The organism is Halobellus sp. (genome assembly GCF_042218505.1).
Classification (GTDB): Archaea; Halobacteriota; Halobacteria; order Halobacteriales; family Haloferacaceae; genus Haloquadratum.
Genome location: NZ_JBDGQZ010000026.1, coordinates 1 through 55,654, shown reverse-complemented (window position 1 = coordinate 55,654; position 55,654 = coordinate 1). Strand labels below are relative to the sequence as shown.

Genomic DNA, 55,654 nt, shown 5'->3' with positions numbered 1-55,654 from the left:
TCCTCCCCGCGGGTGACTCGATCCGGACCGGCGTCCTGCTCGGGACGCTGCTCGTCGCGCCGCTGCTCGGCTTTCTACTCGTCTACGCGCCCGCCGTTACGACCGCTCGCGAACGGGCACGCGACGAGCGGTAGGGGCACCAGGCTGTCGACACCGGCAGCCGTGCCCGCTCACGCAACCCTTTAGCGGATTCCACCCTACCGATGTGCTATGCGAATTGCACTTCTCGGCGGAACCGGCGACATCGGCGAAGGACTCGCGCTCCGCTGGGCCCTTCACACCCAACACGACATCGTGATCGGCTCTCGCGACCCCGATGCCGCCCACGACGCTGCCGACGGATATACCGAGACTGTCGCCGACCACGGCCGCGAGCGGAAACTCACCGGCTTCGAGAACGCGATGGCGGCCGACCGCGCCGACGTTATCGTGCTCTGTGTGCCGCCGTACCACGTCGCAGACACGATCGACTCCGTCGCGGATAAACTCGACGACAGCGACGTCCTGGTCACGCCCGCAGCAGGGATCAAGCGGGACGACGGCGGATTCCAGTCGCACGCCCCGAGCGCCGGCAGCGTGACCGCTCTCGTCGCCGACGCCGCGCCCGACGACGTCCCCGTCGTCGGCGCGTTTCACAACCTTGCGGCCGGCCGCCTCGCCGACCTCGACGCGGAACTGGGTATCGACACGCTCGTCGTCGCCGACGACGACAGCGCGAAGCGCCGGGTGATCGCCCTGGCCGAGGACATCGACGGCCTACGCGCGCTCGACGCCGGCGGGATCGGTGTCGCCGCAGAGATCGAGTCGCTGACGCCGCTTCTGCTCAACGTCGCACAGAACAACGAAGGCCTCCGTGACCTGGGCGTCCGGTTTCGGTAGTCCGCGCTCAGAACCGGTCGCGGAGTTCGACCCTGAGATCATCGAGTTCGCGGTCTTCCATCGCGAGCAACACGAGCAGGTGATAGACCAGATCGGCGCTCTCGGCCAGGAGTTCCTCGCGGTCGCCGTCTTTGGCCGACAGAATCGTCTCTGTCGTCTCCTCGCCGAGTTTCTCCAGCACCGCGTTCGTCCCCTTCTCGTGGGTGAAAAGCGAGGCCGTGTAGGAGTCCTCCGGGAGCGTCTCCTGTCGCTCCTGGATCGTCGCGAAGAGTTCGTCGAGCACCTCGTCCGGCGGCGTCTCGGAGTCCATACGGTTGCGTAGGTCGGCCTCGGGGGATGAATCGTCCGGTTCCGGCGGCAGAGGGGTGTCCCTCGGTCGGTTCAGGCCGGGTGGACGGTGATCCGTTGCTTGCGGTCGATCGCCTGTTCGAGTTCGTCCGCGATGGCGCTGCCGCGGGAGACCTGGATGTCGCCGCCGCGGCCGACCGTCGCGGTGAAGAGATACTCGCCATTGGCGCGCACCTCGACGGTCTCGCCGACGTGTTCGTCCATCCGGACGACGACGTGCCGGGAGGTCACCTCCGGTGTGACGATGACCGCGTCGTCGGCCGGTTTGCTGTCTGAGCCGCTCGCGCCGCCACCGGCGCTCTGGCCGCCCTGTGAGGGCTTCTCGTCGTGCGTCCGGACGTCGATGTCGATGCCGAGGCGGTCCTCCACGTCGGAGATGCGGCCGCCGCCCTTGCCGATCACGTAGGAGATGTCGTCCTCCTCGACGTAGACGACGGCCTCGTTCTGGTTCTTGAGTTCGACTTCGACGTGCCCCCGGGCGATCGAGCGAATCTCCCGTTCGATCTCCTGGCGGGCGAGGCGGTCGACGCCGGTCTCACTGCTCTCGTTTCCCTCGCTGAGTGGGACCGTGATGACCTGGCGGTTGAACGTGTAGATCTCGTACTCCGGTTTCCCAGTCTCGAAGTCCGCGACCTGAATGACCGGCCGTGCGAGGTCCTCGGCGGTAAGTCCCTCTGGCACCTTGACTTCCGTCTTCACGTCGTAGACGGTGTCGACGCGGCCGTCTTCGATGTAGACGACGGTGTCGACGACCTGCGGGATCATCCCGAGTTCGACCCGGCCCACGAGTCGCTGGAGCGCGTCGATCGCGCGGGTCGCGTGGACGACGCCGACCATCCCGACGCCGGCGAGTCGCATGTCCGCGAAGACGCCGAAGTCCTTCGTCTTCCGGACCTCGTCGTAGATCGTGTAGTCCGGGCGGACCAGAAGCAGCGAGTCGGCGGTCTTCGCCATATCGCCGTCGAGGGCGGTGTACTGCGTGATGTCGTCGTCCACCTGGAGGTCTCGGGGCTTCTCCATCGTCTTCACCGCGTAGTCGGCGTCGGTGAGGAACTCCGCGACGGCCTGCGCGAACGTCGATTTCCCCGCACCGGGCGCTCCCGAGATGAGAACGCCGCGCTGGCGTTCCTTCAGCCGATCACGGAGTTCGTCGGCGAACTCGTAGTCGTCGAGGTCGGTCCTGACGATCGGTCTGACCGCCGTGATCTCGATGCCGTCGGCGAACGGCGGGCGCGCGACCGCGATCCGGTAGTCCCGAAACTGGACGATGCTCATCCCGGGTTCGGCGAGTTCGAGAAAGCCCTCGGAACTCGTCCGGGCGGTCTCCTCGATGTCGTCGGCCCACTCTTTCATCTGGGCCTCGTCGCTGACCGCGTCGCCGATCGTCTGATAGTGCATCTCGCCGATCGCGCCGCGCTTGGCCTTCGGTTTCGTGCCGGTCTTGAGGTGGACCGACATCGTCTGATCGTCGAAGAACTCCTCGATAACCAGTTCGTCGGACCCGCGGATGCGCGGTTCGACGTACTCAACGTCGATCCCCTTGGCCTTCGCGACCTCCGACTGGACGACGTCACTCGTCAACAGCGTCGCGTCCTCCTCCTCGGCCACCTCGCGAATGAGCGCGTCGATGTCGCCCTCGTGGGCGCCGGTGGCCTCGCTGGGCTTCGTTCGACGACCGACGTAGCGCACGGAGACAGCGCCGTCGTCGGCGAGCTCGGCGAGCCGCTGGAGTTCTTCGAGGCCGGCCCACCCCGTATCGAGGCCGTCGTTGGCCTGCGATTCGAGTTCCCCGACGACAGCTTCGGGGACCAACACCTCGATCTCCTCGTCCGACTCGATTCGCTCGGACACGCGACCGTCGATGACCGCGCTCGTGTCCGGGACTGTCTTCATAATCGCGAGTTCGACCGGCGGACGGATAAGGGTATAGACTGCCAATGTCCGGCCGATTGCCTCGGGTCAGTCGTCGGCGGTCGCCTCGGCGGCACCGTCCCCGTTACCGAACTCGAATCCACCGACAGCGTCGGCCCCGTCCGCACGATGCTCTTCGAGTACCTCGAAGGAGCCGGCCAAGTTGTCGAGACCGTTTGCGCGCTGGGCAAGGGTGGCCGCCTGCTCGTCGAGTTCGCGGAGCGACTGGGACTGCTCGGCCGCGTCGTCGACGGCGGCGGTAGTCTGGGCAGTCGTCTCCTCGGAGATATTCGCGACTTCGTCGACGCGCGCGGAGACGTCCTGTGCGGACTCGGCCTGCTGGTCGGTGGCGTTGCTCACTTCGCGGATGCTCGCGTCGATCCCCTCGATGTCGCCGACGATCGATTCGAACTCCTCGATCGCCTCTGACACCGTGTCGACGCTGGATTTGACCTGCCGGTCGGTCTCGCGGACGGTCGAAAGCGTCTCCTCGGAGCGCTCGGTCACGTCCTCGATGAGGCCCGAGACCTCGTCGGCGGACTCGCGGGTCTCCTCCGCGAGGTCTTTGACTTCCTGGGCGACGACGCCGAAGCCGTCGCCGGCGTCGCCCGCGTGGGCCGCCTCGATGGAGGCGTTAATCGCCAGCAGGTTCGTCTGCGACCCGATCTCGTCGATGAACGACGCGATCTCGTCGATCTGTTCGATCTGGGCGGCGAGTTCCTCAACGGCGGCGGCCGTCTCCTCGATCTGCGTCTCGACCGTGTCGAGTTCGGCCATCGCGTCGGTCGCCACGTCGCGGCCGGCCCGCCCGCGCTCTGCGGCGCGTTCAGCGGAGCCGGCGACTTCGTCGGCTGAGGCGGCGATCTCTTCGACCGTCGCCGAGAGCGTCGACAACTCCGAGGCGACCGTCTGGAGGTGGTCGGTCTGTTCGTCGGCCCCCTCCTCGATCTCGTCGACGGCGGCCGCGACCGCCTCGCTCGACTCGGTGGCGCGCTCGACGTGAATCCGGGCCTGGTCGCTCATCTCGGCGACCTGGTCCGCGAAGGTCTGGACGTCGGCGATCGTCTCCGAGAGGGTCCGGACGAATTCGTTGTACGAGCGCGCTACCTCGCCGTACCGGTCGTCCTCGCTCGCCAGTTCGTCGGCGGGGACCAGCGCCGTCAGGTCCCCCTCGCGGGCGCGCTCGGTGGCTTCGCCGAAGGCGTCGACGAGTCGCTGGAGCACCCGGGCGTGCGCAGCCAGATCGGTCGACATCCGACTGAGGGAGTCCCCGAACGCGCCGGGGAGTTGCTCGTCGAGGACCGGATCCGCGAAGTTCCGGTCGGCCATCGCTGTCGCCTGCGCGGAGACGAGTTGGAGATGTTCGTGCATATCGGCGAAATCCTCGACGAGTTGTGCCACCTCGTCGTCGCCGTCGGCGGTCGGCGGCGGGGTCGAGAGGTCACCTGCGGCGACCGCAGCGGCCGACGTGGAGAGGTCGTCGATCGGTTCGACGACGTCGCGGCGGACGATCAACACGGTGGTCAGGAAGGCGACAATCGATGCAGCCAGCAGTCCCCCGGTGAGAAGCGTCTGGATCCCGCCGCTCGTGACGAGCGGGAGTCCGGCTTGGGCGACCGAGATGCCGAACTGGATCCCAACGGCCGTCAGGAGCTTCCGCGCGACCGACTGAGAGACGCCCAGAATATCCATCGTTCTCCGGAGGAGTCGTTCGTACGATTCGAGTAGCATACATCCGGGTGAAATACTCTCTCGTATAACGGCATTTTTCGTTCCCAGTGATCGATAACGATACACAGCGAGAATCGACTGACGACATCAATCTTCGCTTCCAAAATTCAGAACTGATAGTCGAAACGTCCCGGCGGTCGTGCGATACGGTGGGAGATTCTGTTCAGCTCGTGTCAGTCAGCGCTCGTCGAGCCACGACGCGAACTTCGCCAGCGCGCGGCCGCGGTGGGAGATAGCGTTCTTCTCCTCGGGGGTCATTTCGGCGAGCGTCGTTCCGTCGTGTTCGAAGATCGGATCGTAGCCGAAGCCGCCCTCGCCGCGGGGGTCGACGATCCGGCCGGGGACCGCCCCCGTGAACAGTTTCACCGGAAGCGCCGTCTCGTCACCGTCGGTATCGGAGTCGGCGGCTGCGGCGACCGTACGGTCGTCGCGGTCGACGGGGTCGGGGCTCGCATCGAAGGCGTCGCCGTCGCAGTAGGCCAGCACGCATCGAAACGCGGCGCGACGGGGCGCGTCGATCTTGTCGGCGACAAGTTCCTGGACCGTCTCGATACCGAGCGTATTTTCGACGAACGCGGAGTACGGGCCGGGGAACCCGTCGAACCCCTCGACGAACAGGCCGGCGTCGTCGACGAGAACAGGCTCGCCGGCGTGCCGATACGCCTCCCGCGCGCCGCGAGCAGCGATCGGCCCGAGTTCCGACGACTGGATCTCGGTGTAGTCGTAGTCCAACTGCTCGACCCTGTCGAGGTACTCGTGCGCCTCTCTGACTTTCCCCGCGTTCGTCGTGACGTATCGGAGCATTCGACCGATGAGAGGCGCGTCAGGAGAAAAGTCCCGTCGGTTCGGGCGGAAGGCCGACCCCTCAGCGCGCACCGGCTGGAATCCGTTCAGTCAACGATGACTTCGACTGGCCCCTCGTCGTCGCTCTTCTGGGCGGCCTCGTCCTCCGTGGCGCCGCCGGACTGCTGTTCCTGCCAGAGGAGGACACCCACGACGCCGAGAGCGATCCACGACCGCCAGCTCGCGAGGTTGAGGGTGTACCCGACGCCGAACGGCTTCTTCACGAGCATCCCCTTGCCGGGCTGCCAGTACGACGAGAGGAGCCGACCGAGCGACGGTCGCTCGAAGTTGTACGGAATCCCGAGGATCTCTCCCTGTTTCGGTTTGTCTGCCATACCCGCAGGTACGCCGGGCTGTAATAAATCGTTTGGGCATCCAACGGCTGTCGGCCGGTCCGCCGGGGCGAGGGTTTACAAGCGAACGGGCGACCAGCACCCCCGTGACCTGACAGTCGTCCCGCGTCGGGCAGCGGTCGCTCGGTACACCGAGGCGGGGAGTTCCGAGAGAAACGTGCCGACTGTTCGCCATTTTGCCGTCGCGAGCTACTGGTATCGGCCGCGTCCCTCGACGTCGCGGAGTCGCTCTCGAACGGCGTTGTCGCCGGCGGCGTCGTACCCGGATTCGAAGGCCGACAACAGCGGGGCTGGGTCGGTGGCCGTGCCAGCGACGCTCTGTTCGAACACGTGGAGATCCATCGCGTAGTCTTCGATATGATCGGTGTGGTATCCGAGACCGAAGTCGATAACATAGGTCCGTTCGTCGCCGACACGGACGTTCCGCGTCGTGGGGTCGCCGTGGACGAACCCCGCGCCGTGAATCGCCGCGAGGTGTCGGCCCACGGCGCGGCAGCGGTCTGGACTGAGCGCCGCCGCGAGGTCGGCGTCGCCGACACGCTCGAAGACGAGCGTCCCTCCCGCAGGATCGACATCGTAGACGATGGGCGTGGGAACGCCGGCGCGGCGCGCGCCACTGGTGAGGCGTGCCTCCGCCCGGGTCCGCTCGGCCCTGAGTCGGTCGTCGAGCGCCGGGTGCCGGTACTCCTTCGGGACGCGGCGCTTGATTACCCGATCCCCATCGATCGTGACCGTCGCTTCGGCGCCGCGGATCGTCCCGGACACCGCAGGGTCGCGGACGACCGACTCCGCGTCGCCGCGCCAGGTCACCGCTACCTCGTCCGGTCGGAAGTCGGGAGCGACGGCAGAGTCCGGTATCTGGAGCGTGTCACCCGCCGCGTACATCTTCGCGCCGAGGACCGCGATCATCCCGGCGTTGTCCCGGAGAAACCGCGGGTCAGGAGCGTGGAAGTCGGCCTCGCGCTGCTCGCACATCGATGCGAGCATCTCCTTCAGCCGGCGGTTCTGCCCCACGCCGCCACCGAGGACGAGTTCGTCGGTCCCGGTGAGCGACAGCGCCCGTTCGGCGACCTCGGTGAGCATCGCGAAGATGGTCTCCTGGAGGCCGGCACAGACGTCTTCGACCGGAACGCCGTCGTCGACAGCGCCCTTTGCTGCGGACATAATCCCGGAGAAGGAGAAGTCCATCCCCTTCACGACGTACGGGAAGTCGTAATATTCGCCGTCGGTCGCTCGCCGCTCGACCTTCGGGCCGCCGGGATGCGACCAGTCGAGGTGCCGCGTGAACTTGTCGATCGCGTTACCGACGCCGGTGTCCATCGTCTCGCCGAGGATGCGGTATCGGCCGTTGTGATAGCCCAGCAGGTGCGCGTTCGCGCCCGAAGCGTTCAGACAGACGGGCGAGTCGAACCCCGATCGATGCCGGCCGATCTCGAGGTGTGCGATCATATGATTGACGCCGACCAGCGGGGCCGAGAGCGTTCCCGCCAGCGACCGCGCTGCCGTCCCAACGATACGGAGACACGGGCCGAGTCCCGGTCCCTGGGAGAACGCTACGGCGTCCACGTCGGGACCCGGTCCATCGGCCGTCTCCACTGCGCGATCGAGGATCGTCGAGAGTACCTCGGGAATCGCCGAGCCCATATGCTCGGCCGCTTCGCGCGGGTGGATCCCACCGCTGTCAGGTTGATATGGGTCCGATTCGATGTGTACTTCGTCCGTTTCGGTGTCGTAGAGGGCGGCGCTGGCGGCCCACGCGGTGCCCTCGATTCCGACGATACGCATCGAAAAAGTCGCGGTCGGGTGCGTGCCGACTCAGGCCTCTTCGGCCTCGGCGTCAGCGTCGGCCTCGGCCCCCTCGATCTTATTCCGATCGAGCATATAGTCCTGTTCGATGTCGCGAGCGAAGTCCGGCGACTCGTAGACCTTCGCGTAGCCGACGGTCTTGCGCATCCCGAACTTCGTGTCGAGCTCGTGGACGACGACTTCGTCCGAATCCTTGTTCAGTTTCGCGGCGAGACTGTCACGGACGGAGAGCCGCGACGGCGTGGCCTCTTCGTGGACGATCTCGAAGCGGACGTCAGACCGGTGCAACATCGGATTCGCGTCCTCGGAGATAATGTCGATTTCCATAGTTCAGTTGTTGTACAATCCAGCGGAAAGCAGTAAAAGGATTTCGAAGACTCAGGCCTCGACGCCGAGCGTGGTCAACGCGACCTCGACGTCGCCCGCCATCTGTTCGAGAAGGGCGCGCATCTCGGCTTTGGCGTCGAGCGTGACGTCCACAGCGACCATCCCTTCGCCCGGCTGGCCGTAGACGACGGTCCCCCCCGCTGGTGCGACAAGAACGGCGGGGAGCGTCGCGAGGTCCTCCTCGCCGTCGACGACGATAGTAATCGGTTCCGGGGCAGCGACTGCGTCCGCGAGCGCGGCGAGCAGCCCCTCGGAGATGGCTCCGGGCGGGTTCTCGACGTCCCGCCGGTGTTCGGGGTCGGCAAGCGCGTCGCTGATCGCCTCGTCGACCGCCTCGCGCTCGGTCCGGCCGTCGACGAGCGCGACGGCTGGGACGTGACCGGCCTCTCGGAGGTGGTAGGTGACGATGTCGCCGACGGCGACAATCGGTCGGCCGACGTCTGTGAGCAGTGCGTCGGCGTCCTCGTAAATGTCGCCGAAGGGGTCTTTGAACGAGCCGCGCAGGTCGTCGGGGAGCGTGAGCATCCGCCGACTAGCGAACTTTCAGCGCGTAGCCGCCGGATTCTCTGACGTTCATCTCCTCGGCGATCTCCGAGCGCTCGGGGTGTGTGATGACGACGTAGCCCGCCCAGTCTTCGGTGAGGCTGCTCGATCCGCAGTTCTCACACGCCTGCGCGTCGCCGTGGTTGATGTAGTGGCACTCCCGGCAGGCGAGACGGGACTCCGCCATCTATTCGCCCTCCGCACCGGTCGTCGCGGTGTTGGCCTGCCGATCCGCCTCGAGCCAGCCGTGTTTGCCGAGGCCGGGCTGTTTGGCGGTGAGGCCGATCTTCGAGTCGCGGGGGTTGCGTTCGTCGATGCTCTTCGTCACGACGCGGACCCGGACCGAGTCGCCGACGCTGAGCGTGCGGTTCGATTCGGTCGAAGCGAGCTGTTGGTTCTCGCCGTCGTAGGCGAGGTATTCGTCGGAAATCTGCGAGACGTGGAGCAGCCCGTCGACCGGCCCGATGCCGACGAACGCGCCGAACTCGACGACTTCGACGACCTCACCGTCGACGACCTCCTGCATCGAGGGGTCGAAAGTGATCGCGTCGAACTCCGCCTCGTAGTAGACGCCGGCACGGCCGGGGAGCACCGTTCCCTCGCCGATGTCGTGGACGTCGGCGACGCTGACGACGCTCCCGACCTCCTCGTCCATCCGTCCCTCGAGTTTGTCCTGCAGGAGCCGCTTGACCCGCTGTGGCGTCACGTCCGCGAGGTGCTCTGGCGGCACCTCGACTGTGTCTTTGAGTCGTACCCGTTTGTACATACGTTATGATTCTGTTATCTCCAATGTGTTTCGACCCCTTAAACCGATTACGCGAACGCCGCGTTCGAGCAATCGATCGCGGAGCGGCCTGTCGTTGGTGAGCGCGTAGTCACCGTCCGCCGTGGCCAGTTCGACCACGGCGTCGTCGGCGTAGGACTCCCCGGTCTCGACGACTCGACACCGCGAGACGAGGTCTCGGCCCACGCTCGCGGCGGTCGCCTCCTCGCCGTTCCCGGATTCGGCGAGTTTCTCCAACTCGGCGACGACCGAGCGTGGAACGGCCAGGTCGGCGTCCGACCCGACGAGGCGGTCGAGTTCCTCGAAGACGCGAACGTCGAGTTCGACCGGCATCATCAGCGCGTTCGTATCGAGGATCACCGTCGTCATCTCCAGTTCGAATGGGCGTCGTCGCGCCCGATTGTGGTTCCGGTCGGTTCGTCCCGCGCCGGTTGGCTCACTGCAGTGTGCCGATCCCGATGAGCCGCCAACGGGCACCGACCCGTCGGTTGATCGCGATCTTCGCGCCGGATTCGGCGCAGACGGGGCGCTTCAACGCCACCTCGGCCTCGCCGGACCGGGCGCTCGTGACCGAACCGACGGTCGTCGCGGTCCCGACGGTAAGCATCAGCGGCTCGCCGGTCGAGATCTCCTCGACGGAGCCCTCGTCCTCGCCGACGATCCGATCGAGGAGTTCGACGTCCATCGTGAATCCCTCGCGCGTCGGCGGGAGCGTCCCGGGCTCACCCGCGACCTGGCCCGCCAGGGCGTCGCCCTTCGTGAGACTCGGATCGAGGCCCGTGCCGATGCCGCAGAGGCCGCCCGGTTCGACTTCCTCGACGGACTGGCTGCCGGCCTGCAGCGATCGGATGTCGGTCGTGATCGGCTGCCACTCGGAGGAGCCGCCCTCCTCGACTTCGCGGCCGGGTCGGAGTTCGACCTCGTCACCGGTCGTCAGTTCGCCTTGGACGACCGATCCGCCGACGACGCCGCCCGTGAGGTCCTCCCAGGTCGTGCCGGGGCGGTTGATGTCGAACGAGCGCGCGGCGAACAGCCGTGGCGACTCGCCCTCGTCGCGCTCGGGTGTTGGAATCTCCTGTTCGATGGCGTCGATCAGAAGGTCGATGTTCACTTCCTGCTGCGCACTGACAGGAACGATCGGAGCGTCCTCGGCGACGGTTCCGGAGACGAACTCCTCGATCTGCTCGTAGGATTCGACCGCGCGCTCGCGGTCGACGAGGTCAATCTTGTTCTGCGCGATGACGATGTTGTCGATCCCGATGATGTCGAGCGCCATCAGGTGCTCTTCGGTCTGCGCCTGCGGGACGTCCTCGGTCGCGCTCACGACGAGGACGGCACCGTCCATAATGGCCGCGCCGGACAGCATCGTCGCCATCAGCGTCTCGTGACCCGGAGCGTCGACGAACGAGACCGTTCGCAGTACCTCGGTCTCCTCGCCGCCCGGGTCGGTCTCTTCCACGGTGTAGCATTCGGGTGGGTCCACGTCCGGGACCTGTCGGAACGTGGCGTCAGCGTAGCCGAGGCGGATGGAGATACCGCGCTTCATCTCCTCGGAGTGCTGATCCGTCCACGATCCGGACAGCGCCTGCACGAGCGTCGTTTTCCCGTGGTCGACGTGTCCGACGAGTCCGATGTTCACCTCCGGTTGTTGTGTTTGTCGTGTCACCATTGACCTCCTAGAGAGTAATCTTGCGAGCAATTCGCCGCGAGCGACTGATAAAGTTGCTGTTCTTGCCTCAGGACGGTGGACAAACAATCGTGAATGCGGGCGAAACAGGCCGTAGCGCCGCCGATCGTGTGGTGCGTGAACAGGGCTTTCCGGGCGCGCTCACTCCGAGAGCGCTCGTTCGAGACTCGCAGCGACCGCCCGCGCCTTCTCAACGACGGGAGCGGGCACGGTCTCAGCGGCCACCGCGGCGTCGAGTTCGTCGTCGTCGACGCGCTCGACCGTGCCGTCTGGATGCTTGATTACGTCGACGTGAAGATCGACGTACCTGATCTCGTCGGGGAAGCACTCAACCGGAGTGCAGACGTTGACGTACGTCCCTTTCAATTCGCCGTCCTCGCCGCGGTAGGTCGTCGGGTACCACCAGCGGCCCTCCCGGAACTTCGTCAAGGCGGTGTCGCCGCGTTCCCGCGATGTCCCGAGCGCGTCGTACGTCCCACCGCCAGAGAGCGTTCGCTCGACGGCGACGGTGCCGTCGGGGTCCCACTCGGTGACCGACCCCTGGCCCAGCGAGAACGCCCGCCCGTCGGGTTTGCCGTGCTTGATCGCGACAGTGTCGCCCTCGACCGGACCGAACTGGCGGGTCACTACGTCGAACGGGAAGGCGTTGTCCGCGTCGGTGTCGTCTGCGCTGTCCGCGTCGTCGCTATCGTCCGGGAGGCCTCCCCCGGCACCGTCGCCGCAGAGCGCCTCGGCGAGGTCGACGCCGGCGCTCGCGGCCTCGCTAGCGGCTTTCGTGCGGTGGTGGCCGGGCATCGTCGACGTCACGGCCCGGCGCGCGTCGTCGAGCGCGAACCGGGACTCGCGGCCGAACCAGAACCACCGGCCGCGCGTCGGCGCGGCAAGAGCACCTGTCGGATATAACCCAGTAGGGGTTGTGTCGCCGTCGTCTGGACTCCCGAGGCCGTGGCCGTCAGCTGAGTCCCCGAGCGCGTCGGTAAGCGACTCAGCGCGGTCCGCGGCGCGCTCCAGCGCGGCGTCGAGCGCGTCCATATCGGCTCGGGTGGCCGCGTGCGACCACTGCAGCCCCCAGCCGTCGGGGACGGAAGTCGAGAGAAACTCCGTCATTCCCGCGAGTTCGCGCCCGGCGGCGTCGTCGCGGGTCTCGACTGTCACCCCGTCGCCCCCGTGGACGAGCGTCGCGAGGCCGGCGTCGACGCGGATGTCGGTTCCCAACTCGGCGCGGTGGCCTGCCCACGGCGGCGCGCTCTCGCGCACCTGCACGCGAATCTGATCACCGACGTCGAGGTAGTCGTCGCTCTTGACGTAGGAAAGAACGCCCTCCGCGTCGCCGAGTTCGCAGACTGCCCCGGACCCGAGCGTCTCCGTCACCTCGGCATCGAACACCGCACCCGGAGGGGTCGAGTCCGCCCACGCGAAGGTGTCGCGGCCGACAGCAGAGAGTTCGTCCGCGATGCGGTCGACTGCGTCCGGATCGCCGTGGAGGCCGACGCCCTGGCGGTCGTCGGTCGTTGCGACGGTCGCGTCGTGGCTCTCGTCGCCGAACTCGGCGTCGAACCGCTCACGGATCGGCGCAGAAGCCTGGACGACCGCGTGACCGGCGTCGAGGAGCAAGCGAGTGACGGCGGTGGTGTAGATGCCGCGGATCCGGACGGCTGGCGGGTTGTCGGTAGTGCCCGCGGCGTCGCTCTCAGAGTCGGCACTGCGGTCGTCGGCAGTCACAGCGCGTCCTCGTCGCGAGCGAACCGCACGCGGTCGTGAACCGTCGGGCCGAGCGAGAGTTCGACGACGTCCGTCGAGAGAATCCGGCCGCCCTCGACGGGGACCCCCCAGGAGTCGAAGCGCAGGTACCCCCGGAGGTCGTCGCCGTGCGTGAAGAGATCGATGAACGCCACGTCGTGCTCGTGGACGTCGGCGGCGCTGTGCGCTTTCTCCATATCCGAGTAGACGGCGTCGGTCTCGAAGAACTCCCGAAGCCGGTCGGCGTCGCGCTCGACGGCCTCGACGACGTGATCGGAGGCCTCGCTGACCTCCTCGCTAGAGAGCCCGACCTCTCGGAGCGCCGCCTGGGTGCGTTGATCGAAGTGCATCGTGCTCGGCGGTACGGACGGCCGACGGTTTATACTAGCGTTTGCAAGTCTTCGCTCACTTGATTACACGACCGCGTGCGATCGGATATGCAATCAGTCGCACACGCTGTTATAATCTTACTCGTCGCGGGCGAGTGCAGGTTTCGTGCGGAGCGGCAAACGCAGCGGCGTGCCGAGAGATTCGATCGCCAAAGACGTTAGGTGAGACGGTTGTCAATCGGGTTTTATGCAAGACCGACGAGATCCGATCGAGAAGGCCTCGGACGGTTCGCTCGACCTCTACGACGTGACGACCTGGGAGACGCGAACCCGAATCGACAGGCTGTCGTCGATTCTCTGGCAAGTCATCGCCGGGTCGGCCCGGATCGCCGTCGTCCTCGTGGCGTTTCTGCTGCTTCTCGGGATCGGCGGACTCGCTGCTCTGACGGACCCGCAAACGGGCGTTCTCACCGTACTCTCTGCGATCCCCGCGATCGGCCTCGCTGTGTACGTCTACTCGACCGACGTGACGTCGCGGGAGCCGCTGTCGCTGCTCGTTGCGACGTTTCTACTCGGCGTGTTGACCGCGAACTTCGCGGCCATCCTCAACGGCGCCCTCAGGCCGTACTTCCAACTGCTGGGCTTCGTCGGTTCAGCGCTGTTCTTCTATCTCATCGTCGGCCCGGTCGAAGAGAGCGTGAAACTCCTGGCGGTCCGACTGTACGCGTACAACGACGACCGCTTCGACGCCGTCCTCGACGGCGCGGTCTATGGCGCGATGGCGGGCCTGGGCTTTGCGGTCATCGAGAACGCCCTGTACATCACTCGACAACTCCCGAACAACGGACTCGACCTCGGTCTGGGGTTGATCGGTGTCGGCGGCGGCATCACTGCGGTCCGGGCGCTCGCGGGGCCGGGACACGTGATCTACTCCGCGATTGCGGGGTACTACCTCGGACTCGCGAAGTACAACCCCGGCAACCGCGGTCCGATTGTCGTGAAGGGGATCCTGCTCGCTGCGCTCGTTCACGGGACGTACAATACGACTGTCGGGATCGGCACGGGGATCATAAGTCTCCTGACCGGTCTCTCGGGGATCGCGCCGTATCTGATCTACGTGGTCATCTACGACGGGATCTTCGGCCTCTTTTTGCTCCGAAAGATCCAGCGCTACCGCGACGCGTATCAGCAGGCGCACGCACCCCCCGCCGACGGGTCGGAGTTCGAATCGGAGATGACGGAGTTCGAGTGAGGACCAGGCCGGTCTGGATCGAGTGCGAATCGAGTCGGTCAGGGTCGAGTGCGAGGCCAGGCTACTCGCCGCGGACGTTAGATGCGAGACGGTCCTCAAGACCTTCGACGTAGCCCGAGACCATCTGCTCGACGTATTTCGCGACCACGTCAACTTCGATATGGACCGGGTCCCCGACTGACTTCGTCGAGAGCGTTGTCACGTCGTACGTGGTCGGAATGATCGCGATGCCGAAGTGCCCGCCCCCGCGTTCGGCGACGGTGAGACTGATCCCGTCGATCGTGATCGATCCCTTCTGGACGACGTAGCGCTCGATCGACGCGGGGAGGTCGAACTCGAACACCCAGTCGTCGCCGATTCGTTCGATGCCGGTGACCTCGGTCGTCGTATCCACGTGACCCTGCACGAGGTGGCCGTCGAATCGACCTTCGGCGGGGAGCGCGCGTTCGATGTTCACCCGGTCGCCGGCGGAAACCTCGCCGAGATATGTCTTCGCGACGGTCTCGGCCGCAAGGAACACCTCGAACCACGGCGTCGGGTCGATCCGGAACGCTTCGACAGTGAGACAGACGCCGCTGACGGCGATAGACTGGCCGTGGTGAAGATCCGAGAAGTCGATTTCCGTCGTCGCGTCGTCGACGTCAGGTTCGATACGGAGACGGCGGCCGCCCTCGTCCGCTGTGGCGTCGACGACGGTGCCGGTCGTCTCGACGATGCCAGTGAACATACTCTCCTCTTCGTCTCAGTTCGCAAAAGCGTCTCGGAACCGGTTCGTGGCGAGTGGACGGCGGATGCCACAGTCCCGGGGCAGACGAGGAGTCGAGGGGACCGATCCGGGGGACGCCCAGGGGTCGACCACGGGGTTTCCAAAGGTCTTTGCCGCTCCCGTTGCTAGTCCACGTCGATGGATGATGCCGTGCGGGTCCGTGACGCCGCGCGCGAGGCGATCGACGACATCCACCCGGACCGGCTGCAGGAAGTGCTCGGTGACCGGCTCGCCGATGCGCCGATGACACCGGCCGTGTTGGCGCTGGTGAGCGCCCGGGCACCCGAGACTGGAGTGGATACGGACGCCGGCGGGCTCGCTGAGCGGGCTGCTGGGGTACAGCTGATATACGAGGGCCTGCGACTCACCCGGTCGCTGTCGCACGATGAGCCCTGGCTCCGAACCCAGAATAACGACACCGCCGGCGACATCGACGCCGATCTCGAAATCCTCGCTGCGGACGTACTCGTTTCTCGTGGCTTCTATCTGCTCGCGCGGACCGACGCCGCCGACCGGGCCGTCGAAGTGGTGCGGTCGTTCGGTCGCGATCAGACGCTGCGCCGCGGCGAGGGCGCCGACCGGGAGGCCCTCGACCGGAATCTGGAGGCCGACGTGTTCGTGCTCGCCGTCGTCACCGGGATGACGGCCGTCGGCAAGACGCCGTCGGCGAGGCTGCTCGAGTATGCCGCCGAACTGGGGCGGGAATCCGGCGTCGACGGGCAACTTCAGCGGGCCGACGTGGCGCTCTCGGAAACGACGATCGAGCAGATCACCTCGCTGTCGGCGCTCGGGAGCAGCTCCGACGACCGCGTTCCATCGTCTGCGACCGACCCGTGAGCCGTCTCCCCCGGTGACGTGTCGCGTTCTGTGCTCGACGTCGTACCGCATCGAATCGAAACGCCTAAAGACGAATCCGGGCTACGAGGAAACGCGCCTGGGTAGCTTAGCGGTAAAGCGCGTCCTTGGTAAGGACGAGACCCCGGGTTCAAATCCCGGCCTAGGCTCTTTCTGCCGTACACTCCTTGTGCGCACACTTTTCCGGCTACACTCATCTGAACGAAACCCGTTCAAGATTCGCTTCTCTCGATAAACAGGCATCCCTCGCCGTAATGCGATTCGTCAAACTGTAAGGGCACCAAACTAATTCACAGACAGCGGCGGATGAGACCCGAAATCGACTGGGGGCGCGTCCCTTCAAGTGACACCCCGGATTTCGCTAGTCCACACTCACAGAGGGATGACTGAATTTTAGTTGGGGATTTGATACAACTGCTTCTCGATGCGGCTATCCACGTCGGTTACGCGGCGAGTGATGTTCCGCCGAAACCACTATTGGTAAGACCAGCGTATTACGTCTATATGTCCGAAGCGGCCACAAACGACGACGGCGGGGACGACATCGCCACGGTCAACTTCAAACTCACCGAGTCGTTCCTCGAACAGATAGACGACACGTGGCAGGGGCGCGGGTTCAACAGCCGGAGCGAGTTCATCCGGTACACGCTTCGGGACGCCGTCGAGTTCCCGACGTTCGACCGCGACGAACTCGTCGCCCTGCTCGAAGCCGAGGAGGACATCCGCGAGGGACGAACGACGAGCGCCGAGGAAGCCCGCGAGCGGTTCGGCACGAGCGATGAGTGACGACGGGTGGACGTGGGAACTCTCCTCGACGGCCGAAGACGACCTCGACGGACTGTCCCCCGCCGACCAAGACCGGATACTCGACAAGCTCGATGAAATCGTCTCCTCGCCGTGGCGCGACCCGCCGGACTACGGTGAGCCGCTCCAGAACAGCCCGTACAAGAAGATACGCGTCGGGGAGTTCCGGCTCTCTGTGAGCTTCCGGCAGGACGACGGGCGGCTCGTCGTCGCACGTATCAAGCGTCGGGGCGGCGCGTACACCGCTGACGACGACTAAGCGACGAAACGCCCTCGATGTGGGGAGTGCCTTCGGTAAGTACAGCGGGAGAGTCTATCGTGGGTCAAACGCACAGTAGACGACCACCGTCGTAACTCCCATCATCACTGCGTGGACAGTATTCACTCCTTGGAAAAACAGACTTGCAGCAGATACACCGATGACGCTCGCAATACCCACTGCGATGGCGAACTTCAGTCGTGGGAGGTATTCGGCCCACGCCTCCAGACAGTAGTATGATTCCAACATCATCGCCGCGATGGTGCTTGAATAGGGGTGTACAAAAATTAGACGCTGATACATATACACGCGCTCCTTTCCAGCTGGTTCACCTCAGTATCTCTGAAACGAACGGGGGTACTCCCCCTGATGAAGTGGGGCCACACGTATGAACCGCACAGCACCGTTCACAATTCTGGTGTGTCGAATAGGGCAACGCTCACCTGAACACGTTTGTCGTTTGCTGGTGTCCACAGACGGCATACGGGGCTGAATACCCAATTTTTTATGAATAACACTGGTAGTAGGGAAATGAGAAGCGCGCAAAGGGGGCGTTTGCAGCAAATGTAGCCGCTTTCAGGGCCGAAGGCCTCCTCGGTAAAGCAAGTCCTTGGTAAGGACGAGACCCCGGGTTCAAATCCCGGCCTAGGCTTCTCCCGTTGTTTTCAGAATCTCTAGCGTCGCTGCCGTGGTTCACCGTGATCGGGGATCGAACACGTGAGCATCGGTGTTTCATATATCCTTTCGCCGCGATACGAATTAACAGAAGTGTCTGTTTCGGCTGCGAGACATTCAATTTCGTCACTATTTTTTCTGTTTTCTGATAATAACGCGACGGGGCATACGGTATGAGGACGAGAATCGATAATGGGGGGTAGTCATCGCTGCGAGTGAAGCACGGGAGTGTCTTACTCAGCGGTAGAAGAGTGCAGCAGGGCGTATGTGCGGGAACTGATGGAGTAGATACTTGCTGGACTGAAGGTCGGTCAGAAGGCGAAGCTTACAGCAGACCTGCGGCGAAGAGTCGACTGGACAAGTCTGACTGTTTCCACCCGCGGGCTGTGATGCGAAGTGGGTGTAGAATCAGAAGGTTACTGTAGCGGTATCTCGAAGCGTCACTACTACTTGCGGCCGGTTGAGCCACCCTTCGACGAGTCTAAGTTTCGACTGATTGTATCGATAATCAACTCGGTTTCTGCCTGCGAGAGGTCGGCTGTGACGTCTCCAAGTTCGGAGCTTCTGTTCGAGACGTCCGATTTGAGCGTCTCGAACGCCTCACTGGATGCGAGTTTCGACGCGTCTTTTTCGCCCTCAAGTGATGCTTGTTTTATATTCTTCCGGATGTAATTGCGCACTTCTCGTTCGATCGCTCCGAGTGTCTCGAGTCGCTCAGTCGCGTTGAGGAGGTCCTGTATACCCACCGGTTTGAGTAAGTAGTCATCGAATCCCATCTCAACGATATCCCAGTCAGGTCTGACAGCAGTGAGCATCGCGACTGGATAGTCGTGACCCCGGTCTCGGAGCCGTTCGAGTACTTCACCGCCAGACGGCCCCGGTATCTTGCGGTCGAGGAACACCGCGTCCACTGACTCTTCGACTTCGAGTGCCTCGGTACCTGAGTAGGCGGTCACGACATCGTATTTGGTGTTCAATATTTCGGCGTAGTGATCGGCGAGCGTCACCTCATCTTCGACGATCAGAACGGTTTCGATTATGTAACCCATTGTGTTACTGATTCCTGTAAGCCGTTAAGCCGTCCACTCGTCTTTCCTTTCGTCTTCTTCTATCATATCGCTCGTTATGTTCGATAGATTTTCAATAATGTCATCTTTTGTCACGACTCCTTCGATGGACATACCGTTGACCACGGGAAGACAATTCACTTTCGCTCGCCGGAGTTTCCCGACAGCGATGAGGGCGGTCTCGTTGGGACCGACTTTGGTTTCGAGTCCGCGTGAGAACCCGGATATTGGAATATCGCTCAGCGATGCATCGGTTTTATAACACGCGATCAGCGCCTTACGCCGGGTTAACATCGCTGCTGGCGTCCCGTCCTCAATGACAAGGATGTGGTCGACTTTATTACTGAGCATCAACTCAACCGCCAGATCCAGCGTCTGATCGCGGGGAATCGTCTCGAAGTTCCCGGTCATAATATGTTTGACGAGCATTAGTACTTTTTTCGATGATGATCAGTCGCCTGAGCGATAGGTAACACGAGTTTCGCTACAGTGCCTCTGGGTTCGTTTTTCGCAAACTCAAGACGGCCACCCGAAAACGTCAACGCCCATTGTGCCGCCCAGAGTCCGAACCCGCTCAGATGATCCAACTGGCTTTCCTGTTCGGCGTTCAGGACTTCAACTGTCTCGTCTGGAATGCCAGGACCGTTGTCTGTGATCCGGAGTTCGACTTCACCCTTTTCGGGCCGGGAACGCAGAGCGACCGTGACCGTTGGTGTGTCTGAGTCGTTGTGCTCCACCGCGTTTCTAAGCACGTTCCTGATCGCCCGTTTGATCAGGTCGTTGGTCTCGACAAGAGCGGTTCCGGGGAGTTCAACTGAGAACGCAACGTCTGTTCGCTCGGCGCGCAGTGTTGCCAGCTGTTCCCGTGTGATTTCAACAATATCGACCACCCTGTTGTCGACCTCTCCAGACTCGAAGGCCTGTTCGAACTGCTTGATGTCCTGACTCAGCGACAGCGTTTCAGTTATCGTCTTCTCGGCACCGTCAAGATGCTGCCGGACGGGCCCGTTTGCGGCTTCCTGCTTCGCTAATTGGACTGAGAGGAGAATCACGTTCAGGTTGTTTCTGAGGTCGTGCCGCAGAATCCGTTGCAAGACAGAGATTTGCTGCTTTTGTCTCTTTTTTTCCGTGATGTCTCCAGCGACTCCGATGAATCGTTCGATTTCCCCATTGTTGTAAACTGGTTTTAGCGTTTGATCGATCGTCCGACGCTCGCCATTGTTTTGACCGATCATAAACTCCGCTTGCCACGTCTCTCCGTGGGTTAGTGTGTCCAGTATCTCATCAGTCAATGTCCCCGATTGCGCTCTGTCCGCCAGCGGGAACGTCTGTTCGCCAATGAGTTTGGATGCATCACAGTTCGTCTGCGCCTCGAAGGCTGGATTGACGTACTCGACGGTGCCGTCGCTGTCCATCCAGTATATCATACGACCAGCATTCTCGACGGCTTCTCTGAACGTCCTGAGGCGCCGTTCACGTGCTTTCCGCTCCGAAATGTCACGCCCGATGCCGACGAGGCCAGTCGTCCTTCCGTCTTCATCTTCTAGGCGTGCTCCAGTAAACTCGTGTGGAATATGCTGGCCGTGGGCGGTACGCAAGTCAGCCTCGACGGTGACTTCTCCGTCCGCAAATGCCGTCTCGATGGCGTCGGCGATCGTCTTTTGATCTTTCTCTGGGAAGAATTCGAGAGCGTCTATTTCTTCCAGTTCCGATTCACTGTAATCGGTGATGTTGATGAACTGCTCGTTCCACCGAGTCACGTTTCCATCCACATCGACCACGTAGAACAGGTCATCTAATGCGTCGAGCGTCTGTTCGATGAACTGCCGTTCCTCAAGAAGTTCGTTCTGTTTGTCTTTTAATTCTGTCACGTCGTACAGTCGTAACAAATACCCCCTTACTGCTCCGCCGTCACGGTGGAGGGGGAGTTTCTCCACTTCGTAGTATCGTTCTGCCTCCCCGTTCGTCTGTATTACGTCCGTCCGTTGACTCGACTCGTTTCCTGTGTCCACAGCGTCTGAAATATCGGGGAACACTGTCTCGATGTGAGTGCCGACAATGTCGACTGTTGCGTCCGTCAGAGATTCTGCTGCCGGATTGACGTCCATAACTCGTGACCGCTTGTCGGTCACGATGACGGGACTTGACATCTGTCTGATCAACTCGTCACGCGCGACCTCGCGGGCCAGTGGTAGCGTCTGAAGGAACTGGTCGCGAAAGGTCGCAGCGATCAGCAAAGTCCCGCTCAGGGAGAAAGCCGCCGGCGTCAGATCCACCGTGGGTATGACTCCCGTGAGATACAGGATGTTCACGATGAGCGGAAAGGTGGCAGCCAGTACCAACGCAAATGCTTCTGATCGATATGCCTCGTCAGACAGCAGTGTCGTTAGGACGATAACTGCGGTCCCCAGTCCTATCAGTGCATACGATTGCAGCGTGTGAATCCAGAACAGGGCGCCGGGAGAGGTCTGCATAATCTCAAGTTGCCCTCGCGACACGATATCGACCGAGGACCACAACAGTCCGTGATACTGGTTCGTGAAACCAGCCACAGCCGTCAAAATGGGCACAACTGCCAGTGCGGCGAACTCCCGTTTGGTGGGGGTTCGTAGTCTCCCGGTGTACTGAGCGGCGAAAACGAACCACGCGATGGAGACGAGGCCAACTGCAGGATATGTCAGGCTATAAGCAAAACGTTTCAGCGCAGGTATCGTCGTGCTGAGTCCAACGACGTACGTCAACGACCACCACGTGACCGCAAGCAACAGCACGATCAACGACCGGGCATACTGGTACTCGCGGTGTCGCCAGGCGATAATACTCAGAAGAGCTGATGATAGAACGCTGATAAGTATCGGAAGGATATAAATAAGAAACCCGTGTGTTTCCATCCTGAACCACCCGTTTAGGTCATTTCGTCGCTGGGTCCGTTAATACTTGCCGACCCAAAATCAATTTTGATAATCGCTTTGTGCGAATCGCGCACCCACAGCCACCAGTGTCGCACCCTATCATAGAAGTCCTTCGTGGGCTCCACTTCGGAGAATCAACCGTCAGGCACCGGCGGATTCAATTCAGGTACGGAACCCGATAGGAAAGTCATAAGTGCATCACCGGTCCCCGCGAAGATCACAGAATAACAGGCCTCATCACCGTTATCATATCAATATATTGGGGTGAGGATTCGGATCGATTCTCCACAGAAGTAAACGTCCGAAAGCGAACCTGCATATCACACGAAGAGTGACACGATTCGGCCAACGCCATAGTTATTCAGCGGTCCAAACTATCGTATAAGTAACAGGAAATAATCTTTACATAAGCTACAGAATCTTAGTTTCGTATGGTTAGCGCACACTCGCCCCACAAGCCAACGGGGCGTTTGCCCGCCCTCTCGGCGCAACTCAGCGGGGCTGAAACGATCGAGACTGCTGTCGCGCGTGCAACCTCGTTGGCGGAACTGGTGTTCGGTCGGGCACAGGTGGGCATCTACGAGTATGACGCAATGAACGGGACAGTCACTACTATCGGATCGGCTAGCACGGCTTCAACTCGCGCGAATAGCGATTCAGCCCAGATTCCAGATTCGGTCGTCAAGCGACTCGGGCAATGTGAACAGGGAGTCTCATCCGATGAGCTACCCAAGGCGACGTTCGACACTGATCTGCAGGGGCCGTTTCAGGCAGAGGTTCTCGCTTCTGTCGGTCGTGATCGGATGCTACATATCGGCGTCCTGGAACCGGGTGAGATCGGCGAAACAGGGATCCACGCTGCCGACGGAATCGCAGCGAGTCTCGACAACGCCCTCGCTCGGATCGACGACACCGGATCCGGGTCTGTGGACGACGTCCACCAGGAGGTCACGCTGTCGACTCTGGACGACGGCGGACTGACCTGTGCGAACCGCGACATCACCGACCGCATACGCCGGGAGGAAGGTCTCCGTGATCTCAAAGAGCGGCTCGGTCTAGCCATCGAGGGGACAGAACTCGGGGTCCGGGACTGGGATATGGAGACCGACGACGTCATTTTCAACGAGCGGTGGGCGGCGATGTTCGGCCGCTCACTCGACGAGACCGAACCCACCCTCGCGACGTGGGAACAGCGGGTACATCCAGCTGATGTCGCCCGTCCCCGGTCCGGCCTTGTAGCCGGTATCCCGTCGTCGTGGTGACGAGTCAGCGCCTCACCGCTCGGACACACACACAGATCACGTTACTCACACGAACGCCGTTCCGAACCCCGGTGGAGAACTCCATCTGACCCCGACAACGCGCCGAACTGGGGCACGTGTTGGGCTGGGCCCACGAGAAGTGAGACCGACGAACCGCCCCTGCTGCGCTGGGGAGTGAGTAGCTCGAGGTCGGCGTTGTCGCGGGAAAACGAGGACATATCAAGAGGATGTGGGTAGCCGAATGCTTCAATTATCCCGAGCGAGATATGTAATTATGACTAACGCTGACTCCACTCACGGGTCGACGGGGCAACTGGTTACCCTGTCGGCCGATCTCAACCGAGCGGACACGGTTGAGACAGCGATCACTCGCGTAGTCGAGTTGGCTGAGACGGTGTTCGATCAGCCAACGGCGAGTATCTACGAGTACGACTCACACACCGGGACGACCACGTGTCTCGCTGCATCCACGTCGGACGCGACCCGAACTGACGGCGCCCCGGGCCGGATACCAGCGTCAGTGATCGAGCGGTTCGGTGAACGCGAGGCCGAGCAGCCGAGTGACGGTACTCCCGAAGCGGTAGTCGAGGCCGATTCAGAGGGATCGTCTCAGTCCGAAATGTTCGCCCTCGTGGGCCACGACCGCCTACTCCGCCTCCGTGTGGGGGACGCGGGCGAAGTCGAAGACGATGCGGTCGCCGCCGTCGAAGGAATCGCGGCAAGCCTCGAAACAGCCCTGGGGCGGATCGATCAGCAGCAGTCGGCAGCCATCGATTGCAACGCACTCGACGCCGTGTTCGACCACTCGGACGACGCCACGTTCGTCAGTGACACCAACGGGACGCTGGTGGCGGTCAACCGCGCCGCAGTCGAGTTGACCGGTCACAGCCGGGAGACCCTCCTGACGAACGGCTTCGCCGAGGTGTGCGGCGAGGCCGTGGGAGAACATCTAAAATACGCCGTCGATGGGGCGTCGGAGCCACGTACGACGACGCTCCGATGTGCCGACGAGACGGACCTCCCGGTCGAACTCACGAGCGAGCGGATCGACGGAGACGGGGCAACCTACATCCGCACGACGGCAAACGCGCGTCCGACGTCGCCGGACGACCGGCCCGAGAGGGACGAGACGGTGGACCGGACTGCCGATGCGGTCACCGCGCTTCGCCGTCTGAACGAACTCACGGTCAACTCCGAGGAGTTCGATGGGACCATCGAGAAGCTGCTCGCGCTCGGATGTGATCACTTCAGCCTCGACACGGGCATCCTCTCGTCAATCGACGGTGACGACTACGAAGTCGAGGCCGTGGTCGATGCGACCGGAATGCACGAGCCGGGTGCTGTGTACGATCTCGGAGAGACGATGTGCCAGGCGACGCTCGCGAATGATGGAGCCGAGCCGCTCGCGTTCGCCGACGTCGCGGACACCGAACACGAGAGCCACCCGGCGTCGGATAGTGTGAGTGCGTACATCGCGGCGCCAGTCATCGTCGATGAGGAGACGTATGGGACGGTGAACTTCTCGATGGGACGTCCACGGTCGACGGCGTTCAACGCAGAAGAGAAAGAGTTCGTGAAGCTCGTGGCTCAGTGGGTCGGAAGCGAGATCGAACGTCGCCGGCGGTTCCAGGAACTGGAGCGATACGAGACGATTCTCGAAGCGGTCGGCGATCCGGTGTACGCGCTGGATCCCGAGGGGCGGTTCACGTACGTCAACGAGGCCGCGCGGCGCGAGTTCGGCTACGGAACGGAGATCATCGGCAAGCGTCCGTCGGTCGGGATGAGTGAAGCCGACATAGAGCGGATTCGAGAGCAGATCGAGGACCTGCTCGGCACGGACGAGCAGTCGATAACGGCGGAGTTCGAACTCGAAACCGCCGGCGAGTCGCGAACGATCGTCGAGAACCGACTCGCGCTGATCGGTGACGATGCGTTCCGCGGAACCGCCGGCGTCCTCAGAGACATCACCGACCGAGAGGAACGACAACGACAACTGGAGTCGTTCCAGCGAGCCATCGAAGAGGCGGCCGACGGCATTGCGATTCTCGACGGGGACGAGTACACGTACGTCGATCAGTCTCACGTCGATATGTACGGGTTCGACGACAGAGCGCAGTTGCTGGGTAGTTCCTGGCGAGAACTGTACGACGACGCGGAAGTCGAACGGCTGGAAGCAGAAGCGTTCCCGGCGCTCGAATCAGAGGGACACTGGCGCGGGATGGTGACCGGGTCGCGTCCGGACGGATCGACGTTCCCCGCCGAACTCTCGTTGACTATCGTTGGGGACGGCCGACTCGTCTGTACCGTCCGCGATGAAACCGAGCGGCAGGCCCGGGAACGCGAACTCGAACTGAAGGAGCGAGCGATGAACGAGGCGACCGTCGGTATCCAGATCACCGACCCGAACCAGCAGGGGAATCCGCTTGTTTACGTCAACAACGGGTTCGAGCGGCTGACCGGATACGCTTCCGAGGAGGCGATCGGTCGTAATCCGCGCTTCCTGCAGGGTGAAGACACCGACCCCGAGAAGGTCGAAGAACTTCGATCGGCGATCAGAAACGAAGAACCGGTTGCGCTCGAACTCCGAAACTACCGGAAGGACGGGACGCCGTACTGGACTCGGCTGTCTATCACGCCAGTCACAGACGAGAACGGCGTAGTGCAGAATTTCATCGGTATCCAGCAGGACGTCACAGAGCGCTGGGAGCGAGAACGGGAACTCGCAGTGAAAGAGCGGGCGATGAACGAAGCCGACGTCGGGATCACGATCAGCGACCCGAATCGAGCGGACAATCCGCTGGTTTACGTCAACGACGGATTCGTCAAGCAGACGGGATACACGCGCGAGGAGGCCGTCGGGCAGAACTGTCGGTTCCTCCAGGCCGACGACAGAGATCAGTCGGCGCTCGACGACCTGCGGGAGGCGATTGCTGCCGAGGAGACGACGACCGTCGAGTTGCGAAACTACCGCAAGGACGGCGAGCAGTTCTGGAACCGGCTCTCTGTGACACCCGTCTACGACGAGTCGGGGACGCTCACGAACTATGTCGGAATCCAGCAGGACGTGACCGAGGAGAAGCGCAGAGAAGAGCGCCTGCGAGCGCTCCTCGGGACGACGCGGGAACTCCTGCAGACGGACGACGCCCAGGATGCGACAGCGAAGGTGGCTGAAACGATTGCGACGGAGTTCGGGTTCGATCAGTCGGCCGTCTATTTGCGCGCAGAGGACGAACTTGTCCGGACGGACGCGCACGGAGCGAGCACCGCCAGGCCGCCCGCACGGATCAAGCGGGGACTGTCGCCGCTGTGGGACGCCGTCGAGGCCGGCGAAGTCATTCACTACGACGACTGTACGGAAATCGACGACGGCATCGACCGCGGAAATATCACCGCGAGTGGGTACTTCCCTGTCGGTGATCACGGCGCGGTCGTGGTGGGAGTGACAGACCCCAGTCGGTTGGGTGACATCGAGCGCCAACTCGTCGAGGTCGTGACGAAGAACCTCGCGGCCGTGTTAGACAGCCTCGACAGGGAGGACTCACTCCGAGCGAGCGAACGACGATACCGTAGCCTGGCGGAGAACATCCCGAACGGTGCTGTCGGGATCTTCAATACTGACCTCGAATACACGCTGGCAGCGGGCGAGCTGTTATCGGATCTCGGCATCGATCCAGCGGAGGCCATCGGCACGAGAATTGACGAGGTACTTGTCGGCGTCGACAACGCCGACGAACTTCGGTCCCAGTTTCGAGCGGCATTGGACGGCGAGCGCACGGACCGCCGCATCGAACTCGGCGGGATGACGATCCGGATGCACGTCGTCCCGGTCGATCCCGAAGACGGGGAGTCTGACGACACGCAGGGGCTGGTGCTGGCGCAGGACGTTACCGACGAAGCACGCCGCGAACGGGAGCTGTTCGAGGAACGCGAGCGATTCCGTCTGTTGACAGAGAGCGTTGACGAATACGCTTTCCTCATCGTCGACGAAGATGGAACGGTGCAGACGTGGAACGAGAGCGCAGAGAACTTGTTCGGCTACGACGCCGACACAGCGATCGGAATGCCGATGAGCACGTTCCACACGGAGGCGGACCGGGAGTCGGGAGTCCCCGAACGGGTGCTTCAGCAGGCGCGTCTCGCCGGCGAGAGCGCCAACGAGGGATGGCGCATCCGGGCTGACGGGTCGACGTTCTACGCGGACGTTCGGTACGCCCCGCTCGAAGGCGACAACGGCGAGTTTCGCGGGTACGCCAAGATCGTTCGCGATATGACCGAACGGCGGCGCCAGCGGCGCCGGACCGAGCGATTCGTCGAAGAATCCAACGACGTGATAACGGTCGTCGACGACGACGGAACGATCACCTACGCCAGCGGATCGGCCAGCCGCGTCCTCGGATACGAACCCGACGACCTCGTCGGTGAGAACCTCTTCGACTACATCCACCCCGACAGCCGCGAGAAAGCGATGGAGACGTTCTTCACCGGGATGGAGGACCCCGACGCCGACCTCCAGGCCGAGTGTCGCCTCAAGTCGGGTGACGGCGAGTGGCGCAACGTCCGTGGTCAGTGCCGGAATATGCTGGGCGACGACGCTATCGATGGGATGTTGCTGTACCTCCGGGACGTGACCGAACACAAAGAGCGCGCCCGGCGGTTCGAGAGCATCTTCAACCAGACGTTCCAGTTCACTGGGCTGCTGGAATCCGACGGGACGGTCCTCGAAGTCAACCGCGCGACAGTCGATTTCACCGGCGTCGAGCGGGATGCGGTCGTCGGAGAGCCGCTTTCGGAAGCGCCCTGGTGGGCTGTCTCCGAGGAGGTCGAAGACGACCTTCGGAACGCTATGGACCGGGCCGCGAACGGCGAGTTCGTCCGCTACGAAACGGAGGTGCGCGGCGCAGAGGGCCTGGCGACGATCGACTTCTCGCTGAAACCCGTGACCGACGAGGACGGCGACATCTCCCTGATCGTCGCGGAGGGCCGTGACATCACGACGCAACAGCAGCACCGGCGACACCTGGAGGTGATGCAGCGGGTGATGCGTCACAATATGCGGAACGACCTGACGAAGGTCCGCGGGTGGACGGAGGTGATGTGCGATGAGCCGGATCCGGACAAGCGGACTGAACACCTCGAAACTGTCATCGGAATCATCGAGAAGTGGGAGTCGATGATCGAGAAGATGCAGGAGATTCGGCAGGTGCTCCAGTCCCAGAGCGAAACGTTGGATAGAGCGGAGTCCGAGGAGTTGATTCACAACGCCGTGGCTGCGGTTCGCGAGCAATCCGCCGAGGCAACAGTCGTGACCGACGTCTCAGACGGGGGAGAGACGCAACTTCCCGCAACCATCGCTATTGCGATTCGTGAACTGATCAAGAACTCGATTGAGGCGAGAGCGGACGCAACGGTCGGAGTCACCCTCTCTCACCTGGACGAGGGATGGGTCGAGATCAGCGTGCGAGACGACGGGCCAGGGTTGCCGGATATGGAGGCAGACGTGCTCGAAACCGGCGAAGAGAGCCCGCTCAACCACGGGCAGGGTCTCGGCCTGTGGATGGTTCGGATGATCGTCATCCGGAGCGGAGGTGACGTGTCGGTCGATTCGACGCCCGACGGGACAGAAGTGCGTCTGCGTCTGCCGGCCACAGATGATCGAGGCACACTGGTGAGAGCGGGCAAAGCAGACTGAGGGGACGTGTGCGTCGAGAACGTGATGCGCCACCGACGCCAAAGCGGCCTCACCCACTGCGACGGGCGTTCCCGTGGCACCGCGATGGCGACGGCCCACTGGTTTCGGTGACGGAGAGGCGCGATCACGCCGCTGTAACGCCGGAATCAGGACTCCAGGTACTCCGCTTCCGACGACCGTCCGCCGGAACGGGATAGCACGGGCCGGCCAGATGACGGCCGAGCGGCATCGGGCGACGGCCGACGCACCTCAGGTAGCCTGCTGACAGTCCACACACAGGGCGTCATCGACGGCGTCGGTTGGGATCACAGCCCCGCAGCGACGACACCGAAACCGACCGTGCGTGTACTCGGTGTGCGATGGTACCGAAGAGACAGCAGTTTTTCTGGGCATACCTATTCATATGATCCCCTATACAAAATACTTCTGGACATAGCAGTACCTATTTTATTATCGTCGGGCAGGTGATACGGACTCAACCGAGAACGTGACTGGACGGCCAGTTTCGGGCGGGATTACTGGAAATCCTCGACGAATCGGGCGGGGAGCCGATCGAGGTGTTTCTCGGGCAGCGCGTCGACGACAGCCTCGGTGACCTCGACCATCGGTTTGCGCAACAGCACGTACCCCGCGGAGACGCCGAGTGCGCCGAGGACGGCTGTGCGGGCGACATCGTCGAGCGCGTACAGCGCGGGGAGCGAGAAGAGCCCCGCCGCGAGCAGGTCCTCCGGCGCGCCGTCGTAGCGGATCCATCGACGAGGGCGGATCCACTGGCGGTGGTAGTGGCTGTAGACGGCTCGGTCGGACGTACCCAGCCACGGTTTCAACTCCAGTCCCCCGCCGAGGGCGTCCATCGCCGAGTGGAGTGCGGCCGCGACGAGGAACAACGCAGCCGCGACGTCACTGACTCCGTGACCGAACGGGTCTATGCTTTTGTATGGGGAGTGTGTTACGTTGCCATATGACGTTCATCATCGTCGGGTACGGCCGAGTGGGCGCACGCACGGCCCGGATTCTCCACGAGGAGGGACGCGCGGTCACCGTGGTCGAAAACGATCCTGACAAAGCCGATCGCGCCCGCGAGGCGGGCTTCGAGGTCGTCGAGGGCGACGGAAGCAGCGAGTCGGTGCTGAGACGCGCCGGCGTCGAGAACGCGGCCGCGCTTGGCGGACTCACGGGCGATCCGAACACCAACTTCGCCGCCTGTATGGTCGGTAAGCAGTTCGGTTGCCGGGTCGCGATGCGGATCAGCGAGGACTACCGAGAAGAGATCTACGAGCGATACGAGGAGGACGTCGACGAGGTCATCTACCCCGAACGGCTGGGCGCGGCGGGCGCAAAGACCGCGCTACTCGGCGGGAGTTTCAACGCGCTCGGCGAACTGACCGAGGAACTCCGACTCACGGCGGTAACGATCCCCGAAGACGCGCCGGTCGTCGGGAAGAAAGTCAACAATATCGATCTCGGGAATTTCGGGCGAATCTACGCACACGGGGGACCCCGCGACGAACTGACGATTCCCCTTCCAGGGACCATCGTCGAGGCGGGCGACCGACTGGCGCTGGTGGTCGACGACGACGGACTCGAACAGACGCGCGCGGCGCTGTTAGGCGAATAGCGGTGTAACGTCGGTACCGTCGCCCGTCGTAGGGCGTAGAAGTAACCACGCGCTGAGGACCGCGTGCGTCGTCGCGGGGGGGCGACGACGCCGGTGAACCGGGGTGCAACGTCCGTGTGCCGGGCGCGCGGTGGGAGGATGGGAACGACGGCGGCGGTCGCGGTAGTGCGTCCCGCCGCAGGACCGGAGACGCCGTTCGTCTCGGTCGAGGCCGTCTGTGCGCGCCCGAACAGGTGATCACTCCTGTCGGATATAAAACCGCGTCAGACAGAGAGCATACTTTCAGTAAAAAGGCCCGACTCAGTCAGGCGATTTTGTCAATGACTCAATGTGGAACAGCGAATAAAAAGGCCCGGATGCGCTGGTTAACTTCGGACCACACCCTGCAGGTACGCGCCGAGGAACATCCCGGCGAGCGCCCACAGGATCGTGATGTTACCGGTGCCGAGGCTGGCGTAGGCCGCGCCGGGACAGATCCCGGAGAGACCCCAGCCGACGCCGAAGATCGCTCCGCCGACCAGGACGTTTCGGTCGAACGGCTTCAGCCGACGCTCGTAGCGGTCGCCGGTCAGGGGCGCGCTATCGCGGATTCGCGGCAGCACCGCGAAGGCGATGCCCGTGACGATCGCTGCGCCGAACATCACGAACGGCAGCCCCAGGTCGTCGAACTGGAGGAAGTCCAGCACGACCTCCGGCCGCGCCATATGGCTGAAGCCGAGGCCGAACCCGAAGATCAGGCCGCCGACGAGGATCAGTGGTATAAACAGCAGGTGCCGACCACCGTCGCTCGCGAGTCGAGTGCGTTCCTGGTCGTCAGGCTGAGACGCTCGCTGCTCGTCGCTCACGGGCTTACCCCCAGCGCGGCGACGACCTGCGCGGTCACAATGGCGACCAGCAGGAACGTCGCTACCCCCACCAGGGAGGTCTTCGAGGCCGATCCGACGCCACAGACGCCGTGGCCCGACGTGCAACCCTTGCCGATCCGGGTGCCGATTCCGACGAGGATGCCACCCAAGAACAGCCGCCAGGGCTGTACCGACGTGGTCCAGAGCGTCAGGCCGGCGACCTCATAGAGGCTCCCGGTCGCGCCGGACTCGTACAGCGACGTCGTGGCGAGCCCCGACTGGACCGTCGCGGCGAACCCGAACGCTCCGAGGACGATTCCCAGCGTGAACACGACTCGCCAGTTCCGCGACTCGACGTACTGCTGGAACCGCGACTGCTCGGAGGCGTACGATAGCGTGGACTCGAGAAACGTGCTCGCACCGGCGGCGATACCCGTCCCGACGTAGATGACGACCGCGCCCAGGCCGACGAGGAGTCCCCCGACGGCGTAGCGGCTGATCCCGTTCGGGAACAGTTCGGCGACGATCTGTAGCGCTACTGGGTCAGCGACCATACGCCGACTCAGTCACCCGCGAGCGATTCCTGGCTCGCCGCGCAGTTGTTCGGCCCCAGTTCCATCGAGAACGCCTCGTCGTCGTCGACAGCGCGTTGCCCGAGGTTCGTCGCGATGATCTCCTCGTGGTTCGCCGGCCGGGGCGGCATATCGGCGAGGATCAGTTCGACGAAGTCGTCTGTATCCATCGAGAGCGCGTCCATCCCGTCCTGCAACTCGCCGATCGTGGCCGTGTAGGTCCCGTCATCGGCGGCCACCGCCGCGTCGCTGAAGTGCGCGCCGCCGACGAGCGTGTCGTCGGGAAGCGAAAGCACGCGCTCCTGCAGTGTCTCGTGGAGCAGTCTCGCGGCATCGGGTGCGCCTTCGTCGCCTTCTTCGAGGTCGGGCCGGGCGACGCTCTCGATGAAGAGGCCGTCGCCGGTCGTCAGTAGACTGCCATCGAGCAGATACGAGGTCATCCCGGTGGTGTGTCCGGGGGTGTACACGGTCTCGATCTCGGCGGCACCGACGGTGAAGACGTCGCCGGCTTCGGCGTTCGTCAGTTCGTCGGCGTACGTGACGCCACGGTCGACGGACGCCCCGGGGATCACGCCTTCGACGCCCTCGTCGTCAAGCTCACGGACCCCCGAGATGTGGTCCGCGTGGATGTGGGTGTCGAGTGCGTAGACGAGGTCGGCCCCGAGGTCGATCGCATCAGCGAGGTAGCGATCCGTGAACGCGCGAAGCGGGTCGACAATCGCGGCCTCGCCGTCGCTGACGAGCAGGTAGCCGAGACAACCCGACGAGGGGCGTTGGTACTGATAAAGGGTGCCCGCGCCGTCGTAGCGGGAGACCGTCTCACGGTCGTAGATGCTCGCCCAGCCGTTCATCCCGTCTTCGAGGTGGTCCACGTCGTAGCCGCGTTCGACGAGGGTGCCCGCGACGTATTCGCTGGCGCCGCCCTTGGCACACAGGACCGTGACGTGCTCGTCGGACGGAATCGAATCGAGCACGTCGGCGGCGATCGCCTCGTCGAGGAAGTGGAAGTAGGGGACGTTGATCGAGGTGACGTTCTCGCCATCGATGTGCCACTCATCGTAGTCGGACTGCATTCTGGTGTCGAGGAGAGTGACATCCTCGCCCGAATCGAGGCGGTCCTTCAGCGCGTCCGGCGTGGTGGTTTCGACGTCAGCGTCCGGCGCAGGAAAGTCCTCTGCGTTCATTATCGTACATTCCTCGGTACCGGGTGTGTGCACAAAAGCGTTTGGATAAAATTTCTAAATTTATACAATACTACCGAGTTCGGTATTCTGACGAGAACGGGGTGATTGCGCGACAATTCGGCATTTCGAACCGTATTATGATTTTGTGCGTGTCCGTGTGAGCGCGGTGGACAGTCGCGGCCAAGCAGTAATTTGGCCAGATCACAAGAACCGATACCCTTTTTACTGACCCATCAATATTGTACGCTAGATCCAATACGTAACACGGATCAGAGAACTATGAGTGTGAATTTCGACATCGCGGAGACGCTCGACGTGAAAGGTGCCTCGTGTCCGATGCCGGTAATCAAGACGAAGTCCGCCGTCGACGAACTCGAAGCAGGCGACGTAGTTGAGGTGCTGGCGACCGACCCCGGGAGTGTGAGCGACCTCGATGGGTGGGCCTCCGGAACTAACGGTGTGGAGTTGCTCGACCAATTTGAGGGCGACGACGTGTACAAGCACTACGTGCGCAAGACGGTGTGACCGATGGAGAAGATCGGAATCATCGTCGACAGCGACAGTCCGAAGAGCCTCGCAATGGCGATGAACCTCGGGCACACGGCGCTGGCGTCGGAGATGGAGGTACTCGTCTACTTCACGTTCGACGGGCTCACACACCTTCTCGAGGGCGAGAAGGACGTCTCAGAGATTCAGGCGCTCCTCGACGAGGGGATGCCGAATCCCTACGACCTGCTCGACGCGTTCGTCGCCGAGGGCGGTGAGGCCGTCACCACGGTCGCCTGTACGACCACGCTGGATATGCTGGCGTGGGAGCAGGACGCCATCGACGACGACGTGACGACGAAGTTCGCCGGCGCGGCGACCTTCCTCGAAGCCGTCGACGACGCCGATCAGGTGTTCAGCTTCTAAAATGAGCACAGAGACACCCGACACCGACGCGGAGTCCGCCCCGGAGGGCGTCGAGGAGGCCCCGTCGCGTGCGGCGTTGGCCGCGCGCGTCGAGGAACTGGAATCGCAACTCGCGGCGGTCGACACCGACGATGGGGAGAAGAAGATGTCCATCGTCGCGACGAAGGGGACGCTCGATATGGCGTATCCGCCGCTCATCCTCGCCAGCACGGCCGCTGCGTTCGGCTACGACGTGACGGTCTTCCACACGTTCTGGGGGCTCGACATCCTCCACGAGGAACGCTCGAAAGACCTCAAACTCAGTTCGGTCGGCAACCCCAATATGCCGGTCCCGAACGTCCTCGGCGCGCTTCCGGGGATGGACCGCGTGACCACCTCGATGATGGAAAAGCGGATCGACGACAACGACACCGCGACCATCGAGGAACTCATCGAGACCTCGCTGGATATGGGCGTCGAGTTCCAGGCGTGTCAGATGACGATCGACCTGATGGATTACGACGAGAATGACTTTTACGACGGTGTCACGACCGGCGTCGGTGCAGCGACGGCTGTTCAGGATATGGCCGACGCCGACATTCAGTTGCTCGTCTGATCACGCATCCTTTCGCCGACGGAAGTTGCGTTCCGGCGATCGATACCCTTCTTGTGACCGACGCCGGAGGTACACGTATGGAATCCTGGCGTGCGCTCTTCGATCGTGCGGCCGGTGTCGACGCCGACGAGGCCGCGATTACAGCGGCGCTCCGGGCGGTGCGGGCGGACGAGGGAGAGAGGAGTTCCGATAGCGACGGCGCAGATGAAAACGACGCCCACGAGGCCGATCCAGACGAGACGGCCGCCGGTTCCGGGCCGTCAGTATCATCGCCGGCGGAGTCGTCGCCCGCTCGCGTTGTCGCCGACGCCGACGTTCTCGCCGCGGACCTCCTCGTGGACGGCGACGCCCGCGCGGCGCTCGACGAACTCCGAGCACACACCTGGACAGTGTTGCTTGCGAGCGATCCGCTCCTCGACGACGCCGAGGCCGTCATCGGCTCCGTCGCGGACGGCCGCCTGGCGGCGGACTGGCGCGAGCGCGTCGCGGCGTGGCGTCAGTCCGTGGCGCAACCGCCGGGCGATCACCCGGCGCTCGCAAGCGCCTACCGCGGCGGCGCGATGCATCTGCTGTCGTTCGACGAGGAGCTTCGCTCGGCACAGGCGGGCGCGACGCTCGGCAGTCAGCTCTCCATAAGCGCTCGTCACCCGCAGGCCTTTGCGAGCCTCTTCGCCCCCGAGAGCCTCTATCAGGAGGTCGTCGGTGGGACCTATCCCGGCCCCGACCACGACCCCCGAGAGTGAACTGCGCGTCCGAGGTGACCGTGCCGCCAGGACACCCGGAATCGAAGCGCGTTTCCGCGTTGCAGACCCACGAGTAGACGTTGGTGGACGAGATCACGCCCGCGGAGTTGCGCACCCGACTGTCGGACGTAGCCGAGTCGCCGGCCGTCGATCCGTCGCTCTCGGTTGTCGACATCAGGGACCCCTCTTCCTACGCCGCCGGCCACATCGAGGGCGCGGTGAACGTCCCGCCTACCCGACTGTCGACGAACGCACTCGATGCGCCGTGGGCTGACGCTGACGAGGTCGTCGTCTCCTGCTACATCGGCAAGAGTTCCAAGCGGGTGGCAACCGTGCTCGACCGTCACCTCGACGCCGACGTCGTGAGCCTCCGCGGCGGCTTCGAGGCCTGGAGCGGCCCGACCGAGGACAGTCGACGCGGAGCCGACGGCCGTGGTGCGAGCCAGGAAGGCCCCGAGGCCCCGTTCTGACTGCGGAGCGGCCGCTACGCGACGCAGACGATCATTACCGTTCGACCGGCCTCAGGCCTGCCAGCGAAGCCCGCAGTTCTCACACACGTGGAGGCCGCCGTCTTCGGCCTGGATGTCCTCGGAACGGCATTTCGGACACTGGCTCTCACCGTCGGTTTCGATTGTCACATTTCACCGGTGGCTAATTGCGTGCAAAAAGTATGAGGGTCGTTCTCACGAACGGGGAGTGAGCCGAACGTCGATTGTGGGTCCCGGTGAAACGCACAGGGGCATCGCTGATCAGGGTGAAAAACCCAGAATAGGGAGTCGCGGTGCCGTCGCGGCGTTACTTGCCGCGCCGACGGTCCGAGCCGATGCTCGGGCGGGTGTGTTCGGCGCCCTTACCGCGGTTCTGGAGGCCGCGGTTCGAGCGGCCGGCGTTCGTCAGGCCGCGGAAGGCGCGGCCCTTGTGATCGTCGCTGCAGATCCAGTTGAGGTCGTCGTCGGTTTCGATCGCAGGGTGTTCCGGATCGACGTGAATCACTTCGTGCCACTTCTGGGAGCCGTCTTCGCCGACCCAGTAGGAGGCGAGCGTCCGAAGGTTCGGATACTTGCGCGCGGCGCGCTCTTCGGCGATGCGCTGGATGCTCTTGCGGCGACCGACGCGGTTGACGCCCTGTCGCTTGCTGCGGCGACCCGCCTTGAACCGTTGCTTGCGGGCGTTACCCTTGCGGACGGAGACGCGAGTCACGACGATACCCTGCTTGGCCTTGTAGCCGAGTTCGCGGGCCTTGTCGAGGCGCGTCGGTCGGTCGATGCGGACGATAGCGCCCTCGTCGCGCCACTCCTGCTTTCGTTGCCACTGCAACTCGGCGAGTTTGCCGTCGCCGGGCTGCTTCCACGCGTCCTTGATGTGTGAGTAGAAGCTTCGTGCCATAGGTTCACCACGGGCGCTTGCGATTCGGGCGACGGTCGACGCCGGCCCACATTTCGTCCCGATTCCTCGGGTGCCCACTGGCGTCCCGTTCGACCAGCGAGTTGCTGTGAGTATCGCCGTGGCGTTCTTAATGACTTCGAAGACGAGTCACGATGCCCAGAAATCGGCGGTGTGGGAACGAACGGTTTTTGATGCCGGGTGTCGGAGAGCTAGGTATGGCTACGGAAACGCAGAGCGGGCTCTCGGATCACATCCGGGGTATCACAGTCACCACGCTCGCCTGTCTCGCGGGCGTCGCCGCCGCCGTGGCGTCGGGAAGCATCGTCGGAGCCGATGCTGCCGCGGCGACGAGCCGACAGACGCTGATGATCGCTGCAGGGTTCGTCGTCCTCCAACTTCCCATCCTGCGCGTCGTCGGAATCGACGTCTCGGACTTCGGCGCGAAAGATTACCTCTACGTGGCGTTTATGACGCTCGCGCTGTGGTTCATCACCTTCGGCATCATCCTGACAGAAGGCGTCGCGCTGTAACCGATGGCTGACGACAGCATCGCGGTCGTCGACCTCGACCGGTGTCAACCCGATCGCTGCAACTACGAGTGCGCGAACTACTGCCCGCCGAACCGCACGGGTCAAGAGTGTATCACCACTCGCGAGGAGTACTACGAATCGGACGAACCGTTCGACGGTGAGCCCGAACAGATCCGGATCTCCGAGGAGATCTGCCTCGGCGAGACCTGCGGGATCTGCGTCGAAAAGTGCCCCTTCGACGCCATCGAGATCATCAACCTCCCGACCGAACTCGAGGAGGAACCGGTTCACCGATACGGGGAGAACTCGTTCGCGCTCTACGGTCTCCCGGTTCCGGAGTCCGGGAAAGTCACCGGCATCCTCGGCCCGAACGGAATCGGGAAGACGACCGCTGTCCGCGCGCTCGCGGGCGAGATGATCCCCAACCTCGGCGTCTACGACGAGGAGCCCTCCTGGGAGGCCGCGCTCGACCGCTTCCGCGGGACCGAACTGCAGACGTACATCGAGCGCGTCCAGGCTGACGACGTCACCATCGCGCGCAAACCGCAGTACGTCGACCAGATCCCGAACCAGTTCGACGGCACCACCATCCAACTGCTCGAATCGACCGACGAGCGCGGCGCGCTCGATAACTACATCGATCGCCTCGGCATCCGCCCGGTCGTCGATCAGCCGCTGGATACCCTCTCCGGCGGGGAACTCCAACGAGTCGCACTCGCGGCCACGCTCGCTCGCGACCGCGACTTCTACTTCCTCGACGAGGTTTCGCCGTACCTGGACATCGGCCAGCGCGTCACCGCGGCGCGGTTGATCCGCGAGCTCGCCGAGGAGGAAGACCGGGCGGTGCTGGCGGTCGAACACGACCTGGCGATCTTGGATCTCCTGGCCGATTCGCTGCACGTCGCCTACGGTGAGCCCGGCGCGTTCGGTGTCATCACCGACCCCAAGTCGGTCAGAAACGGCATCAACGAGTACCTCACGGGGTATCTTTCCAACGAGAATATGCGAATCCGCCCGGGCGAGATCGAGTTCCACGAGCACGCACCCCGGGAGACCTCGAAGTCGACGCCGCTGATCGAGTACCCCGAACTGCAGAAGTCATACGGCGCGGGCGAGTTCGCCCTCGATGTCGACGCCGGAACGATTTACGAGTCCGAGGTGCTGGGCGTCGTCGGGCCCAACGGGATCGGGAAGTCGACGCTCGCGAAGTTGTTCACGGGCGCGCTCGAACCCGACGCGGGTGAACTCGACTTCCGGCTCGACATCGCGTACAAGCCGCAGTACATCGAGATCGACCAGCCGATGCGCGTCGACGCGTTCCTCTCGTCGATCACCGACGACTTCGGGACCTCCTACTGGAAGACCGAGGTCGCGAACCCGCTGCAACTGAACCGGATTATGGAGCGGAACCTCGACGACCTCTCCGGCGGGGAGCGACAGCGCGTCGCTATCGCGGCGTGTCTCTCCGAGGATGCCGACCTCTACGTGATGGACGAGCCGTCGGCGCACCTCGACGTCGAGCAGCGCGTTCGGGCGACGACAGCGATCCGGCGGTACGCCGAGAACAACGACGAGACGGTGCTGGTGATCGACCACGACATCTATATGATCGACCTGCTCGCCGACCGGCTGATGGTGTTCGACGGCGAACCCTCCGAGTACGGTCACGCCACGGCACCACAGGAGATGCGTGCCGGAATGAACGACTTCCTCGCGGATCTCGACATCACGTTCCGGCGCGACGAGCGGACCCAGCGCCCGCGGATCAACAAGCCGGGGTCGCAACTGGACCGGAAGCAGAAGCGGCAGGGCGAATACTACTACGCGCCCTGACAACCGTAACGTATCGAATAAAAACGAGAGACGCGACCGGCTTACGCTGCGCGGCGTTCCTTCGACTTGGGCCGAAGATTCTTGTAGCCGCACTTGCGGCACTGCTCAGCGCGCTGGGGGTTGCGGGCGTTACAGCGCATACAGATCTGTTTCTCGAGCATCCGTTTGACAGCGGCCTCGTTCTTCGGCATACGCCCCGCTACCGGGCGCGGCAGTATAACGCTTGCGAGACACGAGACCGCCTGCAGCGAAGCGAGACGGCGAGTCCCGTCGAGCAGAGCGAACGGGAGAACTGCTACCGTCGACCGGGTTGGGCGCGGTCAGGCCCCTGCCGGCTGCGCGGCCTGCTGTAGTGCGGCTTCGATGTCTTCGCGTCCGGTGAAGCCGACGAAGCGATCGACGATCTCGCCCTCGCGCTCGACGACGACAGTCGGGAGCGAGCGAACCTGATACTGGTTCGCGAGGTCCTGCTCCTCGTCGACGTCGATCTTCTCGAAGTCGACGTCGTCGTACTCCGATTCGAGTTCCTCCAGAATCGGATCCTGTTTCTTGCACGGGCCGCACCAGTCGGCGTAGAAGTCGAGTACTCGGACGGTCATCGTTCCGTGGCGACGTAGCGCGGGTGGTCGCATAAGCGTTTCCACAGGCTCAAATCCACCCGGAACCCGAGCGACCCGCGAGGGGGCACCCGCAGGACCGCTGATCCGAAACGTTTAGACGGGCGAGCCCTCAGATTGATGTATGAGCAGCGGCCAGAATAGTGGCGGCCTGATGTCGAGTGCAGGACTCGTCCGCTACTTCGACGCCGAGGACCGTAACGCGATCCGGATCGACCCGAAGACCGTCTTCGCCTTCGGGTTCTTCTTCGGCGTCGGGGTACTCGTACTGAACGCCCTCGCGATCTGACGGGACAGCGAGTGTCGCAGCGGAACCGAACGGACGCCTTTTGTCGATCCAACGCCGAGTAGCGAGTATGTTACGAGCGGGTGTCGTCGCCGTCCAGGGCGATGTCTCCGAACACGCGGCCGCGATCCGCCGTGCCGGCGCGGCCCACGACGAGGAGGTTGACGTGACGAAGATCAGACAGTCGGGGTCCGTTGCCGACTGCGACGTGCTGCTACTGCCCGGCGGCGAGTCGACTGCGATCTCGCGGCTCCTCGCGCGGGAGGGCATCGACACGGAAATAAAAAATCACGTCGAGGCCGGGAAGCCGGTGCTTGCGACCTGTGCAGGCCTCATTGTGGCCTCGCGAGATGCGAACGACGACCGGGTCGAGACCCTCGACCTCCTGGACGCGACCGTCAACCGCAACGCGTTCGGCCGGCAGGTCGACAGTTTCGAGGCCCCGCTGGACGTCACGAGTTTCGACGAACCGTTCCCCGCGGTGTTCATTCGCGCGCCCGTCATCGACGAGGTCGGCGACGGCGTCGAAGTGCTCGCCGAGTGGGACGGCCGGCCGGTAGCCGTCCGCGACGGACCGATCGTGGGGACTGCGTTCCACCCCGAACTGACCGCAGACAGCCGGATTCACGACCTCGCGTTCTTCGAAGAGCGGGCCGTCGAGGTCTGAGACGGTCTCCCCGGTCCAGTTCGCGTACACGTCGCACTGACGACTGCATCCGTTGGTCACTCGGCGCTGAAGACGACTTTCTCCGGAGGCTGTCTCAGTGCGTCCGAGGGTTTTCAACCGAAGACGGCGACACTCCGGTGTGAGCGCGAACGCAACCGAGGTCGAGACGCTGACGCGACGACTCGTCTCGATTCCCAGTTACGACGACGAATCAGCGGCGGGCGACGCGATCGAATCGTGGCTGCGGGAGGCGACCGACACAACCGTGCGACGGGACGAGCACGGCAACGTCTTCGCACGACGCGGCGAGGGGGCGACGTCGCTCGCGCTCGTCGGCCACCACGACGTGGTCGAACCTGACGAGTCACAACGCCGTGGCGAGGGCGCGGATGAAAACGGACAGGCAGGCGGGGAGTACCGCGTCGAGAAGCGCGACGGGCGGTTGTACGGGCGCGGGACCGCGGATATGAAGGGGTCGCTCGCGGCCGCGATGCTGGCCTTCCGAGACGCCGACCCCGCCGGGGAGTTAGTCTTCGCCTCCTTCGTGGGCGAGGAGCAGGGTGGCGTCGGCGCGCGGGCCGCCATCAGCGACGGCTTCGCGCCGGACTACGCGGTCGTCGGCGAAGGGTCGACGAACTACGCAGGTGACGACCAGACGGACGTCGTCGTCGCCCACTACGGGCGTCGCGGCTCGACGATCACTGCCCGCGGGACGGCCGCCCACGCCAGCGAACCCGAGGCGGGCGAGAACGCGGTGTATCGCGCCTGCGACGCAGTCGACGTCGTCCGCGCGCTCGAAGTTCCGACCGCGACGGTGCTAGGGCAGACGGTCGGCGGAAGCCTCGTCGTCACCGAGATCGAGGGGGGTGACGCGTGGAACGTCGTGCCCAAGTCCTGCACGGTAACGGTCGACGAGCGGACCGTCCCCGGCGAGCGCGCGGCGCTGGAGCGCGTCGAGTCGGTCGACGGCGTCGAGTGGACCGTCGATCAGGACCTCCCGCCGATGGCGTGCGACGACCCCGACTTCGCGGAGGCGGCGCTCGCCTCGGCCGACGCGGCCCAGTCGGCGACACCCGAGCACGTCAGCAAGCCGCACGCGACTGACGCAGGGTGGCTGGCCGACGCCGGGACCACCTGCGTGGTCCTCGGAGCGTCCGAGCCTGGCGAGGCGCACACGGCCCACGAGAGCGTCTCGATCGAGGTCATAGAGCGGTGCCGCCGGTGCTACCTGAGCCTCGCAGAGCGGTGGCCGCCCGGGACGTGACGACGCATCCGACACGGGCACCGCCGGAGGCGTCGGCTTGATACGGGCCCACTCCCAACGCTCCGGTAATGTCGACTGACGCATCCGACACGGAGGGCGCTGCCGCGACCGACGACGACAGTGAGGACGCGCCGGACGTCTACGAGTCGCTTCTCGGAGAGTACCGCCGCATCGCGAACGTCCGCAGCGCGGGCGAGATGCTCTCGTGGGACCAGCAGGTGACGATGCCCGAGGGCGGGACGCCGGCCCGCTCACAGCAACTCTCGACGCTCTCGTCGCTCTCGCACGAACTGCTGACCGACGACAGCGTGGGCGACGCGCTCGACGAACTCGACGCGACCGATCTGACGGCGGAACAGGAGGCCGTCGTGCGGGAGATTCGGCGGCAGCACGACCGCGCCGAGGCCGTCCCCTCGGAACTGGTCGAGGAGATCTCGACGACGTCTTCGGAGGCACTTCCGGCCTGGGAGGAGGCGAAAGCCGAAAACGACTTCCAGTCGTTCGCGCCCTATCTGGAGAAGCACGTCGAACTCAAGCGCGAGTACGCCGAACACATCGACCCGGACCGCGACGCCTACGAGGTGCTCTTCGAGGACTTCGAGCCGTGTCTCTCGCTGGAGCGAGCGGAGCAGATTCTCGAAACGCTCCGGGAGACGCTGGTCCCGATGATCGAGGAGATTCGGAACGCCGACGTCGATCTCGCAACTGACGCGTTCACGTCGCTCGGGTCGTACCCCGACGACGGCCAGGAGGCACTCTGTCGCGACGTGCTCTCCACGCTCGGATACGACTGGGATCGGGGGCGACTCGACACCTCCTCTCACCCGTTCACCGCGGGGACGACGTTCGATTCGCGCGTGACGACCCGGTTCGACGAATCCGATCCACTCGGATCGCTGCTCTCGACGGTCCACGAGTTCGGCCACGCGACGTACATCGTCGGACTCCCCGACGACCGCTACGGGACGCCGCTCGGGGAAGACCGCGACCTCTCGGTTCACGAGTCGCAATCGCGGCTGTGGGAGAACCACGTCGGTCGCTCGGCGGCGTTCTGGGAGCACCTGCTGCCGACGTTCACCGACCACTTCCCCCACGCGGCGGACGTGACGCCGCGGGAGGCCTACGAGGCCGCGAACCAGGTGTACGAGAACAACCTCATTCGCGTCGAGGCCGACGAGCTCACCTACCACCTCCACATCATCATCCGGTTCGAGATCGAGCGCGCACTGATCGCGGGCGAGATGGACGTCGAGGAGGTACCCGCCGTCTGGAACGACAAGTACGAAGAGTACCTCGGCATCCGGCCGGAGACCGACGCTGAGGGCTGTCTGCAGGACATCCACTGGAGCCACGGCAACTTCGGGTACTTCCCGACGTACTCGCTCGGTTCCGCGATGGCCGCGCAACTGTACGCCGCCGCCGAGGCCGACATCGGGGCCGACGCGCTCGAAGCGGGGGTCCGCGAGGGCGACTTCGACCCGCTCCACGAGTGGCTGACCGAGAACGTGCACCGACACGGCGCGCGGTACGAGACGAACGAACTGGTCGAGCGAGCCACCGGCGCGTCGTTCACTGCCGACGCGTTCACCGACTACGTCACCGAGAAATACGGGTCGCTCTACGACCTCGATTCGGTCTGAAAGCGCCTGCACCGGCGGTTTTCTTCCGGTTCTCACGGAACGAAACGCGGCAGTACAACTAAGTATTGGTAAGTCATACCACAGCGTGTATGGCCTCAGCACCAAGCTCCGACGACGCACTGTTCGACCAGTTCCTCGACGACCGCGGACACGACGTGGAGACGGTAGACTGGGAGACATCCTACAACAAGAAACAGTGTCCGGAGTGTAGTGCACTCCACGACTCGACGGCGACCGACTGCGACGTCTGTGGGTGGGATCCACGGGCGTAAGCAGGCGTCGCTCGGATGTCGAAACAAACCTCCCTGATTATATTTTCGAAACAGGTAGTTTATCAGGCACAAGGACGTGTACCGGTCCAATGAGCGACTCTGACGCGTCAGTCACCCGATTATTTGGCGGCCCCGGAAGCGGGAAGACGACAGCATTACTCGATCGAGTCGACGAACTCCTCGAGCGTGATGACGTCACAATCCGCGATATCCTCGTAGTGTCGTACACACGAGCGGCCGCCGCGGAGGTCCGCGAGCGACTGGCGGAGCGGCTCGACATCACGCCGCGGGCGCTGAAGGGTAACGTCGCGACGATGCACGCGAAAGCGTACGAACTCCTCGATCTCTCTCGTAACGACGTGGTAGGCGAGAGCGACAAGCAGGAGTTCTGCGAGGACTACGGCATCGAGTTCGAAGACGAATACGGCGGCGCGGGCCGAAGAACCGCCCGCTCGACGACCATCGGGAACAAGATCATCGCGACGAGCCAGTGGCTCCAGCGCACCCGCCGCGACGTGGCCGACTGGTACGACGTCCCCTTCCAGTGGAACGTCGAAGAAGTGCGACTCCCGCCGGAGGTTGACCCCAACGCCCAGGAGGGAAACAAGTACACCCCGACGTGGCCGTCCGACGACGACCGCATCGACGTGCCGGCGGTCATCCGCGCCTGGCGGTCCTACAAGGGTGAACACGGCCTCGTTGGGTTCGCGGATATGCTCGAACGCGTCGAGCAGCGGTCGCTCGTCCCCCACGTCGATTATCTCGTCATCGACGAGTTCCAAGACATCACCACGCTCCAGTACGGCGTCTACGAGGAGTGGAAGCCGCATATGAAGCGAGTCCTCATCGCCGGCGACGACGACCAGGTCGTCTACGCCTGGCAGGGTGCGGATCCGAACCTCCTGCTCGACGCCCAGCGCGACGAGGACGTGGTGCTGCCGAACTCGTACCGCCTGCCTTCGCGGGTGCTGAACGTCGTCAATCAGGAGATCCGCCACATCGACAAGCGACAGGAGAAGGACCTGCGGCCCAGAAAGGAGGGCGGCACCGTCGAAGGAATCGACTCCCCGTCGATGCTGGACCTCGCCCGCAACGTCCGCTACACCATCGAACAGGGCGACGACGACGAGACGATTATGGTGCTGTTCCGCGCTCGGTACCAACTCTTCCAGTTCGTCGACGAGTTCCTGCCGCTGGGGATGCCGTTCTCGGCGCTGACCGACCAGCGGATGTGGACCGACCGGCTGACGCAGTACGTCCGCGGGATCGAGGCCCTCGACAGCGAGGAACCGCTCGACGGCCTGCAGGCCCGACGGCTCGCCGATATGCTGCAGGACTCCGCGTTCGGAACGAACGATCGCGACGGACTGTTCGATCGCATCGACGACCTGAAAGAGGCGGCCGGCGTCGACGACCTGACAGAGATGACGGTCGATCCCGACGTGATTACGGAGTTCGCGCCGTTCGCCCCCGACGCCAACTCCGCGGGCGATATGCTCCGGAAGGTCACCTCCTTCCAGCGGAACTCCGTCGAGGCGTACTTCGACGGCGAGTACCAGGGGATGGACCCCAACCGGGTCCGGATCGGCACGATTCACTCCGCGAAGGGCCGTGAGGCCGACCACGTTTTTGTCGCGACCGACCTGACCGAGAAGGTCGTCGAGCAGATGGCCGCCTCCGTCGAGGACGGGGAAGTCGACGGCGTCGAGGAGTTCACCTCCAGCACCGATCCCGTGCCGATTCTCACCGACAACGAGCGCCGGGTCTTCTACGTCGGAATGTCGCGAGCGCGAGAGCGACTCGTGCTCCTGGAGAACCTCGTCAGCGGCGCACCGACGCTCCCAGTGAGCGTTCTCCTCCACAACGAGACCCGTGACGAGTCCGTCGAGTCGCTGCTGGAGACGGCTCAAGAGGGCGAGGTCCCGGCGCCCGAGCCGGACGCCTGAGCGGTGTCGAACGAGCCGTCCTCGGGGCAGTCCTCAGCCGAAGGGCCAGCGTTCGTGCAACCGCCGACCGACGACGGATTTCTCACGGCTCTGCTCGGAGAGCCCCGCGAGAGCGGGGACCCGCCGATCGGCTTCGTCGCGGTCGGTGACGAGACCGATGCGGATCTCCGGTATCTCACGGGGGTCGCCGGCACCGACCGGCAGTCCGCGTTCGTCCGCGTCGCCGACGAGCGCGTTCTCTGTCCGCCGATCGGAGCGGTAGATCAGGTGAGCGATCAGTTCGATGGGCGCATACTTAGCGAGCGCTCCGGTGATCCGGTGGGATTGCGAGCCGTGGCCGCCCTCAACGAGGGTGCTGAGCGGACTCCGGCGGCGTCCAGCGTGGTGTTGACCCCCGCGACGATTCCTCACGACGCCGCGCTCTACCTCGAACGCGCAGGCTACGAGCTGCAGTCGACGGCCGCCGTCCGGGAGGCGAGGGCGACCAAATCGGCCGCCGAGGTCGACGCGATTGCGGCGGTTCAGGACGCGGCAGTCAGCAGCGTCCGACAGGGAGAGGCGATTCTGGCAACCGCCACGGCGACGGGCGAGGAACTCCGCTGGGAGGGCGAAGCGCTCACCGCCGAGCGACTGCGGCGTGCGGTCGATGCGGAACTCGTCCGGCGGGGCGTCCAGGCCGGTGGACGAACGGCCGTCACTGCAGGGGCGCTTGCACAGCACGAGGCGACTGGATACGGCGGTACTGGCGCGGACACCTCTATCCGCACGGGCGAACCGGTTCGCATCGACGTGGCTCCGCACGGCCCACACGGCTACCACGGCGCGCTCTCACGGACGGTGGTCGTCGACAGCGACGGCGGCTGGGAGCGCCGTGCCTACGTCGCCGTCGAGTCGGCGCTCGACGCTGCGCTCGATGAGATTGAACCCGGCGCGACCGTCAGTGAAGTGCGGCGCGAGGTCGACGCCGAGGTGGCCGCGTTCGGCTTCGATCCGGGCGTGGGGAGCGCCGACCCGACAGAATCGGTTCACGGCGTCGGCCTCGAACCGCGTGAACGCCCGCAGTCGGGCGGCGAGACGGTCGAATCTGGATCGGTCGTTGCGGTCACACCGTGCGCGTCCGACGCCGACTACGGGAGCGTCGCGCTCGGCGAACTGGTCGCTGTCGGCGAAGACGGAGTCGAACGGCTGGGCGAGGCAACGTGGTCGTTCTCGCCGCGCCCGGCCGAGTGAGTGTCGCTCGGTTTCGAGAGTCAGTCCTCGTCGTCGTCCGGGTGTTTGACCACCGTGCCGGCGACCCGTTCACCGACTTTCGCCGGGATGTCACCCGGGGTGGTGAGATACTGTGGGAGCAGCACCATCCCCGCCGCAATCGTCACCGCGGCCACCCCGAGAAAGGTCTCTCCGTCGAGCAGCCGGGAGATCCCGAAGATCCCGACCGGTGCGGCGAAGATCAGCGTCCCCGCCAACTGGAGGGTACCGAGGATTCCAAGACGCATTGGGTCGACTTCGACGACGGGCGGAAAAAAGCCTCGCGGTGGGGTACCGGCGGGCGGAAAAAAGCCTCGCAGTGGGGTATCGACGACGGGCGGAGCGCAGGCTCAGCGGTACAGCGGCTCCGGGGCTGGCGGCATCGCCCGTTTGTGTGCGCTCCCCTCGTACAGTTCGACCACGCGTTCGACCTGCGCTTCGGTGACGTCCAGTTGCCGGACGGTCGCGGCCGTCGACAGCGGGCCGTCGACGTGGAGCGCGAGCACCGCGTCGAGGGTGTCGTAATCGAGTCCCATCTCCTCCTCGTCGGTCTGGCCGCTCCACATCTCCGCGGAGGGCGTCTTCGCCACCAGTTCCTCGCGGACGCCGAGGTGGGCCGCGAGTTGACGGACCTGTTGTTTGTAGAGGTTGCCGATGGGGTTGCAGTCGACCGCCTGGTCCCCGTACTTCGTGTAGTAGCCCGTCATCGCCTCCGAGCGGTTGCCCGTGCCGAGCACGACCTTGTTCTCGTGGTTGGCGACGAAGTAGTTCAGTACCGCGCGGGTGCGGACGTAGACGTTGCCCGCGGCCGTCCGATCGTCTGCGGCCTCGGGAACCGCATCGAAGAACGACTCGGCGATGGGCTGGATTTCGATGACGTCGTACTCGATGCCCAGTTCCTGGGCGACCCACTCGGCGTCGCTCATATTATCCTCGGTGTTCACCACGCTGGGCATCACGAGGCCGTGGACGCGTTCGGCACCGAGTGCTTCGACTGCCAGATACCCGACGGTCGTGCTGTCGATCCCGCCGGAGAGGCCGAGTACCGCACCGTCGGCACCGGCGTCGTCGACGACATCCTCGACGAAGTCAGTCAGGTGATCCGTCGTGGATTCGAGTTCCGAATCCGAGAGCCGGAGGTCGAGCGGTGCGTCCTTTCGCAGAACCGCCTGGTTCGTAGTCATCAGTATTCCATAGCGGCTGTGGACACTAATACTCACCCACTGCCGGGTATCTGTGGACGTACGTGCACTTCCAGCGGCGGGTTGCGCGCAGCCCTTGCGGAACGGCTTTTTGAATCCGCGGGAGACGATACCGTATGGAAATCGTCGTCTTCGGCGCCGGAAGCATCGGGAGCCTCCTCGGTGCGCTCCTCGCACGCGTCCCGGACCACGGGGTGACGCTCGTCGGTCGAGACCCTCACGTGTCTACGATCCGTCGCCGTGGCCTCGAAGTCACAGGAATCGAGTCGTTCACCGTCGAACCGCGGGCGACGACGGACGGGACTGGCCTGACGGCCGACCTCGCGCTGGTGACAGTGAAAGCGTACGACACTGAGGCGGCCGCACGAGAACTCCGAACCGGCGAGTTCCGCGCGGTCTGTTCGCTCCAGAACGGGATGGGCAACGAGAAGGCGCTCACCGGGCGACTGGACTGTCCGGTGCTGGGCGGGACGACCAGTTACGGCGCGGTCCGGACGGGTCCCGGCGAGGTCGTCTGGAACGGAGCAGGCGAGGTCGTAATCGGCCCCTGGAGACCGAGTGACGAAGACGAGACTGCCGCGGAGGTCGGTGACGCGATGGCCGCCGCGGGATTTGACGTGGACGTGGCAGACGGCGCCGGGATCCGCCGGCGTCTCTGGGAGAAGTTGGCCGTGAACGCCGCGATCAATCCGACGACGGCACTGGCTCGCATCGAGAACGGCGCGCTCGGAGACGAACCCGGAGCCGACCTCGTCGAACCCATCGCACGCGAAGTCGGGGCGACCGCCCGAGCGGTGGGCGTCTCAGTGAGCGACGAGGCGCTCGCCGACGCAATCGAGTCGGTCGTCACGGCGACGGCGGAGAACGAGTCGTCGATGTACGCCGACGTGCAGGCGGCGCGGCGGACCGAGATCGACGTGATCAACGGCTACGTGGTCGAGCGCGCAGGTGAGCACGGGGTCGAGGTCCCGACGAACCGGGCGCTGTGGACGCTGCTCCGCGCCTGGGAGGCCGAGCGGGATCTGCGGCCCGTGGATGCCTAATCCCCGCATACGGACCGTTAGCACGTGATTGCCGTCTGTGTCCGGAGCGCGAGAGGACGCAGCGCCAGAGCGGGACCATTGAAGTCCCCACTGAGAGATACATCATATATGACCACAGTCGCGAGTGTACGGGAGCAGGACGAGGCGGTCACGGTACTCACGGCCTACGACGCCACGACAGCCGAACTGGTCGAGGCGGTCGGGATCGACGTGATCCTCGTCGGCGACAGCCTGGGAAACGCGACACTCGGATACGACTCGACGCTCCCGGTGACGATGGACGACGTGGCCCGCGCGACCGACGCCGTGGCTCGCGCGACCGACGACGCGCTGGTCGTCGCCGATCTGCCGTTTCTCTCATACGGTGTCGACACGGCACAGAGCATCGAGAACGCGGGGCGACTCCTGAAAGAGTCGGGCGCACAGGCAGTCAAGATCGAGTCGGGACCGCACACTGTCGAGTTGACCGAGCGGCTGACGCAACTCGGGATTCCCGTGATGGCGCATCTGGGCTTGACCCCCCAGCACGTCCACGGCATCGGCGGCTACACCCGCCAGGGGACGACTGAAGAGCGGGCCGCAGAGATTGTCCACCTCGCCGAGGCGCACCAGGAGGCAGGCGCGTTCTCGCTCGTCTTGGAGCACGTCCCACGGGAAGTGGGCAAAGCGGTGACAGAAGCAGTCGAGATGCCCGTCATCGGGATCGGGGCGGGACCCGACACCGACGGCCAGGTGCTCGTCGTCGACGACGCGGTCGGACTCTCGGCGTCGGTGCCGCCGTTCGCGGAGGCTTTCGGCGACGTCCGCGCGGAGATGCGCGAGGCGATCGAAGCCTACCGCGACGCCGTGGTATCGGGCGCGTTCCCCGCCGAGGAACACAGCCACAGCGAGGGACTGGATCTGTAGGCAGCGGTCGTCTGTACTCACCCAAGCATCAGTCGGACGTTGTAGACAGTCGTGAACGCGCCGACAAGCGAGAGTGCGATCGGCGGCAGGTAGTACAGGAAGCGATCGGCGTCGGCCGCACCGAGCAGCGAGACGCCGATCGCGACCCCGAACGCGAGGTATTTCAGGAGCACGATGCCGAGCGTCCCGAAAAGGTCGACGCTCGCCCGTATGACGAGGTTGGCCTCAAAGACGGTCGGACTGTACTCGATGAGTGCGATCGTCGTGACCACGTCGCCGACGCCGTAGGTCGCCAGCGCGAGTAACCACAACCAAGTAAACGTCGTGGCGTCGAACGGGGTGTCCGCGAGGGAGTGGAACGTTTCGGAGAGCGCAGTGAGACGAGAGATCATCGGTAGCGTCGACAGTTGAGACTCGTTCGAGAAAGCGGGGTGTGAGAGTCGGTCGTGGTCAGCGGCGACGATGGGGACCACGACAGGTGCCCGACAGCCACCGACAATCGCGTCAATGCCTGCTCACCGCAGTTCGCCGAAAGGTTGCGTGAGCGTCCAGGTGAATACACGGTACGTACGATACTCAATCGTCATCGTCGCTCGTATTGGGGTTTTCGTACGTTTTCTCATCGATCGTTATCGCGTCGATCGTCTTGCCGTTCTCGGAGGCAGACAGGCACCGTTTGACCTTCTGCGAGGTGTCGAATTTGGCGCACTTCTTCGTCGTCCCGTCGGAGAAGTGAAGCGTCATCGTCACGGTTCGGTCCTCGGGAGAAATCTCGGCGTTCCCCTTCCCGTCGAACTCGACGTCGTAGGAATCCGGACACGTCACCTCGAACGTGGCCGTGTTCGTGTTCCCGTCGAGGACGGCGAGGACGCCCGAGGAGTTCATCTCGACGGTGACTTCCACTTCGGAGGATGCGCCGACTGGGCACTGCCCGACAGCCCCGTTCAGTGTGGCAGTTTCACCGGGATCGAGCGTGCTCTCTTGAGGGTCTTCTCCATCGTCGTCTTCCTCGTTTTCTTCTTCGCCGTCCGCTTCGTCGTCTCTGTCGTACATCTTCGCCTGTCCGATTTCGATACCACTGGAGTCGTCAAGCACCGTCACGTCGACGGTCTGGAAGGCTAACGAGTGTGAGAGTCGGTTCGTCACCGTCACCAGGTGGACCGATTGGTCGTCGTCAGACTCGCGTTCCGCACTCCCGGCGTTATCAGGGGGGTCATCACTCGAGACGGTCTGATCGCTGGTCTCGAAGCCGACGTACGCGCGCTGATCGCTGACGTTGATCGAGACGGGTCTGTCGGCCGCGACGCTGGAAAAGCCGGCGGTGCCAGTGCCGAGTCCGATCGTGACGGTCAACAGCAGCACCAGCGCCAGTTTCGAGCGGGGGATTCGGGTCATTCTCTGAGCTCCGGAGGTTCGTCGGTGGCTCCAAGTCGATTCTGCCGTCCGTAGTACCAGTGTGCGAGCGAGGAGACCGTGAAGGCGGTGACGACCGCGGTGAACCACCCGATCGTCGGAACGGCGCCGAACGGAATGGCCCCGAGGGCCACCGCCCCGAGGAGCGCGATTGCGGTCGTGGAGAGTCCGAGGTAGTACTTGTTCCAAGGAATCTCTCTGCCCCGGACGACCTCCAGGAAGATTTCCACGTCTTCGATCGCGGGCGAGGGTTCGATGACGCCTCTATCTTTATCGAAATTGATGATGCCCGTTTCGTCCATCCGGGGGAGATGCGACTGCTGCAACGCGGTGTACACGCGCTTCCGATCTGCGTAGTCGAGGTTGGCCGTGTCTGTATCGTTCTCCCACGCGGCGACGCGCTCGGCGAGCGTCGAAAGCTCCATCTCGACGTCAGAGTCACGTGACAGCGCGTGCATTGCGAACCGACGCCGTTGGTTCGATAGCAGTTCAAACAGTTCGTCCTCGGAGGGCGGAGACTGCTCCGATAGCCCGTCTTCACCGTTGGTCTCCGGGACCTCCTCCCTCTCGGCCAGCTGACTCGGAGCAGACATTAGGAGCATCATAATGTAGAATACCCAATATCAATAATAGTTGTGCTACCGACATACTGTCCGCTACGTCCACGGAGACGGCCACGATTGCGGCGAGAGGGCCAAGCAGAGGCGTGTAGGCGCTGACGACGCTTCCGTGCCGGACCACCGATGGGAACGCGACAATCGGGCGGACACGGTCTCCCACCGCGGCAGCGGACCAGTCGCGCACGGTGCGAAACGGCGAGTCTTCGCTGCTGATCTCCGCCGGCGCTGTGATGTCTTTTTCGTTCACTCATCATCGTCGTCAGACCTCCTGCGGAACCCGATGAGGAAGAAGGAACTCACCGCGAGTGCGACGATTCCGAGAACGGCAACGAGCGGTCCGAGCGCACCCCCTGAGAGCGCCTGTAAGGGGCCCGATCCGGACGCCGTCGTCTGTTGAACCTGCTGCGGATCCGAATCAGACGAGGTCGCCGTATTCCCGCTCGTCTCGATGCCGCCATCGTCTCCGGGGGCACGACTGTTGTTGACGGGAGCGTTCCCACCGTCGGAATTGGTCTCGTTGGTGTCGCCCTCGGCTCCCGTTCTGAGGAGCGACATATTCAATCCGCCGTCGCTATCGTCGTCGTCATCGACGAGCGAGGAGAGGGTAGTGCCGCCCTCACCGGACGTCCCGTCCGCGGGCGCTGCATCGACCGAGAAGTCGGGATCGAGCGTGGTACTCGACGAGGAGAGTCCGCGCGTGTCGATCAGGACACCGACTGCGAACGTCTCACCGGGCGTCAGATTGACTTCGGTGGCGGTGTTGCCGGTCTCCGCACCCACGTAGAACTGGATCCGTTCGGAACTGCTGGTGAGATTGATGATTGCGGCTTCGCTTCCGTTGTTCGTGACCGTGAACACGCGATCGAACGAGGAAACCGTGTCAGATGCGACGCCGTCGGCGTCTTTGAGGTTCGGATTCGCCGGCCCGAAGCCGAGTCTGAGCTCCTCGCCCTCGCTCGGTCGGTAGTCCTCGTAGTAGGCGTACGCGCCGTTGGGGTTGTCGGCGGGCTGGAGGATCAGTGTCTCGTCGTTGATCGTGTCGGGCGCTGCCGCAGTTGGGAAGACGAGTGCTGCCGAGACGGCGAGCGCAACGACCAGCACCGCGTGAGTTCGTTTCATAGTATCGCTGGGAGATCGGAGACAGACCGCAGTCGGGCTATGGGTTATCGATTCGATATAGCGATTCGACCTCTGCAGCGGTCAGCGCACGGTCGTAGATGCGAAGTTCGTCGACGTCGCCGTCGAGATATCGGTCGGCATCGTAGCCTGATGCTGCGCTCTTCCCGACGCGGGTGGTCGCAGCGCCGGTGTCGGGCGTCCCCGTGATCGACTCCTCGTGATTTTTTTTGCCGTCGACGTACAGCGCGAACGTGCCCTCGTCGTCCTCGTCCTCGTCGTCGGATTCGACGGTCACAGCGATGTGGTGCCACGCGTCGTCGGTGTAGTCCTCATCGCTCGCAACGATTGACGGTGTATTGTCTGTTCCGATTTTCGCGGCGATAGCGTCGGAACCGAAGTACGCGTTGCTGTCGTCGAACCAGATAGCGAACGTTCGGGAGAACTGATCGTTGTCCGCACGCTCGATGACCGTCCGCAACTCGGAACTGGTGTTCTCGGCTGCGCGCGCCCAGACGGAGACAGTGAAGTTCTCGAAGGCGAACCGGTCGCCGCTCGCGAGGTCGACGTAGTCGTCGTCAAGGCTGAGCGAACTCTCGTCGACGCCCGTGGGGTATGACGCGGACCCGGAGACGGTCCCGTCGTTCCCGTTGTCGCTCTCGTCTGTCGCGTACCCGTTGAACGGATAGTACGCCTGCAGCGAACTGGGGGCGTACGGCCCGCCGCCCTCGGGCGACTCACGCGACGTCGCACTGTCGGGCTTCGAGGCGTTCGCGTGGATCGTCGCCGACAGGTCCTTCTCGCCGAGGCTCGCGTCCGTGGTGTCGATGTGGACGCCGAGGTGGACCGTGTCGCCGAGGTCGAGTTTCGGTCCGGACGGTTGCGACTCCGTCGTCGCGACAACGAACGGGGGCGGTCGGCGTGAGCGACGGTCCCGAATCCGGCGAGGGACCGAGCGAACCGCCGATGTGGCAGCTCCGGGCGCGGAAAGTCGTCGACGAGTGGCAGTACGTCCTTCTCAGCGTGTTCGTCGTGATCGCACTCGTCGGGGGCGCGGGCACCTATCAGGCGTACGCGGACCCGGGAACCGAACGCGTCGAGCAGACTGTCTCGACCTGGTCGATGACCAATCAGTACCAGCACAGCGCGACAGTCCAAAGGGAGAATCCGATCTTCCCGGTCGGGACGGTGTTGCAGAACCGATCGGTCTACTACACCACCATCGCGCCGGTCGCGTCCATCGAGCCGACAGTCGGCTACCGCGCGGCGCAGGGGTCGCTGGACGTCGAACTGTCTACGGAACTGATCTTCCGCCGGGTGAGCACGGGCGAGGATGGAGGAACGACGGTCTACTGGGAGCAGCGTCGCTCGCTCGCCAGCCAGACCGTCTCCGGTCTCGGCCCCGGTTCGTCGGCCTCGGTCCCCATCACGATCAACGCTTCACAGGTCGAGAGTCGCGCGGCTGCGGTGTCACAGCAACTCGGCGGTCCGGGCGAAACCCGGATCTTCCTTGTGACGCAGATGGACGCCAGCGGATCGGTGGACGGAGAGCCCGTTGATCTCGCTCGACAGTACACCGCGCGGCTCCAAGTGAGTGATGGGTTCTACCAGATCACTGGCGGAGCGGCGTCATCCGAGTCGTTCGAGCGAACGACGTTCGTCACCCGGCCGCGTGACCCCGGCCCCCTCACCGCGATCGGTGGCCCGATCGGGCTGATACTCGGACTGATCGGACTGGCGTCGGTGGCCGTCGTCGGGCAGCGGATGCCGCCCGCCCCCGGCGAACTGGCGTACCTTCGGTTCGCGTCCGAGCGCGAGGATTTCGAGGAGTGGATCCACGAGGTCCGGCTCCCCGAGTCCGTCCGCGACCGGCCGCGGGCGGAGGCGGAATCGCTGTCTGACCTAGTCGACGTCGCAATCGACACCGATAGCGCGGTCCACGTCGAACGCCGCGGCGGCGTCGACGTGTTCTTAGTGCCGCACGATGATCTGCTGTACGTCTACGAATCCCCGCCGATTCCGTCAGGGCGGACCGACAGCGTACAAGCCGACGATGGCGGTGGCGACCAGACGGGCGAGGAGTCGTCTCCAGACGCCGACCCGTCCGCATCGATGGCCGAAGACTGAGAGAGTCGTCTGACAGGTCAGGGCCCCGAGGTCGTCTGAGACGGCGTCTCGCTGCTGGCTTCCGTCATCCTTAAGTCTCGGCTGTGGGTCTGTTTCAATTGCGAGACAGTGTTGAGCGCCGGTGGTCCAGTGGTAGGACAGTGGCTTCCCAAGCCACTAGCCCGGGTTCAATTCCCGGCCGGCGCAT

The 55,654-nt window shown here is 64.0% G+C and carries 59 protein-coding genes and 2 tRNA genes (1 of these 61 cut by a window edge); 29 read left to right on the top strand and 32 right to left on the bottom strand.

Translation table 11 applies throughout. The annotated features are described in order from the left end of the window. On the top strand, positions 1-134 hold the 3' portion of the coding sequence (locus ABEI27_RS08550) for a hypothetical protein (RefSeq protein ID WP_375798981.1). It extends 118 nt beyond the left edge of the window; the window shows 134 of its 252 coding nt (coding positions 119-252); the start codon falls outside the window, past its left edge; the stop codon is at positions 132-134. 76 nt (positions 135-210) lie between these two features. Next, the gene (gene npdG, locus ABEI27_RS08545) at positions 211-879 is read left to right on the top strand and encodes an NADPH-dependent F420 reductase (RefSeq protein ID WP_375798980.1); all 669 of its coding nucleotides are present in this window, start codon (positions 211-213) and stop codon (positions 877-879) included. Positions 880-886: 7 nt separating this feature from the next. Here the strand turns inward: npdG and hisE are convergent, their stop codons facing one another. The 14 genes from hisE to ABEI27_RS08475 all read right to left on the bottom strand — a co-directional run bounded on the left by hisE (position 887) and on the right by ABEI27_RS08475 (position 13,362). Next, on the bottom strand, positions 887-1,189 hold the full coding sequence (hisE, locus tag ABEI27_RS08540; RefSeq protein ID WP_375798979.1) for a phosphoribosyl-ATP diphosphatase: 303 nt from the start codon (positions 1,187-1,189) through the stop codon (positions 887-889). A 71-nt stretch (positions 1,190-1,260) separates the two neighbouring features. Beyond that, positions 1,261-3,120, bottom strand: coding sequence for a PINc/VapC family ATPase (locus tag ABEI27_RS08535; protein WP_375798978.1), 1,860 nt, complete (start codon positions 3,118-3,120; stop codon positions 1,261-1,263). Positions 3,121-3,186: 66 nt separating this feature from the next. Beyond that, positions 3,187-4,869: a methyl-accepting chemotaxis protein gene (locus ABEI27_RS08530; protein WP_375798977.1), complete on the bottom strand. Its 1,683-nt coding sequence runs from the start codon at positions 4,867-4,869 to the stop codon at positions 3,187-3,189. A gap of 177 nt (positions 4,870-5,046) precedes the next feature. Then, positions 5,047-5,673 carry a non-canonical purine NTP pyrophosphatase gene (locus ABEI27_RS08525; RefSeq protein WP_375798976.1) on the bottom strand — a complete coding sequence of 209 codons (627 nt, stop codon included), beginning with the start codon at positions 5,671-5,673 and terminating at the stop codon, positions 5,047-5,049. A gap of 86 nt (positions 5,674-5,759) precedes the next feature. After that, entirely contained in the window at positions 5,760-6,047 is a 288-nt protein-coding gene (locus ABEI27_RS08520; RefSeq protein ID WP_375798975.1) for a DUF5808 domain-containing protein, read from the bottom strand. A gap of 207 nt (positions 6,048-6,254) precedes the next feature. Then, positions 6,255-7,850 carry a bifunctional N(6)-L-threonylcarbamoyladenine synthase/serine/threonine protein kinase gene (locus ABEI27_RS08515; RefSeq protein ID WP_375798974.1) on the bottom strand — a complete coding sequence of 532 codons (1,596 nt, stop codon included), beginning with the start codon at positions 7,848-7,850 and terminating at the stop codon, positions 6,255-6,257. 30 nt (positions 7,851-7,880) lie between these two features. Then, complete coding sequence (locus ABEI27_RS08510) at positions 7,881-8,198, bottom strand: 30S ribosomal protein S24e (protein WP_375798973.1); 318 nt, start codon at positions 8,196-8,198, stop codon at positions 7,881-7,883. 51 nt (positions 8,199-8,249) lie between these two features. Then, positions 8,250-8,783 carry a GTP-dependent dephospho-CoA kinase family protein gene (locus tag ABEI27_RS08505; RefSeq protein ID WP_375798972.1) on the bottom strand — a complete coding sequence of 178 codons (534 nt, stop codon included), beginning with the start codon at positions 8,781-8,783 and terminating at the stop codon, positions 8,250-8,252. A 7-nt stretch (positions 8,784-8,790) separates the two neighbouring features. Continuing rightward, positions 8,791-8,988, bottom strand: coding sequence for a transcription elongation factor subunit Spt4 (gene spt4 / locus ABEI27_RS08500; RefSeq protein WP_375798971.1), 198 nt, complete (start codon positions 8,986-8,988; stop codon positions 8,791-8,793). Beyond that, positions 8,989-9,567, bottom strand: a complete 579-nt coding sequence (locus ABEI27_RS08495) for a DNA-directed RNA polymerase (RefSeq protein ID WP_089764849.1) — start codon at positions 9,565-9,567, stop codon at positions 8,989-8,991. A gap of 3 nt (positions 9,568-9,570) precedes the next feature. Beyond that, a complete protein-coding gene (locus ABEI27_RS08490; protein WP_375798970.1) occupies positions 9,571-9,954 on the bottom strand; it encodes a PIN domain-containing protein in 384 nt (127 codons plus the stop codon). Positions 9,955-10,021: 67 nt separating this feature from the next. After that, positions 10,022-11,251 (bottom strand): translation initiation factor IF-2 subunit gamma, encoded by a 1,230-nt coding sequence (locus ABEI27_RS08485; protein ID WP_375798969.1) that lies wholly within the window; start codon positions 11,249-11,251, stop codon positions 10,022-10,024. Between the two features lie 162 nt (positions 11,252-11,413). Next, a complete protein-coding gene (locus tag ABEI27_RS08480) occupies positions 11,414-12,919 on the bottom strand; it encodes a DUF402 domain-containing protein (RefSeq protein WP_375799088.1) in 1,506 nt (501 codons plus the stop codon). Between the two features lie 71 nt (positions 12,920-12,990). After that, positions 12,991-13,362, bottom strand: a complete 372-nt coding sequence (locus ABEI27_RS08475) for a hypothetical protein (RefSeq protein WP_375798968.1) — start codon at positions 13,360-13,362, stop codon at positions 12,991-12,993. Between the two features lie 226 nt (positions 13,363-13,588). Between ABEI27_RS08475 and ABEI27_RS08470 the strand changes: the two genes are divergently transcribed. Next, the gene (locus ABEI27_RS08470; protein ID WP_375798967.1) at positions 13,589-14,593 is read left to right on the top strand and encodes a PrsW family intramembrane metalloprotease; all 1,005 of its coding nucleotides are present in this window, start codon (positions 13,589-13,591) and stop codon (positions 14,591-14,593) included. 61 nt (positions 14,594-14,654) lie between these two features. On the opposite strand, the gene ABEI27_RS08465 is transcribed toward ABEI27_RS08470, so the two are convergent. After that, on the bottom strand, positions 14,655-15,320 hold the full coding sequence (locus ABEI27_RS08465; protein ID WP_375798966.1) for a riboflavin synthase: 666 nt from the start codon (positions 15,318-15,320) through the stop codon (positions 14,655-14,657). 177 nt (positions 15,321-15,497) lie between these two features. Here ABEI27_RS08465 and ABEI27_RS08460 point away from each other — a divergent pair, with 177 nt between their 5' ends. The 4 genes from ABEI27_RS08460 (at position 15,498) to ABEI27_RS08445 (ending at position 17,277) form a co-directional block, all read left to right on the top strand. Further along, a complete protein-coding gene (locus ABEI27_RS08460) occupies positions 15,498-16,196 on the top strand; it encodes a hypothetical protein (protein WP_375798965.1) in 699 nt (232 codons plus the stop codon). A gap of 95 nt (positions 16,197-16,291) precedes the next feature. Next, positions 16,292-16,363: transfer RNA gene (locus ABEI27_RS08455), tRNA-Thr, on the top strand. A gap of 355 nt (positions 16,364-16,718) precedes the next feature. Next, complete coding sequence (locus ABEI27_RS08450; protein WP_008307424.1) at positions 16,719-17,000, top strand: ribbon-helix-helix domain-containing protein; 282 nt, start codon at positions 16,719-16,721, stop codon at positions 16,998-17,000. Next, entirely contained in the window at positions 16,993-17,277 is a 285-nt protein-coding gene (locus ABEI27_RS08445; protein WP_375798964.1) for a type II toxin-antitoxin system RelE/ParE family toxin, read from the top strand. Before ABEI27_RS08450 ends, ABEI27_RS08445 begins: the two co-directional genes overlap by 8 nt. A gap of 1,121 nt (positions 17,278-18,398) precedes the next feature. Here ABEI27_RS08445 and ABEI27_RS08440 read toward each other — a convergent pair. The 3 genes from ABEI27_RS08440 to ABEI27_RS08430 are packed head-to-tail and all read right to left on the bottom strand — an operon-like array spanning position 18,399 to position 21,910. Then, positions 18,399-19,001 carry a response regulator gene (locus ABEI27_RS08440; protein ID WP_375798963.1) on the bottom strand — a complete coding sequence of 201 codons (603 nt, stop codon included), beginning with the start codon at positions 18,999-19,001 and terminating at the stop codon, positions 18,399-18,401. Positions 19,002-19,025: 24 nt separating this feature from the next. Next, the gene (locus tag ABEI27_RS08435; protein ID WP_375798962.1) at positions 19,026-19,430 is read right to left on the bottom strand and encodes a CBS domain-containing protein; all 405 of its coding nucleotides are present in this window, start codon (positions 19,428-19,430) and stop codon (positions 19,026-19,028) included. 17 nt (positions 19,431-19,447) lie between these two features. Beyond that, positions 19,448-21,910, bottom strand: coding sequence for a histidine kinase N-terminal 7TM domain-containing protein (locus ABEI27_RS08430; RefSeq protein WP_375798961.1), 2,463 nt, complete (start codon positions 21,908-21,910; stop codon positions 19,448-19,450). 452 nt (positions 21,911-22,362) lie between these two features. Here ABEI27_RS08430 and ABEI27_RS08425 point away from each other — a divergent pair, with 452 nt between their 5' ends. Next, positions 22,363-23,193, top strand: a complete 831-nt coding sequence (locus tag ABEI27_RS08425; protein WP_375798960.1) for a hypothetical protein — start codon at positions 22,363-22,365, stop codon at positions 23,191-23,193. Positions 23,194-23,467: 274 nt separating this feature from the next. Then, positions 23,468-28,882, top strand: a complete 5,415-nt coding sequence (locus tag ABEI27_RS08420; RefSeq protein ID WP_375798959.1) for a PAS domain S-box protein — start codon at positions 23,468-23,470, stop codon at positions 28,880-28,882. A gap of 515 nt (positions 28,883-29,397) precedes the next feature. Here ABEI27_RS08420 and ABEI27_RS08415 read toward each other — a convergent pair. Further along, entirely contained in the window at positions 29,398-29,769 is a 372-nt protein-coding gene (locus ABEI27_RS08415; protein ID WP_375798958.1) for a hypothetical protein, read from the bottom strand. Positions 29,770-29,843: 74 nt separating this feature from the next. On the opposite strand from ABEI27_RS08415, the gene ABEI27_RS08410 reads away from it, so the two are divergent. After that, on the top strand, positions 29,844-30,500 hold the full coding sequence (locus ABEI27_RS08410; protein ID WP_375798957.1) for a potassium channel family protein: 657 nt from the start codon (positions 29,844-29,846) through the stop codon (positions 30,498-30,500). 365 nt (positions 30,501-30,865) lie between these two features. On the opposite strand, the gene ABEI27_RS08405 is transcribed toward ABEI27_RS08410, so the two are convergent. The 3 genes from ABEI27_RS08405 to ABEI27_RS08395 form a co-directional block, all read right to left on the bottom strand. Next, entirely contained in the window at positions 30,866-31,270 is a 405-nt protein-coding gene (locus ABEI27_RS08405) for a YeeE/YedE family protein (protein ID WP_375799087.1), read from the bottom strand. Positions 31,271-31,341: 71 nt separating this feature from the next. Further along, positions 31,342-31,899 carry a YeeE/YedE family protein gene (locus ABEI27_RS08400; RefSeq protein WP_375798956.1) on the bottom strand — a complete coding sequence of 186 codons (558 nt, stop codon included), beginning with the start codon at positions 31,897-31,899 and terminating at the stop codon, positions 31,342-31,344. 8 nt (positions 31,900-31,907) lie between these two features. After that, complete coding sequence (locus ABEI27_RS08395; RefSeq protein ID WP_375798955.1) at positions 31,908-33,101, bottom strand: MBL fold metallo-hydrolase; 1,194 nt, start codon at positions 33,099-33,101, stop codon at positions 31,908-31,910. A 279-nt stretch (positions 33,102-33,380) separates the two neighbouring features. Between ABEI27_RS08395 and ABEI27_RS08390 the strand changes: the two genes are divergently transcribed. From ABEI27_RS08390 to ABEI27_RS08370, 5 genes are all read left to right on the top strand, one after another. Further along, the gene (locus ABEI27_RS08390) at positions 33,381-33,626 is read left to right on the top strand and encodes a sulfurtransferase TusA family protein (RefSeq protein WP_375798954.1); all 246 of its coding nucleotides are present in this window, start codon (positions 33,381-33,383) and stop codon (positions 33,624-33,626) included. A 3-nt stretch (positions 33,627-33,629) separates the two neighbouring features. Next, positions 33,630-34,013, top strand: coding sequence for a DsrE family protein (locus ABEI27_RS08385; protein WP_089764990.1), 384 nt, complete (start codon positions 33,630-33,632; stop codon positions 34,011-34,013). Position 34,014: 1 nt separating this feature from the next. Beyond that, positions 34,015-34,608, top strand: a complete 594-nt coding sequence (locus ABEI27_RS08380; RefSeq protein WP_375798953.1) for a DsrE/DsrF/DrsH-like family protein — start codon at positions 34,015-34,017, stop codon at positions 34,606-34,608. Positions 34,609-34,685: 77 nt separating this feature from the next. Further along, positions 34,686-35,351, top strand: a complete 666-nt coding sequence (locus ABEI27_RS08375; RefSeq protein ID WP_375798952.1) for a hypothetical protein — start codon at positions 34,686-34,688, stop codon at positions 35,349-35,351. Positions 35,352-35,431: 80 nt separating this feature from the next. Continuing rightward, positions 35,432-35,821 (top strand): rhodanese-like domain-containing protein, encoded by a 390-nt coding sequence (locus ABEI27_RS08370; RefSeq protein ID WP_375798951.1) that lies wholly within the window; start codon positions 35,432-35,434, stop codon positions 35,819-35,821. A 325-nt stretch (positions 35,822-36,146) separates the two neighbouring features. Here the strand turns inward: ABEI27_RS08370 and ABEI27_RS08365 are convergent, their stop codons facing one another. Continuing rightward, the gene (locus ABEI27_RS08365) at positions 36,147-36,737 is read right to left on the bottom strand and encodes a 50S ribosomal protein L15e (protein ID WP_375798950.1); all 591 of its coding nucleotides are present in this window, start codon (positions 36,735-36,737) and stop codon (positions 36,147-36,149) included. Between the two features lie 215 nt (positions 36,738-36,952). Here ABEI27_RS08365 and ABEI27_RS08360 point away from each other — a divergent pair, with 215 nt between their 5' ends. Next, positions 36,953-37,267 carry a hypothetical protein gene (locus ABEI27_RS08360; protein ID WP_375798949.1) on the top strand — a complete coding sequence of 105 codons (315 nt, stop codon included), beginning with the start codon at positions 36,953-36,955 and terminating at the stop codon, positions 37,265-37,267. Positions 37,268-37,270: 3 nt separating this feature from the next. Then, a complete protein-coding gene (locus ABEI27_RS08355) occupies positions 37,271-39,100 on the top strand; it encodes a ribosome biogenesis/translation initiation ATPase RLI (RefSeq protein WP_375798948.1) in 1,830 nt (609 codons plus the stop codon). A gap of 41 nt (positions 39,101-39,141) precedes the next feature. Here the strand turns inward: ABEI27_RS08355 and ABEI27_RS08350 are convergent, their stop codons facing one another. Both ABEI27_RS08350 and trxA read right to left on the bottom strand, forming a co-directional pair. Further along, complete coding sequence (locus tag ABEI27_RS08350; protein ID WP_089765006.1) at positions 39,142-39,291, bottom strand: 50S ribosomal protein L40e; 150 nt, start codon at positions 39,289-39,291, stop codon at positions 39,142-39,144. Positions 39,292-39,420: 129 nt separating this feature from the next. Continuing rightward, a complete protein-coding gene (trxA, locus tag ABEI27_RS08345; RefSeq protein WP_375798947.1) occupies positions 39,421-39,699 on the bottom strand; it encodes a thioredoxin in 279 nt (92 codons plus the stop codon). A 142-nt stretch (positions 39,700-39,841) separates the two neighbouring features. Here trxA and ABEI27_RS08340 point away from each other — a divergent pair, with 142 nt between their 5' ends. The 7 genes from ABEI27_RS08340 (at position 39,842) to ABEI27_RS08310 (ending at position 47,022) form a co-directional block, all read left to right on the top strand. Beyond that, a complete protein-coding gene (locus ABEI27_RS08340; RefSeq protein WP_089765010.1) occupies positions 39,842-40,006 on the top strand; it encodes a preprotein translocase subunit Sec61beta in 165 nt (54 codons plus the stop codon). Between the two features lie 67 nt (positions 40,007-40,073). Further along, the gene (pdxT, locus tag ABEI27_RS08335) at positions 40,074-40,670 is read left to right on the top strand and encodes a pyridoxal 5'-phosphate synthase glutaminase subunit PdxT (RefSeq protein ID WP_375798946.1); all 597 of its coding nucleotides are present in this window, start codon (positions 40,074-40,076) and stop codon (positions 40,668-40,670) included. Between the two features lie 139 nt (positions 40,671-40,809). Continuing rightward, positions 40,810-41,934: a M20 family metallopeptidase gene (locus ABEI27_RS08330; RefSeq protein ID WP_375798945.1), complete on the top strand. Its 1,125-nt coding sequence runs from the start codon at positions 40,810-40,812 to the stop codon at positions 41,932-41,934. 68 nt (positions 41,935-42,002) lie between these two features. After that, positions 42,003-43,574, top strand: coding sequence for a carboxypeptidase M32 (locus ABEI27_RS08325; RefSeq protein WP_375798944.1), 1,572 nt, complete (start codon positions 42,003-42,005; stop codon positions 43,572-43,574). An 89-nt stretch (positions 43,575-43,663) separates the two neighbouring features. After that, positions 43,664-43,846: an HVO_0416 family zinc finger protein gene (locus ABEI27_RS08320; RefSeq protein WP_375798943.1), complete on the top strand. Its 183-nt coding sequence runs from the start codon at positions 43,664-43,666 to the stop codon at positions 43,844-43,846. An 89-nt stretch (positions 43,847-43,935) separates the two neighbouring features. Then, positions 43,936-45,792, top strand: coding sequence for a UvrD-helicase domain-containing protein (locus tag ABEI27_RS08315; RefSeq protein WP_375798942.1), 1,857 nt, complete (start codon positions 43,936-43,938; stop codon positions 45,790-45,792). 3 nt (positions 45,793-45,795) lie between these two features. After that, on the top strand, positions 45,796-47,022 hold the full coding sequence (locus tag ABEI27_RS08310; RefSeq protein ID WP_375798941.1) for a M24 family metallopeptidase: 1,227 nt from the start codon (positions 45,796-45,798) through the stop codon (positions 47,020-47,022). A 20-nt stretch (positions 47,023-47,042) separates the two neighbouring features. Here ABEI27_RS08310 and ABEI27_RS08305 read toward each other — a convergent pair whose 3' ends face one another. Both ABEI27_RS08305 and ABEI27_RS08300 read right to left on the bottom strand, forming a co-directional pair. Next, a complete protein-coding gene (locus ABEI27_RS08305; RefSeq protein ID WP_375798940.1) occupies positions 47,043-47,288 on the bottom strand; it encodes a hypothetical protein in 246 nt (81 codons plus the stop codon). Positions 47,289-47,390: 102 nt separating this feature from the next. After that, positions 47,391-48,224 (bottom strand): NAD+ synthase, encoded by an 834-nt coding sequence (locus tag ABEI27_RS08300; protein WP_375798939.1) that lies wholly within the window; start codon positions 48,222-48,224, stop codon positions 47,391-47,393. Positions 48,225-48,358: 134 nt separating this feature from the next. On the opposite strand from ABEI27_RS08300, the gene ABEI27_RS08295 reads away from it, so the two are divergent. Together ABEI27_RS08295 and panB are read left to right on the top strand one after the other, a co-directional pair. Continuing rightward, a complete protein-coding gene (locus ABEI27_RS08295) occupies positions 48,359-49,285 on the top strand; it encodes a ketopantoate reductase family protein (protein ID WP_375798938.1) in 927 nt (308 codons plus the stop codon). A 108-nt stretch (positions 49,286-49,393) separates the two neighbouring features. After that, positions 49,394-50,191 carry a 3-methyl-2-oxobutanoate hydroxymethyltransferase gene (gene panB / locus ABEI27_RS08290; protein WP_375798937.1) on the top strand — a complete coding sequence of 266 codons (798 nt, stop codon included), beginning with the start codon at positions 49,394-49,396 and terminating at the stop codon, positions 50,189-50,191. 17 nt (positions 50,192-50,208) lie between these two features. Here panB and ABEI27_RS08285 read toward each other — a convergent pair whose 3' ends face one another. The 5 genes from ABEI27_RS08285 to ABEI27_RS08265 all read right to left on the bottom strand — a co-directional run bounded on the left by ABEI27_RS08285 (position 50,209) and on the right by ABEI27_RS08265 (position 54,040). Then, a complete protein-coding gene (locus ABEI27_RS08285; RefSeq protein ID WP_375798936.1) occupies positions 50,209-50,583 on the bottom strand; it encodes a hypothetical protein in 375 nt (124 codons plus the stop codon). Between the two features lie 184 nt (positions 50,584-50,767). Next, the gene (locus ABEI27_RS08280) at positions 50,768-51,586 is read right to left on the bottom strand and encodes a hypothetical protein (protein ID WP_375798935.1); all 819 of its coding nucleotides are present in this window, start codon (positions 51,584-51,586) and stop codon (positions 50,768-50,770) included. Beyond that, entirely contained in the window at positions 51,583-52,197 is a 615-nt protein-coding gene (locus tag ABEI27_RS08275; RefSeq protein ID WP_375798934.1) for a hypothetical protein, read from the bottom strand. Before ABEI27_RS08275 ends, ABEI27_RS08280 begins: the two co-directional genes overlap by 4 nt. A gap of 270 nt (positions 52,198-52,467) precedes the next feature. Further along, complete coding sequence (locus tag ABEI27_RS08270; RefSeq protein ID WP_375798933.1) at positions 52,468-53,343, bottom strand: DUF1102 domain-containing protein; 876 nt, start codon at positions 53,341-53,343, stop codon at positions 52,468-52,470. Positions 53,344-53,380: 37 nt separating this feature from the next. Further along, positions 53,381-54,040 (bottom strand): LamG domain-containing protein, encoded by a 660-nt coding sequence (locus ABEI27_RS08265; RefSeq protein WP_375799086.1) that lies wholly within the window; start codon positions 54,038-54,040, stop codon positions 53,381-53,383. Positions 54,041-54,115: 75 nt separating this feature from the next. On the opposite strand from ABEI27_RS08265, the gene ABEI27_RS08260 reads away from it, so the two are divergent. From ABEI27_RS08260 to ABEI27_RS08250, 3 genes are all read left to right on the top strand, one after another. Beyond that, entirely contained in the window at positions 54,116-54,265 is a 150-nt protein-coding gene (locus ABEI27_RS08260; protein ID WP_375798932.1) for a hypothetical protein, read from the top strand. Then, positions 54,262-55,467: a DUF5305 family protein gene (locus ABEI27_RS08255; protein ID WP_375798931.1), complete on the top strand. Its 1,206-nt coding sequence runs from the start codon at positions 54,262-54,264 to the stop codon at positions 55,465-55,467. The genes ABEI27_RS08260 and ABEI27_RS08255 overlap by 4 nt, the downstream gene beginning before the upstream one ends. 115 nt (positions 55,468-55,582) lie before the next feature. Beyond that, a tRNA-Gly gene (locus ABEI27_RS08250) sits at positions 55,583-55,653 on the top strand. Position 55,654: the final 1 nt, after the last annotated feature.

Coding starts and splice junctions, on each gene's coding strand:
- ABEI27_RS08535 (WP_375798978.1), bottom strand. CDS start 3,120: ATGAAGACAGTCCCGGACACGAGCGCGGTCATCGACGGTCGCGTGTCC.
- ABEI27_RS08365 (WP_375798950.1), bottom strand. CDS start 36,737: ATGGCACGAAGCTTCTACTCACACATCAAGGACGCGTGGAAGCAGCCC.
- ABEI27_RS08530 (WP_375798977.1), bottom strand. CDS start 4,869: ATGCTACTCGAATCGTACGAACGACTCCTCCGGAGAACGATGGATATT.
- ABEI27_RS08470 (WP_375798967.1), top strand. CDS start 13,589: ATGCAAGACCGACGAGATCCGATCGAGAAGGCCTCGGACGGTTCGCTC.
- ABEI27_RS08430 (WP_375798961.1), bottom strand. CDS start 21,910: ATGGAAACACACGGGTTTCTTATTTATATCCTTCCGATACTTATCAGC.
- ABEI27_RS08385 (WP_089764990.1), top strand. CDS start 33,630: ATGGAGAAGATCGGAATCATCGTCGACAGCGACAGTCCGAAGAGCCTC.
- ABEI27_RS08315 (WP_375798942.1), top strand. CDS start 43,936: ATGAGCGACTCTGACGCGTCAGTCACCCGATTATTTGGCGGCCCCGGA.
- ABEI27_RS08525 (WP_375798976.1), bottom strand. CDS start 5,673: ATGCTCCGATACGTCACGACGAACGCGGGGAAAGTCAGAGAGGCGCAC.
- ABEI27_RS08350 (WP_089765006.1), bottom strand. CDS start 39,291: ATGCCGAAGAACGAGGCCGCTGTCAAACGGATGCTCGAGAAACAGATC.
- ABEI27_RS08425 (WP_375798960.1), top strand. CDS start 22,363: ATGGTTAGCGCACACTCGCCCCACAAGCCAACGGGGCGTTTGCCCGCC.
- ABEI27_RS08515 (WP_375798974.1), bottom strand. CDS start 7,850: ATGCGTATCGTCGGAATCGAGGGCACCGCGTGGGCCGCCAGCGCCGCC.
- ABEI27_RS08465 (WP_375798966.1), bottom strand. CDS start 15,320: ATGTTCACTGGCATCGTCGAGACGACCGGCACCGTCGTCGACGCCACA.
- ABEI27_RS08295 (WP_375798938.1), top strand. CDS start 48,359: ATGGAAATCGTCGTCTTCGGCGCCGGAAGCATCGGGAGCCTCCTCGGT.
- ABEI27_RS08440 (WP_375798963.1), bottom strand. CDS start 19,001: ATGGGTTACATAATCGAAACCGTTCTGATCGTCGAAGATGAGGTGACG.
- ABEI27_RS08400 (WP_375798956.1), bottom strand. CDS start 31,899: ATGGTCGCTGACCCAGTAGCGCTACAGATCGTCGCCGAACTGTTCCCG.
- ABEI27_RS08505 (WP_375798972.1), bottom strand. CDS start 8,783: ATGCTCACGCTCCCCGACGACCTGCGCGGCTCGTTCAAAGACCCCTTC.
- trxA (WP_375798947.1), bottom strand. CDS start 39,699: ATGACCGTCCGAGTACTCGACTTCTACGCCGACTGGTGCGGCCCGTGC.
- ABEI27_RS08285 (WP_375798936.1), bottom strand. CDS start 50,583: ATGATCTCTCGTCTCACTGCGCTCTCCGAAACGTTCCACTCCCTCGCG.
- ABEI27_RS08510 (WP_375798973.1), bottom strand. CDS start 8,198: ATGGAAATCGACATTATCTCCGAGGACGCGAATCCGATGTTGCACCGG.
- ABEI27_RS08445 (WP_375798964.1), top strand. CDS start 16,993: ATGAGTGACGACGGGTGGACGTGGGAACTCTCCTCGACGGCCGAAGAC.
- ABEI27_RS08340 (WP_089765010.1), top strand. CDS start 39,842: ATGAGCAGCGGCCAGAATAGTGGCGGCCTGATGTCGAGTGCAGGACTC.
- ABEI27_RS08375 (WP_375798952.1), top strand. CDS start 34,686: ATGGAATCCTGGCGTGCGCTCTTCGATCGTGCGGCCGGTGTCGACGCC.
- ABEI27_RS08520 (WP_375798975.1), bottom strand. CDS start 6,047: ATGGCAGACAAACCGAAACAGGGAGAGATCCTCGGGATTCCGTACAAC.
- ABEI27_RS08380 (WP_375798953.1), top strand. CDS start 34,015: ATGAGCACAGAGACACCCGACACCGACGCGGAGTCCGCCCCGGAGGGC.
- ABEI27_RS08495 (WP_089764849.1), bottom strand. CDS start 9,567: ATGTACAAACGGGTACGACTCAAAGACACAGTCGAGGTGCCGCCAGAG.
- hisE (WP_375798979.1), bottom strand. CDS start 1,189: ATGGACTCCGAGACGCCGCCGGACGAGGTGCTCGACGAACTCTTCGCG.
- ABEI27_RS08280 (WP_375798935.1), bottom strand. CDS start 51,586: ATGACCCGAATCCCCCGCTCGAAACTGGCGCTGGTGCTGCTGTTGACC.
- ABEI27_RS08355 (WP_375798948.1), top strand. CDS start 37,271: ATGGCTGACGACAGCATCGCGGTCGTCGACCTCGACCGGTGTCAACCC.
- ABEI27_RS08270 (WP_375798933.1), bottom strand. CDS start 53,343: ATGAAACGAACTCACGCGGTGCTGGTCGTTGCGCTCGCCGTCTCGGCA.
- ABEI27_RS08360 (WP_375798949.1), top strand. CDS start 36,953: ATGGCTACGGAAACGCAGAGCGGGCTCTCGGATCACATCCGGGGTATC.
- ABEI27_RS08390 (WP_375798954.1), top strand. CDS start 33,381: ATGAGTGTGAATTTCGACATCGCGGAGACGCTCGACGTGAAAGGTGCC.
- ABEI27_RS08320 (WP_375798943.1), top strand. CDS start 43,664: ATGGCCTCAGCACCAAGCTCCGACGACGCACTGTTCGACCAGTTCCTC.
- ABEI27_RS08410 (WP_375798957.1), top strand. CDS start 29,844: ATGACGTTCATCATCGTCGGGTACGGCCGAGTGGGCGCACGCACGGCC.
- npdG (WP_375798980.1), top strand. CDS start 211: ATGCGAATTGCACTTCTCGGCGGAACCGGCGACATCGGCGAAGGACTC.
- spt4 (WP_375798971.1), bottom strand. CDS start 8,988: ATGGCGGAGTCCCGTCTCGCCTGCCGGGAGTGCCACTACATCAACCAC.
- ABEI27_RS08300 (WP_375798939.1), bottom strand. CDS start 48,224: ATGACTACGAACCAGGCGGTTCTGCGAAAGGACGCACCGCTCGACCTC.
- ABEI27_RS08325 (WP_375798944.1), top strand. CDS start 42,003: ATGTCGACTGACGCATCCGACACGGAGGGCGCTGCCGCGACCGACGAC.
- ABEI27_RS08420 (WP_375798959.1), top strand. CDS start 23,468: ATGACTAACGCTGACTCCACTCACGGGTCGACGGGGCAACTGGTTACC.
- ABEI27_RS08395 (WP_375798955.1), bottom strand. CDS start 33,101: ATGAACGCAGAGGACTTTCCTGCGCCGGACGCTGACGTCGAAACCACC.
- pdxT (WP_375798946.1), top strand. CDS start 40,074: ATGTTACGAGCGGGTGTCGTCGCCGTCCAGGGCGATGTCTCCGAACAC.
- ABEI27_RS08435 (WP_375798962.1), bottom strand. CDS start 19,430: ATGACCGGGAACTTCGAGACGATTCCCCGCGATCAGACGCTGGATCTG.
- ABEI27_RS08305 (WP_375798940.1), bottom strand. CDS start 47,288: ATGCGTCTTGGAATCCTCGGTACCCTCCAGTTGGCGGGGACGCTGATC.
- ABEI27_RS08275 (WP_375798934.1), bottom strand. CDS start 52,197: ATGTCTGCTCCGAGTCAGCTGGCCGAGAGGGAGGAGGTCCCGGAGACC.
- ABEI27_RS08460 (WP_375798965.1), top strand. CDS start 15,498: ATGGATGATGCCGTGCGGGTCCGTGACGCCGCGCGCGAGGCGATCGAC.
- panB (WP_375798937.1), top strand. CDS start 49,394: ATGACCACAGTCGCGAGTGTACGGGAGCAGGACGAGGCGGTCACGGTA.
- ABEI27_RS08490 (WP_375798970.1), bottom strand. CDS start 9,954: ATGACGACGGTGATCCTCGATACGAACGCGCTGATGATGCCGGTCGAA.
- ABEI27_RS08450 (WP_008307424.1), top strand. CDS start 16,719: ATGTCCGAAGCGGCCACAAACGACGACGGCGGGGACGACATCGCCACG.
- ABEI27_RS08475 (WP_375798968.1), bottom strand. CDS start 13,362: ATGCACTTCGATCAACGCACCCAGGCGGCGCTCCGAGAGGTCGGGCTC.